This window comes from Embleya sp. NPDC020886, assembly GCF_044333915.1.
GTDB lineage: Bacteria > Actinomycetota > Actinomycetes > Streptomycetales > Streptomycetaceae > Embleya.
The window spans coordinates 55,148-111,553 of the sequence record NZ_JBIRRX010000012.1 but is presented as its reverse complement, the minus strand read 5'-3'; the positions used below and the strand labels follow the sequence as shown (position 1 = coordinate 111,553).

Annotated in this window: 51 protein-coding genes and 1 riboswitch (2 of these 52 only partly in view); of the genes, 28 read left to right on the top strand and 23 right to left on the bottom strand. The window is 70.6% G+C overall.

Translation table 11 applies throughout. The features are described 5' to 3' along the window. Together ACH4U8_RS33560 and ACH4U8_RS33555 are read right to left on the bottom strand one after the other, a co-directional pair. Positions 1-26, bottom strand: the 5' portion of a protein-coding gene (locus ACH4U8_RS33560) for a lipid II:glycine glycyltransferase FemX (RefSeq protein WP_395782239.1). It extends 1,093 nt beyond the left edge of the window; 26 of the gene's 1,119 nt are visible here — the first part of the coding sequence; the start codon lies at positions 24-26; the stop codon falls past the left edge of the window. A gap of 205 nt (positions 27-231) precedes the next feature. Then, positions 232-558 (bottom strand): hypothetical protein, encoded by a 327-nt coding sequence (locus ACH4U8_RS33555; RefSeq protein WP_360315775.1) that lies wholly within the window; start codon positions 556-558, stop codon positions 232-234. 237 nt (positions 559-795) lie between these two features. On the opposite strand from ACH4U8_RS33555, the gene rpsF reads away from it, so the two are divergent. The 9 genes from rpsF (at position 796) to ACH4U8_RS33510 (ending at position 7,125) form a co-directional block, all read left to right on the top strand. Beyond that, positions 796-1,086: a 30S ribosomal protein S6 gene (gene rpsF / locus ACH4U8_RS33550; protein WP_020557172.1), complete on the top strand. Its 291-nt coding sequence runs from the start codon at positions 796-798 to the stop codon at positions 1,084-1,086. A 76-nt stretch (positions 1,087-1,162) separates the two neighbouring features. After that, positions 1,163-1,756 (top strand): single-stranded DNA-binding protein, encoded by a 594-nt coding sequence (locus tag ACH4U8_RS33545; protein WP_395782237.1) that lies wholly within the window; start codon positions 1,163-1,165, stop codon positions 1,754-1,756. A 66-nt stretch (positions 1,757-1,822) separates the two neighbouring features. Then, positions 1,823-2,059: a 30S ribosomal protein S18 gene (rpsR, locus tag ACH4U8_RS33540; RefSeq protein ID WP_020557174.1), complete on the top strand. Its 237-nt coding sequence runs from the start codon at positions 1,823-1,825 to the stop codon at positions 2,057-2,059. Positions 2,060-2,076: 17 nt separating this feature from the next. Continuing rightward, entirely contained in the window at positions 2,077-2,523 is a 447-nt protein-coding gene (gene rplI, locus ACH4U8_RS33535) for a 50S ribosomal protein L9 (protein ID WP_020557175.1), read from the top strand. A 156-nt stretch (positions 2,524-2,679) separates the two neighbouring features. After that, positions 2,680-4,224, top strand: coding sequence for a phenylacetate--CoA ligase family protein (locus tag ACH4U8_RS33530; RefSeq protein WP_395782235.1), 1,545 nt, complete (start codon positions 2,680-2,682; stop codon positions 4,222-4,224). Then, positions 4,221-4,676, top strand: a complete 456-nt coding sequence (locus ACH4U8_RS33525) for a DUF4188 domain-containing protein (protein WP_360315770.1) — start codon at positions 4,221-4,223, stop codon at positions 4,674-4,676. The genes ACH4U8_RS33530 and ACH4U8_RS33525 overlap by 4 nt, the downstream gene beginning before the upstream one ends. Beyond that, positions 4,673-5,785, top strand: coding sequence for a hypothetical protein (locus tag ACH4U8_RS33520; protein WP_360315768.1), 1,113 nt, complete (start codon positions 4,673-4,675; stop codon positions 5,783-5,785). The genes ACH4U8_RS33525 and ACH4U8_RS33520 overlap by 4 nt, the downstream gene beginning before the upstream one ends. Next, on the top strand, positions 5,782-6,747 hold the full coding sequence (locus ACH4U8_RS33515; RefSeq protein ID WP_395782233.1) for a hypothetical protein: 966 nt from the start codon (positions 5,782-5,784) through the stop codon (positions 6,745-6,747). Before ACH4U8_RS33520 ends, ACH4U8_RS33515 begins: the two co-directional genes overlap by 4 nt. Before the next feature lie 168 nt (positions 6,748-6,915). Then, positions 6,916-7,125, top strand: coding sequence for a heavy-metal-associated domain-containing protein (locus ACH4U8_RS33510; RefSeq protein WP_360315764.1), 210 nt, complete (start codon positions 6,916-6,918; stop codon positions 7,123-7,125). A gap of 54 nt (positions 7,126-7,179) precedes the next feature. Here the strand turns inward: ACH4U8_RS33510 and ACH4U8_RS33505 are convergent, their stop codons facing one another. Next, positions 7,180-8,568, bottom strand: coding sequence for an MATE family efflux transporter (locus ACH4U8_RS33505; RefSeq protein ID WP_395782231.1), 1,389 nt, complete (start codon positions 8,566-8,568; stop codon positions 7,180-7,182). Between the two features lie 423 nt (positions 8,569-8,991). On the opposite strand from ACH4U8_RS33505, the gene ACH4U8_RS33500 reads away from it, so the two are divergent. Continuing rightward, positions 8,992-11,439: a replicative DNA helicase gene (locus ACH4U8_RS33500; RefSeq protein WP_395782229.1), complete on the top strand. Its 2,448-nt coding sequence runs from the start codon at positions 8,992-8,994 to the stop codon at positions 11,437-11,439. A gap of 28 nt (positions 11,440-11,467) precedes the next feature. Here ACH4U8_RS33500 and ACH4U8_RS33495 read toward each other — a convergent pair whose 3' ends face one another. Then, a complete protein-coding gene (locus tag ACH4U8_RS33495; RefSeq protein WP_395782227.1) occupies positions 11,468-11,968 on the bottom strand; it encodes a nuclear transport factor 2 family protein in 501 nt (166 codons plus the stop codon). A gap of 54 nt (positions 11,969-12,022) precedes the next feature. Next, entirely contained in the window at positions 12,023-14,341 is a 2,319-nt protein-coding gene (locus ACH4U8_RS33490; protein WP_395782225.1) for a LuxR C-terminal-related transcriptional regulator, read from the bottom strand. Between the two features lie 734 nt (positions 14,342-15,075). Between ACH4U8_RS33490 and ACH4U8_RS33485 the strand changes: the two genes are divergently transcribed. The 3 genes from ACH4U8_RS33485 to ACH4U8_RS33475 are packed head-to-tail and all read left to right on the top strand — an operon-like array spanning position 15,076 to position 19,260. After that, positions 15,076-17,244: an MMPL family transporter gene (locus ACH4U8_RS33485; RefSeq protein ID WP_360315756.1), complete on the top strand. Its 2,169-nt coding sequence runs from the start codon at positions 15,076-15,078 to the stop codon at positions 17,242-17,244. 25 nt (positions 17,245-17,269) lie between these two features. Next, the gene (locus ACH4U8_RS33480; RefSeq protein WP_360315754.1) at positions 17,270-18,595 is read left to right on the top strand and encodes a sensor histidine kinase; all 1,326 of its coding nucleotides are present in this window, start codon (positions 17,270-17,272) and stop codon (positions 18,593-18,595) included. Continuing rightward, on the top strand, positions 18,592-19,260 hold the full coding sequence (locus ACH4U8_RS33475; protein ID WP_360315752.1) for a response regulator transcription factor: 669 nt from the start codon (positions 18,592-18,594) through the stop codon (positions 19,258-19,260). Before ACH4U8_RS33480 ends, ACH4U8_RS33475 begins: the two co-directional genes overlap by 4 nt. Positions 19,261-19,280: 20 nt before the next feature. Here ACH4U8_RS33475 and ACH4U8_RS33470 read toward each other — a convergent pair whose 3' ends face one another. The 4 genes from ACH4U8_RS33470 to ACH4U8_RS33455 form a co-directional block, all read right to left on the bottom strand. After that, positions 19,281-19,742, bottom strand: coding sequence for an NUDIX hydrolase (locus tag ACH4U8_RS33470; protein WP_360315750.1), 462 nt, complete (start codon positions 19,740-19,742; stop codon positions 19,281-19,283). A gap of 100 nt (positions 19,743-19,842) precedes the next feature. Further along, entirely contained in the window at positions 19,843-20,742 is a 900-nt protein-coding gene (locus ACH4U8_RS33465; RefSeq protein ID WP_379989311.1) for a LysR family transcriptional regulator, read from the bottom strand. 74 nt (positions 20,743-20,816) lie between these two features. After that, positions 20,817-21,938 carry a cystathionine gamma-lyase gene (locus ACH4U8_RS33460; protein WP_395782223.1) on the bottom strand — a complete coding sequence of 374 codons (1,122 nt, stop codon included), beginning with the start codon at positions 21,936-21,938 and terminating at the stop codon, positions 20,817-20,819. Between the two features lie 61 nt (positions 21,939-21,999). Beyond that, positions 22,000-22,377 (bottom strand): phage holin family protein, encoded by a 378-nt coding sequence (locus ACH4U8_RS33455; RefSeq protein WP_360315744.1) that lies wholly within the window; start codon positions 22,375-22,377, stop codon positions 22,000-22,002. Positions 22,378-22,458: 81 nt separating this feature from the next. On the opposite strand from ACH4U8_RS33455, the gene ACH4U8_RS33450 reads away from it, so the two are divergent. The 4 genes from ACH4U8_RS33450 to thiC all read left to right on the top strand — a co-directional run bounded on the left by ACH4U8_RS33450 (position 22,459) and on the right by thiC (position 25,823). Continuing rightward, positions 22,459-22,776: a cupin domain-containing protein gene (locus ACH4U8_RS33450; RefSeq protein ID WP_360315742.1), complete on the top strand. Its 318-nt coding sequence runs from the start codon at positions 22,459-22,461 to the stop codon at positions 22,774-22,776. Positions 22,777-22,889: 113 nt separating this feature from the next. Further along, positions 22,890-23,555: a thiaminase II gene (gene tenA / locus ACH4U8_RS33445; RefSeq protein WP_395782221.1), complete on the top strand. Its 666-nt coding sequence runs from the start codon at positions 22,890-22,892 to the stop codon at positions 23,553-23,555. 131 nt (positions 23,556-23,686) lie between these two features. Further along, the gene (locus ACH4U8_RS33440; RefSeq protein WP_360315738.1) at positions 23,687-23,887 is read left to right on the top strand and encodes a hypothetical protein; all 201 of its coding nucleotides are present in this window, start codon (positions 23,687-23,689) and stop codon (positions 23,885-23,887) included. 51 nt (positions 23,888-23,938) lie between these two features. Continuing rightward, positions 23,939-24,047: riboswitch (TPP riboswitch) on the top strand. After that, the gene (gene thiC / locus ACH4U8_RS33435) at positions 24,039-25,823 is read left to right on the top strand and encodes a phosphomethylpyrimidine synthase ThiC (protein ID WP_395782219.1); all 1,785 of its coding nucleotides are present in this window, start codon (positions 24,039-24,041) and stop codon (positions 25,821-25,823) included. (Overlaps the previous riboswitch by 9 nt.) Positions 25,824-25,900: 77 nt before the next feature. On the opposite strand, the gene ACH4U8_RS33430 is transcribed toward thiC, so the two are convergent. From ACH4U8_RS33430 to ACH4U8_RS33385, 10 genes are all read right to left on the bottom strand, one after another. Further along, on the bottom strand, positions 25,901-26,596 hold the full coding sequence (locus tag ACH4U8_RS33430; protein WP_360315734.1) for a response regulator transcription factor: 696 nt from the start codon (positions 26,594-26,596) through the stop codon (positions 25,901-25,903). Next, a complete protein-coding gene (locus ACH4U8_RS33425; protein WP_395782217.1) occupies positions 26,593-27,720 on the bottom strand; it encodes a sensor histidine kinase in 1,128 nt (375 codons plus the stop codon). The genes ACH4U8_RS33430 and ACH4U8_RS33425 overlap by 4 nt, the downstream gene beginning before the upstream one ends. Positions 27,721-27,726: 6 nt before the next feature. Continuing rightward, entirely contained in the window at positions 27,727-28,446 is a 720-nt protein-coding gene (locus ACH4U8_RS33420) for an ABC transporter permease (protein WP_395782215.1), read from the bottom strand. Continuing rightward, positions 28,443-29,363 (bottom strand): ABC transporter ATP-binding protein, encoded by a 921-nt coding sequence (locus ACH4U8_RS33415; RefSeq protein WP_395782213.1) that lies wholly within the window; start codon positions 29,361-29,363, stop codon positions 28,443-28,445. Before ACH4U8_RS33415 ends, ACH4U8_RS33420 begins: the two co-directional genes overlap by 4 nt. A 241-nt stretch (positions 29,364-29,604) precedes the next feature. After that, positions 29,605-30,924: a transcriptional regulator gene (locus ACH4U8_RS33410; RefSeq protein ID WP_395782211.1), complete on the bottom strand. Its 1,320-nt coding sequence runs from the start codon at positions 30,922-30,924 to the stop codon at positions 29,605-29,607. An 807-nt stretch (positions 30,925-31,731) separates the two neighbouring features. Continuing rightward, a complete protein-coding gene (locus tag ACH4U8_RS33405) occupies positions 31,732-33,117 on the bottom strand; it encodes an SPFH domain-containing protein (RefSeq protein ID WP_360315827.1) in 1,386 nt (461 codons plus the stop codon). A 239-nt stretch (positions 33,118-33,356) separates the two neighbouring features. Beyond that, a complete protein-coding gene (locus tag ACH4U8_RS33400; protein WP_360315824.1) occupies positions 33,357-33,566 on the bottom strand; it encodes a hypothetical protein in 210 nt (69 codons plus the stop codon). A gap of 80 nt (positions 33,567-33,646) precedes the next feature. Then, positions 33,647-34,270, bottom strand: a complete 624-nt coding sequence (locus ACH4U8_RS33395) for a hypothetical protein (RefSeq protein ID WP_360315722.1) — start codon at positions 34,268-34,270, stop codon at positions 33,647-33,649. A gap of 166 nt (positions 34,271-34,436) precedes the next feature. Next, positions 34,437-35,366 carry a metallophosphoesterase family protein gene (locus tag ACH4U8_RS33390; RefSeq protein ID WP_395782209.1) on the bottom strand — a complete coding sequence of 310 codons (930 nt, stop codon included), beginning with the start codon at positions 35,364-35,366 and terminating at the stop codon, positions 34,437-34,439. Between the two features lie 231 nt (positions 35,367-35,597). Continuing rightward, a complete protein-coding gene (locus ACH4U8_RS33385; RefSeq protein ID WP_360315718.1) occupies positions 35,598-36,617 on the bottom strand; it encodes a LacI family DNA-binding transcriptional regulator in 1,020 nt (339 codons plus the stop codon). Positions 36,618-36,863: 246 nt separating this feature from the next. Here ACH4U8_RS33385 and hisC point away from each other — a divergent pair, with 246 nt between their 5' ends. The 6 genes from hisC to ACH4U8_RS33355 all read left to right on the top strand — a co-directional run bounded on the left by hisC (position 36,864) and on the right by ACH4U8_RS33355 (position 47,449). Continuing rightward, positions 36,864-37,928, top strand: coding sequence for a histidinol-phosphate transaminase (gene hisC / locus ACH4U8_RS33380; RefSeq protein WP_379992128.1), 1,065 nt, complete (start codon positions 36,864-36,866; stop codon positions 37,926-37,928). 342 nt (positions 37,929-38,270) lie between these two features. Further along, entirely contained in the window at positions 38,271-39,704 is a 1,434-nt protein-coding gene (locus ACH4U8_RS33375; protein ID WP_360315714.1) for a cytochrome ubiquinol oxidase subunit I, read from the top strand. 12 nt (positions 39,705-39,716) lie between these two features. After that, positions 39,717-40,754 carry a cytochrome d ubiquinol oxidase subunit II gene (gene cydB, locus ACH4U8_RS33370; protein ID WP_395782207.1) on the top strand — a complete coding sequence of 346 codons (1,038 nt, stop codon included), beginning with the start codon at positions 39,717-39,719 and terminating at the stop codon, positions 40,752-40,754. Positions 40,755-40,819: 65 nt separating this feature from the next. Next, entirely contained in the window at positions 40,820-44,362 is a 3,543-nt protein-coding gene (cydD, locus tag ACH4U8_RS33365) for a thiol reductant ABC exporter subunit CydD (RefSeq protein WP_395782205.1), read from the top strand. Between the two features lie 157 nt (positions 44,363-44,519). Then, positions 44,520-46,271, top strand: a complete 1,752-nt coding sequence (locus tag ACH4U8_RS33360; RefSeq protein ID WP_395782203.1) for a GAF domain-containing protein — start codon at positions 44,520-44,522, stop codon at positions 46,269-46,271. 119 nt (positions 46,272-46,390) lie between these two features. Beyond that, positions 46,391-47,449, top strand: a complete 1,059-nt coding sequence (locus tag ACH4U8_RS33355; RefSeq protein ID WP_395782201.1) for a medium chain dehydrogenase/reductase family protein — start codon at positions 46,391-46,393, stop codon at positions 47,447-47,449. A gap of 37 nt (positions 47,450-47,486) precedes the next feature. On the opposite strand, the gene ACH4U8_RS33350 is transcribed toward ACH4U8_RS33355, so the two are convergent. Then, the gene (locus ACH4U8_RS33350) at positions 47,487-48,143 is read right to left on the bottom strand and encodes a response regulator (protein WP_395782199.1); all 657 of its coding nucleotides are present in this window, start codon (positions 48,141-48,143) and stop codon (positions 47,487-47,489) included. A 373-nt stretch (positions 48,144-48,516) separates the two neighbouring features. Here ACH4U8_RS33350 and pdhA point away from each other — a divergent pair, with 373 nt between their 5' ends. The 4 genes from pdhA (at position 48,517) to ACH4U8_RS33330 (ending at position 53,520) form a co-directional block, all read left to right on the top strand. Then, a complete protein-coding gene (gene pdhA / locus ACH4U8_RS33345; protein WP_360315702.1) occupies positions 48,517-49,644 on the top strand; it encodes a pyruvate dehydrogenase (acetyl-transferring) E1 component subunit alpha in 1,128 nt (375 codons plus the stop codon). A 35-nt stretch (positions 49,645-49,679) separates the two neighbouring features. Beyond that, positions 49,680-50,645, top strand: coding sequence for an alpha-ketoacid dehydrogenase subunit beta (locus tag ACH4U8_RS33340; protein ID WP_379990767.1), 966 nt, complete (start codon positions 49,680-49,682; stop codon positions 50,643-50,645). 32 nt (positions 50,646-50,677) lie between these two features. Continuing rightward, the gene (locus tag ACH4U8_RS33335; RefSeq protein ID WP_395782369.1) at positions 50,678-52,075 is read left to right on the top strand and encodes a dihydrolipoamide acetyltransferase family protein; all 1,398 of its coding nucleotides are present in this window, start codon (positions 50,678-50,680) and stop codon (positions 52,073-52,075) included. A gap of 164 nt (positions 52,076-52,239) precedes the next feature. After that, positions 52,240-53,520, top strand: coding sequence for a nitrate/nitrite transporter (locus tag ACH4U8_RS33330; RefSeq protein ID WP_395782368.1), 1,281 nt, complete (start codon positions 52,240-52,242; stop codon positions 53,518-53,520). Between the two features lie 25 nt (positions 53,521-53,545). On the opposite strand, the gene ACH4U8_RS33325 is transcribed toward ACH4U8_RS33330, so the two are convergent. Beyond that, entirely contained in the window at positions 53,546-54,358 is an 813-nt protein-coding gene (locus tag ACH4U8_RS33325; RefSeq protein ID WP_395782197.1) for a maleylpyruvate isomerase family mycothiol-dependent enzyme, read from the bottom strand. A gap of 149 nt (positions 54,359-54,507) precedes the next feature. On the opposite strand from ACH4U8_RS33325, the gene ACH4U8_RS33320 reads away from it, so the two are divergent. Continuing rightward, positions 54,508-55,281 carry a carbon-nitrogen family hydrolase gene (locus ACH4U8_RS33320; RefSeq protein ID WP_360315694.1) on the top strand — a complete coding sequence of 258 codons (774 nt, stop codon included), beginning with the start codon at positions 54,508-54,510 and terminating at the stop codon, positions 55,279-55,281. 22 nt (positions 55,282-55,303) lie between these two features. Here the strand turns inward: ACH4U8_RS33320 and ACH4U8_RS33315 are convergent, their stop codons facing one another. Both ACH4U8_RS33315 and ACH4U8_RS33310 read right to left on the bottom strand, forming a co-directional pair. After that, complete coding sequence (locus ACH4U8_RS33315) at positions 55,304-55,975, bottom strand: hypothetical protein (RefSeq protein ID WP_395782195.1); 672 nt, start codon at positions 55,973-55,975, stop codon at positions 55,304-55,306. 11 nt (positions 55,976-55,986) lie between these two features. Continuing rightward, positions 55,987-56,406 carry the 3' portion of a SigE family RNA polymerase sigma factor gene (locus ACH4U8_RS33310; protein WP_395782193.1) on the bottom strand. It continues 147 nt past the right edge of the window, so 420 of the gene's 567 nt are visible here — the last part of the coding sequence; its start codon lies off the right edge, out of view; its stop codon occupies positions 55,987-55,989.

Genomic DNA, 56,406 nt, shown 5'->3' with positions numbered 1-56,406 from the left:
GTGAGCGTCCTCAGGCGCAAAGACATGTAAGAGCTCCTCGAAATCGGTTCGGCCGTGACAGAGGTTACTGCGCCTTTGGGCGCTATGGATCGTGCCGGGCGTCGCAGTCGGGACGGTACGAGGACGAGCCGGACCTTCATCGGCAAAACGGACGCCCGGCCGCCGTCGAGAGCAGCGAGCGGCCCGCCGGAGAATCGTCCGGCGGGCCGTCGCGCGGTGCGCGGGTCGGGGTCAGTAGAGGCCACCGTGGAACATGTTCATGAACAGGGCCACGGCGGACACGCCGAGCGCGAGCACCGTGACCACCCGCTCCTCGGTGGTCGCCGAGAACATCTGGCTGATCAGACCGGTCACCACACCCGCGAGCGCGGTCCACGCGCCCAGGATGTGCATGTCCTTGAAGAACGCACAGATGCCGCCCACCAGCGCGAACAGCACCACCGCGGCCACCAGCGCGTTCTCGCGCGGATGTGCCCGGCCGTCGGAGTTGAGGGTCAGGTGGGGCCGATGCGCTCCCGCGGTTGCCGCGGATCCCGTGCGGCGGATCGTTTGTGCCATCGCGCGCCTCCGGTGAGTGACTGCGGAGTGGACGTTTTGTCGGTATATCCATCCCCCGAGGCGACCGCGTCAAGCTCGATTTCAAGAGTGTGTGCGGGTCCGGGTACGCTGTACCGTCCGCTGCACTCTCGGCACCCCCGCGCGTTTTCGGGGGCCGCCTTGGCGCGGCGGCATTACGCAAGCCCTCCTGCCACGGAGATTCCGTGGCCGATCAGTCCACAGGAGGTGGGTGTTCACATGCGTAGCTACGAACTCATGGTCATCCTCGACGCGGACCTCGAAGAGCGCGCGGTCACGCCGCTGCTCGAGCAGTTCCTCAATGTCATCCGCAACGACGGTGGCAAGGTCGAGAAGATCGACACGTGGGGCCGTCGCCGGCTCTCGTACGAGATCAAGAAGAAGTCCGAGGGCATCTACGCCGTCGTGGACCTGGCCGCGGAGCCCGCGACCGTCAAGGAACTCGACCGTCAGATGAACCTCAACGAGTCGGTGCTGCGGACCAAGGTCCTGCGCCCCGACCAGCGCTAGTCCGAGCTCGCGCGCACCACCAACCGCACCGCACGTCGAAACGCAGCACTGCGCTGAAATCAGCGAAGGGGTCAGCATGGCAGGCGAGACCATCATCACTGTTGTCGGAAACCTGACTGCCGACCCGGAACTGCGCTTCACGCCCAGCGGTGCCGCTGTCGCGAACTTCACCGTGGCGTCCACGCCGCGCACGTTCGACCGTCAGACGAACGAGTGGAAGGACGGCGAAGCGCTGTTCCTCCGCTGTTCGGCCTGGAAGCAACTCGCGGAGAACGTCGCGGAATCCCTCCAGCGCGGCACGGGCGTCATCGTCCAGGGCCGGCTGAAGCAGCGGTCCTACGAGACCAAAGAGGGCGAGAAGCGCACCGTCGTGGAGCTCGAGGTCGACGAGATCGGCCCGACCCTGAAGTGGGCCACCGCCAAGATCACCAAGACCAGCCGCGGAGGCGGCGGTCAGGGTGGCTACGGCGGCGGTCAGCAGCAGGGCGGTGGCGGTTACGGCGGCCAGCAGGGCGGCGGTGGCTACGGCGGCCGTCCCCAGCAGGGCGGTGGCGCACCCGCCGACGACCCGTGGGCCACTCCCGCAGGGGGCGGCCAGCAGCAGGGCGGCGGCGGCGCGGGGGGCTGGGGTCCCCCGCCGGGCGGCTACTCGGACGAACCCCCCTTCTAGGCCGCAAGGCCCAGGGATCGGTTCGCATCCCGAGCTGAAGACTTCTGAAACGATCTGGAGAGCACAATGGCGAAGGCGCCTGCGCGCAAGCCTAAGAAGAAGGTCTGCGTGTTCTGCAAGGAGAAGATCTCCTATGTGGACTACAAGGACACCAACCTGCTGCGGAAGTTCATCTCCGACCGCGGGAAGATCCGCGCTCGTCGCGTGACCGGTAACTGCACGCAGCACCAGCGTGACGTCGCCGTGGCTGTCAAGAACAGCCGCGAGATGGCGCTGCTGCCGTACACCAGCACTGCTCGCTGAGAAAGGGTGATCTTGTCATGAAGCTCATCCTCACCCACGAGGTGACCGGTCTCGGTGAGCCCGGCGACATCATCGAGGTCAAGGACGGCTACGGCCGCAACTACCTCATCCCGCGCGGCTACGCGATTCGCTGGAGCCGCGGCGGCGAAAAGGACGTGGCGGCCATCCGTCGCGCCCGCAAGGTCCGCGAGATCCGCACGCTCGACCAGGCCGCCGAGGTCAAGGGTCAGCTCGCGGGTCTCAAGGTGACGCTCCAGACGCGCGCCGGCGAGACGGGCCGACTCTTCGGCTCGGTCACCGTCGCGGACGTCGTGTCGGCCATCAAGGCCGCTGGCGGTCCGGACATCGACAAGCGTCGCGTCGAGATCGGTACGCCGATCAAGACCGTCGGGTCACACCGCATCACGGTCCGCCTCCACCAGGAGGTTTCGGCCGCGCTCGACCTCGACGTCGTGCCTGCCTGACCTGAAGCACCCGAACGGCCCGACCCCTGTGGGGTCGGGCCGTTCGGCGTTTTCGAGTAGTGGACTGAGTAGTGGTACTCATGTCCCGAACACCCCTGTCGCCGCAGGCTGGAGACATACGCCGGGTGGGCCGGCGCGGCAAAGGGGCGGGCGGTCATGGCCAGGTTCATCCGACAGTGGTTGCTGCGTGTGGTCAGCTTCGCGCTGACCGGTCTGTATCAGCTCTACCGGATCCATCCCGTCGTCTGGCGTTGGACCGCGCGCAACTATCGGCCGTGGATGCAGCGATTCGCCCGCCGACACGCGTGGATGACCTGCCAGTTCGCCGCGCTCGACGTACCCGCCTACCGCGACTTCCTGCGCCAGCACCGGTGGCGCTTCCGCTGGTTCGACCTCACCTCGTACCCGGAGACGTCCAAGGAGAACTACGTCAAGGCGTATCCCGAGGACACCCGCTGCTGGCTGGGCACGCTGGAGGTGGCCGGGACGGTGGTGGACGAGTCGTCCGGGTCCTCCGGGACACCGCACAACTGGCTGCGTTCGCGGCGCGAACTCAAGTCGGTGCACCGCAACGTGGCCGGCTACACCTCGCTGGTCTTCCCCCGGCGGAAGTTGTTCGTGATCAACGCGTACTCGATGGGCGCGTGGGCCACCGGGACCAACACCGGGATCGCGATGGCCCGGGTGGCGATGGTCAAGAACACCGGCCCCGACATCGACAAGATCGTGGACACGCTGCGCCACTTCGGGCCGCGCTTCACCTACCTGGTCACCGCGTACCCGCCGTTCCTCAAGCATCTGCGCGACCGCCTGGACGCCGAGGGCTTCGACTGGCGTCGGCACGCGATGTACGGCTTCGTCGGCGGCGAGGGCATGACCGAGGCGCTGCGCGACTACCTGGAGGAGCGCTTCGTCAAGGTGCGCTCCGGCTACGGTGCCTCGGACCTGACCATCGGGATGGCCGGCGAGAGCGACGCGACGGTGTGGCTGCGCAAGCGGCTGCTGACCGACGAGCGGCTGCGGGCGCAACTGCTGGGGCCGGACGAGGGCCGGGTGCCGATGGTGTTCCAGTACAACCCGCTGGAGACGTACCTGGAGACCAACGCCGAGGACGAGGTGATCTGCACGATCAACTCGACCGCGGTGATGAGCCCGAAGGTGCGCTACAACATCGGCGACGAGGGCCGGTTGCTCACCTTCGCGCAGGTCGAGGAGATGATCCGGCCGGACGCCCGGGCGTGGGTCGACTGGGAGCGCGCGGCCCGGGTCGAGGGCATGCGGTTGCCGCTGCTGCTGCTCTTCGGGCGCAAGGACAGCACGATTTCGTACATGGGCGCCAACATCTACCCGCAGGACGTCGAGTACGGGCTGTACCGGGACAACCCGATGGCGGCGCACCTGGAGGGGTTCTGCCTGACCGTCGACGAGTACGCCGACCTGGAGAGCAGGCCCGTGGTCAACCTCCAACTGCGCGACGGTACTTCGGCGCAGGAGGTGGATCGGGACAAGCTCGCCCGGGTGTGCCGCGAGGGGGTGGTGCGGCACCTGGCCCGGGTCAGCCGGGACTTCGCCCAGTCGCTCGCGGAGGACCCGACGGCGGCCGATGTGCGGGTGCTCGTACACGACTTCGGGACCGGGCCGTTCCTGCGCGGTACCAGCAAGATCAAGAACGTCTACCTCGTGGAGGGGGAGCAGCGATGAGGACCACCGACTTCTCGGCGGCGCCGCCGCAGGCACAGGGCGAGGCGTTGTTCATCGGGGCCACGCACTATCGCGGACTGCGCTCGCTGCTCTCGCTGCTCCGGCCGTATCTGCGGATGGTGCGCACCATGAAGCGGATGGACGGCTACCGCTGGCACAAGGTCTACCGGCAGGGGCCGTTCACGCTGGGCACGATCGCGGTGTTCGCGGACCGGGACGCGCTGTTGCGGTTCGCCCGCTCCAAGGCGCACCGCGACCTGATGTGCTGGATGACCGATCACGGCGACCGCAATGGCACGGCCGGCTTCATCCGGCTCTTCGACGCGCAGCCGGGCGGCTACAGCAACGGCGCGTGGCGGGCCGAGGGCAACGAGATGGCGCACATCCAGGAGTTCACCCCGATCGGGGCCGAGCACAGCGGCGCGCCCGTGCATCGGAAGGCGAAGTCGTGACACCGACGGTGGAGCGGGTCGCCTCGCGGCGCGCGTTGCGCGACTTCTGCGAACTTCCGTTGCGGCTGCACCCGAAGGACCGGTACGTGCCGGTGCTGCACGGGCAGGTGCGGCAGTGGCAGCGGGCCGGCGTCGAGTTGTACGTGGTGCGGGATGGAGCGGGGCGGGCGGTGGGCCGGACCTGTCTGCACACCGACGGGCGCTTGGACGCCAAGCTGCGCGGGCGGCATCAGTTGTTCGGACTCACCGAGTTCGCCGACGACCCGGCGGTGTTCGCGGCCCTGGTGGAGCTGATGGAGCGGCGGGCCGCGCGGGGCGGTCGCCGGACCCTGTTCGGGCCGGTCGCGTTGTTGCCGAACCAGACCGGTGGGGTGATCACCTCCGGGTTCACCGAGCGCGGCTTCGTGGATTCGGCGTGGAATCCGGCGCGGTATCCGGAGACCTACGAACGGGCCGGTTTCGGCCGGAGGTTCTCCGCGTCGACGTGGATCTGTCCGGGTCTGCGCGAGCGCACCGACGAGCCGGATGCCACATATGCGTTCGACGACGCCCGGATCGCGGCCGAGAAGTTGGTGATCCGGCGTGGCTCGCGACGCCGGTTGGCCGAGCAACTGCCGGTCCTGCACACGATGTTGAACGCGAGTTTCGGGCAACTGGGTTACTACACGCCGATCGAGCTCGACGAACTGCGGGCGCAGACCGACGGGTTGGCGCATCTGCTGGACGAGTCGTTGCTGCTGTGGTTGGAGCGGGCGGGTGAGCCGATCGCGTTCACGCTCGCGGTGCCGGACATCTCGGAGTTCCTGATCCGGATCGGCGGCGATCTGCACTTGGGCAACCAGTTGCGGCTGTTGGCCACGCGCGGGCGCTATCGCCGCGAGGCGGTGTTGATCATCAAGGGCACGGTGCCGGCGGCCCAGGGCCGCGGCTATCTGACGCTGCTGGCGCGTGAGCAGTATCGGGCGCTGCGGGCGGGCGGCTACGACACGTTGCGCAGCACGTGGGTCGAGGACGACAACAAGGCGTCGGCCGCGCAGTATCGCCGGATCGGCGGCCGGGAGCTGCACGGGCACACGTTCTACCAGCGAACGGTGGGGGGCACCGGGTGAGCACGCAACTCGCGGAACTGCTGCGGTCGGCCGGCCGGGCGCCCAGCGCGCACAACACGCAGCCCTGGACGGTGACGCCGAGCGGCGCGTTGGGCTACGCGTTGTCCTGGGACGCCGAGCGGGAGTTGCCGGTCGGCGATCCGACCCGGCGGGACCTGTTCCTGGCGCTCGGCGCGTTCGCCGAGGCGTTCCTGATCGCGTCCGCGGCGCTGGAGGTGCCGCTGCGGGTGGAGTGGGGTGCCGCGCCGGAGCAGGGCGAAGTGGCCCGGTTCGTGCGGGCGGACGAGTGTTATCCGACCCTGTTCGGCGCGGCGGACCTGGCGGGGCGGCGCAGTGCGCGTGGGGCGTACGCGCCGGGGACGCTGCCGGATTCGTTGTTGGCCGAGGCGACGGCGGCGTTCGCCGGGTCGGCGGGTCTGTGGCGGGGTGGTACCAGGGCGTTGGCGCCGTTGTCGGACAAGGCGGATCGCCGGTTGTTCGCGGATCCGGCGCTGGTCGCCGAGTTGCGCGACTGGTTGCGGCTGCGGCCGGTGCCGGCCGGTCGGCCGCAGCCGCGGGACGGGTTGACCGGGCGGGCGTTGGCGCTGTCCCGGTTCGAGGAGCGGGCGCTGCACGCGGTGCTGCGCCCGGCCGTGTATCGGGTGTTGCGGCGGGTCGGGTTGGCGCGGGGGTTGGCGGCGGCGTCGCGGGGGTTGTTGCGGTACGACGGGAGTGTGCTGGTGGTGACCGCGCCGGGCGGGACGGTGGGGCCGGTGGAGCTGTTGGAGGCGGGGCGGGGGCTGTTGCGCTGTTGGTTGACGCTGGCCCGGCACGGTTACGCGACGCATCCGCTCAGCCAGGTGATCGACTGTGCGCGGACCGCCGGGGAGTTGGCGGGCATGGTGGAGGCCGTGCCGCTCGCGGTGTTCCGGGTCGGGCGGCCGGTGGTCGAACCGGTGCGTTCGGCGCGGTTGACGGACTGAGGGTCGGGCGGGGCCGGATTGCCGGGTGCGGGTCCGGGGCGGGTTCGGTGGTGGGGGGGAATCGCTCGAACGAGTGGGTTCGATGACTTGCGTATATACCCCTGGGGGGTATAAATTCGTCGTTGTGGGGCCGATCATGGTCCTCGTGTCGACGAAGGGATCACCGTCATGAGCACCGCCACCTTCACCGTCAGCGGGATGACCTGCGGCCACTGCGTCTCGTCCGTCACGGAGGAGGTCTCCGAGGTGTCGGGCGTGACCGACGTCAAGGTCGAGCTGGCCTCGGGTCTGGTGACCGTGACCTCCGAGCAGCCCGTGGACCCGGACGCGGTGCGCGCGGCCGTCGTGGAGGCGGGCTACCAGGTCGTCGGGGCGTGAGGCGTCGCCGTCCCGTCCGCGCGGCCGACGGGACGGCTCTCGGCCGCGCGGGCGTCAGCGCCTGCCGGTCACCAGCCAGGCGTCGCCGTACGCTCGCCGGCCGAGCAGGAGCGCGCGACTGACCATGAACGTGCCGATCGCCCACCACCACACGGCGATCAGGCCGCCGCCGAGGGCCAGTACGGTGCCCAGCGCCGCGCAGAAGGCGGCCAGCACGATGGGCATGGTCAGGGCCAGGTAGCGGCCGTCGCCCGCGCCGATCAGCACCCCGTCCAGTACGAACACCGCGCCGGCCGGCGGCTGGAGGGCGGCGACCGCGAGCAGCGTGCCGGCCAGCAGGTCGCGCACCGCCGGGTCGGTGCTGAACAGCGGGATGTACAGCGGGCGCGCGGCGACCACCACGATCGCGAACAGCACGCCCGTCCACACTCCCCACACCAGCATCCGGCGGGTCGCCGCGCGGGCGCCGCGCGCGTCCCCGGCGCCCAGGGCCCGGCCCACGATCGCCTGTGCGGCGATGGCCAGGGCGTCCATCGCGAAGGCCAGGAACGTCCATATCTGCCAGGCGACCTGGTGGGTGGCGATCGAGGTGTCGCCCATCCGGGTGGCCGCCACGGTGGCCACGATCAGGATGGCGCGCAGGCTGACGGTGCGTACGAACAGCGGTGCGCCGGCCGAGGCGGAGGCGCGGATGCCGGCCGGGTCCGGGCGCAGCGCCGCGCCGTGCCGGCGGGCGCCGCGGACGACGGTGACCAGGTAGACCAGGGCCATCGCGGTCTGTGCGAGCACGGTGCCCCACGCGGATCCGGCGATGCCCCAGTGCAGGCCGTAGACGAACCCCAGGTTGAGCAGCAGGTTGGCGCCGAAGCCCAGCACCGCGACCACGAGCGGGGTCCGGGTGTCCTGGAGGCCGCGCAGCACGCCGGTGGCGGCGAGCACGATCAGCATGGCCGGGATGCCCAGCGAGCCGATCCGCAGATAGGTCACCGCGTGCGGGGTCGCGCTGTCCGAGGCGCCGAACGCCGAGACGATCCACGGGGCGCCGACCAGGCCGACCACGAGCAGCACCACGCCCAGCAGCGCGGCCAGCCAGACGCCGTCCAGGCCCTGGCGGATCGCGGCGCGCGGGTCGCCCGCGCCCATCAGCCGCGCGACCGCGGCGGTGGTCGCGTAGGCGAGGAACACGCACAGGTTGACCAGGGTGGTCAGCATCGTGCCCGCGACGCCGAGGCCGGCCAACTGGGGCGTGCCGAGTCGGCCGATGATCGCCGAGTCGACGAGCACGAACAGCGGCTCGGCGACCAGCGCGAAGAAGGCCGGGACGGCCAGGCGCAGGATGTCGCGGTCGTGGGCGCGACGCTGCGTGTGGTCGGCGGGGTGCGCCGCGGCGGGCGGTGGCGAGGTGGGCGGTTCGGGGGGTGGGGACGGGACCGTGGGCGGCACGCGTCCACCGTAGTCATCCACAGGTAAGGGTCACAATGCGCTCCTGGGTATTACCGGCGAGCGCGGGGCGTACGCGGGTGCACACGTGGGGCGATAGCCGCATGATTCGCCCAACAGTTTTTCACATACACAGCCGGTGGATAGAGAAATCGCAGGTCAGAGCCGGTTTGTGGACATGATTGCGAAGCGTTGGCGGCCGACTGCGCACAGCTTGTGCACAGCTCGACCCGCCTCTCTCCACAGGTTGTCCACAGTTATCCACAGGCCCTGTGTATGACCGTCTTGGCGGTCCCAGGGTCCACCCGTACGGTGAAGGGCCGCACGCCGCGTCGCGCGGCGGATCTGTCGGCCGTGTGGCGTATGAAGGACACGGTGTACTGCGGTGCCACCTCGCGCGAGCCTTTGTGAAAGGAGACCCCGGGCATGAGCGTCTCCGAGTTCGAAGAGGCCAGGCCCGAACCGGCCCGCGAGGGATTCGAGCGAACCCCGCCCCAGGACATCGCCGCCGAACAATCGGTGCTCGGCGGCATGATGTTGTCCAAGGACGCGATCGCCGACGTCGTGGAGAACCTCAAGCCGATCGACTTCTATCGGCCCGCCCACGAACTCGTCTACAACGCGATCCTGGACCTGTACGCGCGGGGCGAACCGGCCGACGCGGTCACCGTCGCCGCCGAGTTGACCAAGCGCACCGAGATCGGCCGCGTGGGCGGCGCGCCGTACCTGCACACGCTGATCTCCTCGGTGCCCACGGCCGCCAACGCCGAGTACTACGCCCGGATCGTGCGTGAACAGGCGGTGCTGCGGCGCCTGGTCGAGGCGGGCACCCGGATCGTGCAGATGGGCTACGCGGCCGACGGCGAGGTCGACGACATCGTCAACAACGCCCAGGCCGAGGTCTACAAGGTCACCGAACAGCGCACCACCGAGGACTACGCGCCGCTGGCCGACATCATGGAGGGCGCCCTCGACGAGATCGAGGCGATCAGCTCGCGCGGCGGCCAGATGTCCGGCATCCCCACCGGCTTCACCGACCTCGACTCCCTCACCAACGGCCTCCACTCCGGCCAGATGATCGTGATCGCCGCGCGCCCGGCCATGGGTAAGTCAACGCTCGGATTGGATATTGCTCGCGCTTGTTCGATCAAAAATGGTCTTGCCAGTGTGATTTTCTCGCTGGAGATGGGCCGTAACGAGATCATGATGCGCCTGCTCTCGGCGGAGGCGCGGGTTGCGTTGCATCACATGCGGTCGGGGAGCATGACCGATGACGACTGGACTCGGCTCTCCCGCAAGATGGGTGAGGTCACCGCCGCGCCGATGTACATCGACGACTCGCCGAACCTGTCGATGATGGAGATCCGGGCCAAGTGTCGGCGACTCAAGCAGAAGCACGATCTGCGGCTGGTGATCATCGACTATCTCCAGCTCATGCAGTCGGGCGGCTCGCGCCGGGCGGAGAACCGCCAGCAGGAGGTCTCCGAGATGTCGCGAAACCTCAAGCTCCTGGCCAAGGAGCTGGAGGTCCCGGTGGTCGCGATGTCCCAGCTCAACCGTGGCCCGGAACAGCGCACGGACAAGAAGCCGATGGTCTCCGACCTGCGTGAGTCCGGTTGTGTCACGGCGGCGACCCGGGTGTTGCGAGCCGACACCGGTGCCGAGGTCTCCATGGGCGAGCTGTTGGCGACGGGTGAGCGGGACATTCCCGTCTGGTCCCTGGACGAGCACCTGAGGCTCGTCTCGCGCACCATGACGCATGTCTTCCCCAGCGGGGTCAAGGAGGTCTTCCGGCTGCGGTTGGCATCCGGGCGGGAGATCGAGGCCACCGCGAACCACCCCTTCCAGACCTACGACGGGTGGAAGGCGCTGGGGGAACTGACGGTCGGTGCCCGGGTCGCGGTGCCCCGACGTCTGGACGCTCCCACGCGTCGGGGTGCCCGGCCGCGGGCTGAGGTGGTCATGGCCGCGCACCTCCTGGGTGACGGCGGTGTGTCGGACGACGGGCGGTCGCACGAGAAGTTCCTGCCCGAGGAGGTCTTCGGGCTGCCCGACGAGCAGGTGCGGCTGTTCCTGCGGCACCTGTGGGCCACCGACGGCTCGGTGACGGTCGCGGCGTCGGGTGCGGTTCGCGTCGACTACGCGAGCACGAGCGAGCGTCTCGCCCGCGATCTCCAACTTCTGCTCCTGCGCGTCGACGTTCGCTCCCGGCTGCGCCGCGTGGGCGACACGAAGGGGCGACCGGGATGGACGGTGGACATCCCCGGGGTCGAGGACCGGCGTCGTTTCCTGACCGAGGTCGGCGTACACGGTGCCCGAGGGGAGTCCGTGTCGAAGGCCCTGACCCGGCTCGACGCAGTCCTGGCGAACAGCAACCTCGACGCCGTGCCGCGTGAGGTCCGGGCTGCCGTCGAGACGGCCATGCGGGACCGCGACACGTCCACCGGTGCCTCCCGGGCCGTGCCGGGCTCCACGTCCTGCGGCACGGCCCGGTACCAGGCGGCGCCGAGCAGGACTGGGCTCGCCGAGGTCGCGGCCGTGTTGGCGGAGGCGGAGCTGGAACTCCTCGCGACCAGCGACGTGTTCTGGGACCGGGTCACCGAGATCGAGAGTCTCGGCGAGCAGGAGGTCTACGACGCCACGGTGCTCGGCACACACAACTTCATCGCGAACGGGATCAGCGTCCACAACTCCATCGAGCAGGACGCCGACATGGTGATCCTGTTGCATCGCGAGGATGCCTACGAGAAGGAGTCGCCGCGCGCGGGGGAGGCGGACCTGATCGTGGCGAAGCACCGTAACGGGCCGACGGCGACGATCACCGTGGCGTTCCAGGGGCATTACTCGCGCTTCGTGGACATGGCGCAGAGCTGAGCCGAAGCCGCGGCGGGGCCGGGTGGGGTCAGTTGCCGGTCAGGACGTTCGGGTCGCCGGTGTGCCAGATGTTCTCGACGTACAGGTGGTGCATGGCCCAGGCGGTGTCGGCGCGGAGCAGGTCCACCGCGTAGCGGTTCTTCAGGAGCAGGTGGCGGGTGTGGTCGCCGGTGGGGAGGTGTTGGGCCTCGACCAGGGCGGTCAGCCGGGCCCGGTCGCCGGTGACCTCGATGCGCGCGTTGGTGATCGTGTGCGAGGTGTCCAGCCGCACCCGCGGGTTGAAGTGCACCGCCTCGATCGCCTCGATGCCGACCATCACCGGTATGTCCAGGCCGAGTTCGGCGGCGACCGGGCGGAAGTCGAAGGCCGCGTCCGGGGTGAAGGCGGTCCGGAACAGCGCGCGGTCTTGGAGGTCGAAGCCGAGGCCGAAGCGCAACAACGCGTCCAGGATCTCGGTGCGGTCGCGCAGTTCGCGGACGGTCGTGGTGGTGTCGGTCGCGGCGAGTGCGCTGGGGCCGGTGACGAACATGTGCACTCCTGGGGAGGTCGTCGTGGTCGGGTACGGCTCCAGCCTGGCCGCGGATCAGGGGTGAGTGGGGGTGGGCGAGGGGGTGATCCGCCCGAGCCCCGGGGTGAGCAGGTCGTGTCGGCCGGTGATGCCGAGTTTGCGATAGATGTGCCGGGTGTGCGTCTTCATCGTGTTGATCGAGATGTACAGGTCGGCCGCGACCTCGCGCAGGGTGAGGTCGCTGCGCAGGTATTGGGCGATGGTCGACTCGCGTTCGCTGAGTGGCTCGCGGCCCGGTTCGGCGGTGTGGAGGCCGATCGGGTCCGGGCCGTCGGGGTGGACGTGGTTCTCGGCTGCCACCGCGTCGCGCAGGTCGATCAGGCCCAGTGGGGTCGGGCATCGGGCGAGCAGTGTGTCGGCGGCGGCGAGCCGGTGGCGGGCCGCCGTGTGGTCGCCGCGCTCGCCGAGCGTGCGGGCCAGGAGCAGTGAGGCGAACACGGCCATCGAACGATCGTTGCCCAGACCGGGGTCGGCGTCGATCAGTGCGGCGAGCAGGTCCGGGCCGTCGGGGGTGTCGCCCGGCCGGGCCGGTGTCGGGTCCGGGGCGAGCAGCGCGCGCAGGATGACGGTCTCCGGCACGGCCCGCGGGCGCGGTCGGCTGCGGCATTCGGCGAGCGCCCGCTCCACCTCGGCGGCGCGCCGGCGGGCGCCGGCCGAGTCGCCGGCCAGGTGCGCCGCGAGGCCGGACAGGCCGTGCAGGGTGACCCGCAGCGGTGCGGGGGGTGGTGGATCGGTGCGGGCGGTCTCGATCTCGGTGAGCAGGCGTACGCACTCGCCGAGTCGGCCGGCGAGCAACAGGGTCCGGGCGACCGAGATCCGGACCTGGGTCCAGACGATGCCCAGGGTCCGTTCGTCGGCGGCCAACAGGGCTCGACTGCGGCGCAGTGCCGACCCGAAGTCGCCCTGTTCGCGCGGCAGGCACAACCGCCACGCGTTCGCGGCGTGGAGTTCGCGCTCGGTGCCGGGTCGGCGGGCCCGGTCCCAGCGGTCGCGCTCGTCGAAGCGGCCGAGCGAGCACCACAGGTTCAGCGCGCGTTCGTGCAGGCGGGGGGCGAGCACGATGGCCTCGTCGGGCAGTGCGCCGAGCCACTGTTCCAGGGTGACCAGGTGCCCGGCGGCGAACCAGTGGTCGAAGTGGCGGTCGAGCAGGTCGGCCGCGAGGTGGTGGTCGCGGGCCGCGAGTGCGTGCTCGACGGCCTCCTCGGGCCGGCCGTGTCGGGCGTGCTGGTGCGCGGCTCTGCGGTGCAGTCGACCGGCGCGTTCCGGGTCGCCGGTGTCCAGGCGTTGCGCCAGTGAGCGGCGGAACAGCCGCTGATAGTGCAGTACGCCGTCGGTGTCGGCCAGGAAGAGTCCGTCCCGGCGCAGCCGGTCGACGAAGTCGGCGGAGTCGGTGCGTCCTCGGACGGCGTCGGCCAGCGGCACGGTGAACCGGGGCAGGACAGCGGTTTCCAGGACGAACTCCCGCATTTCCGAGTCGAGTTCGCGCCAGACGTGGTCGAGGAGGTAGTCGGTGGTGGTGGGGTCGCCGCGGTGGAGGGCGGCCACCACCGCGTCGGGTGCCGCGCCGTCGCGCAGCCGGATCGCGGCCAGGGTGAGTCCGCTCGCCCATCCGTCGGTCGCGGCGAGCAACTCCCGGGTGTCGTCGTGGGTGAGGTCCAGTCGGTATCCGTCGGTGAACAGCTCGTGCGCCTCGTCGTGGTCGAAGCGTAGTTGGGTCCAGGACAGCACGGCCAGGCGTCCGGCCGGGCCGAGGCGTTCGACCGGGATCGGCGGGCGGCTGCGCGCGGCGATCACCAGGGTGAGTCGGTCGGCGCAGATGCGGGTGAGCAGGTCGAGGCGGTCGTGGATGTCGCGTTCGACGATGTGTTCGTACTCGTCCAGGATCAGGACGGGTCGGGTGTCGAGCGGGCCGTGCGGCTCGTGCGGCTCGTGCGGTTTGTGCGCGACGATGCGGTCGGCGAGGGCAGCGACGTATGCGTCGCTGCCGGGGTCCGGGCCCTCGATGGCGCTCTCCAGGCCGGGATCGCCGGTCGCCCGGCCGAGGGCCGCGGCCACGTGCGGCCACAGTCGTCGCGGGTCGTTGTCCCGGTTGTCGAGCGTCACCCAGGCCACCGGCCCGGTCGCGCCGGCCGCCCAGCGGGTCAGTGCGACGGTTTTGCCGATGCCGCTGGGGCCGGCGAGGAAGACCACGAAGGAGCGGTCCACCGCGGCTCGCAGCAGTGCGTCCACGCGTGGGCGCGGCACCACCGGGGTCAGCGGTCGGGGTGCGCGCAGCTTGGCCGCGATCGGGCGGTGGGCCGGTTCGGGGCTGGGGTGCACCGCGGGCTGCGCCATGGGCACACGATATGGCCGCCGTCGATCGGGTGGGGCTGGGCCCACCCCGGTTCGGGGGTTCGGCGCAGTGTTCGCGGTACGGCGCGCACGCAGACTTGTCGAAGCGAGGCCGGGGAGGTCACGCGGCCGGCCACGGGAGAGGACTGGGACACGCCCTGGTTCTCCGCCCCCCGCGCCCGTCGCCGCGCACCGGACGCCCCCGTCCCGGTGGGCGGCGACGGGCGTGGTGGGGGTTCGGCGGCGGCGACGGCGGGGAGCTCGGCCCGGAGCCCCTCCCCCCTCGGAAGGCTCCGAACCGTTCCCGGTGCGGCGGACCCGATCACGGGGTTGTCCGGGCCCGCCGCACGTGTTCGATCATGGTGCGGGCCGCTTGGGTTTCGTTGGGCGTGCGCTTGGCGCGCAATGTCGCGCCTTCGTACGATCCCCGGCTCGCGTCGTTGCGACCCCGCCTTGTGCCGTTCATCCCTGCGCACGAACTTCCGATACTCCCGCTGGAGTACACCGCGGGGTCGGCGTCTGCGAGGGCGGTGCGGCCCTGTAGTCCCCGGGGCGGAACTTGTGCCGCGAGCCCTGTTTTCCATTGAAGTGCCTGTTCGGCCTTGCCTACCTTCGAAGCTGACACCACCAGCGTTCTCTCGGCTCGTGCGGCGATCGGTGCCTTGTGAATTCGATCACAAGCAGTGCTCGGGGGCTGATCACACCGCGGGATCGCGTACGCAACCGAGGAGACTTCGATGTTCGGACGACTCGGCAGGCTCGTCGTCCACAACCCCTGGAAGGTCATCGCGGCCTGGTTGATAGCCGCGGTCGCCCTGGTCATGTTCGCGCCGAAACTGAGCGATCTGACCAACCAGGACCAGGCGAGCTTCCTGCCCAACAAGTACGAGTCCGTGCAGGCCCAGAAACTCGCGGAGAAGGCCTTCCCCCAGTCCACCGAGCAGACCGCGCTGCTGGTCTTCAAGCGCGGTGACGGCAAGAACCTCACCCCGGCCGACAAGGACCGGGTCAAGGAGATCAGCGGCCGGCTCGGCGCGGCCGGCGTCGAGCATGTCAGCAAGGTCGAGGCGGGGGACGCCAAGGACCGGATCGCGCTGGCCACCGCGTACATCAAGGGCGATCAGCAGGACAAGTTCGTCAACGAGGCGCTCAAGGAGCTGCGCGACAAGGCCAAGCCACTGGTCGAGGGCAGCGACCTCAAGCTCGGCTTCACCGGCGGCGTGGCGATCAACGTCGACAACGAGGACGCCTTCAAGAAGGCCGAGGCGATCGTCGGCATCGTCACGATCGTGCTGATCATCGTGCTGCTCCTGGCGATCTACCGAAGCCCGATCGCCGCCCTGCTGCCGGTGGTCATGGTCGCGCTGGTGTCGATGGTCGCGTCGCCGGTGATCGCGATCGTCGGCAAGGCCACCGGCCTACAGGTGGACCAGTCGCTCAACACGATCCTGATCGTGGTGTTGTTCGGCATCGGCACCGACTACATCCTCTTCCTGCTCTTCCGCTACCGGGAACGGTTGCGCGCGGGCGACGACAAGAAGCAGGCGATGATCGTCTCGGTCGAGCGGGTGGGCGAGGCCATCGCCTCGGCCGCCGGCGCGGTCGTGATCGCCTTCGGCGCGATGTTGCTCGCCACCTTCGGCGCGTTCAAGTCGATGGGCCCGGGCCTGGCCATCGCGGTGATCGTGATGGCGGTCGCCGCGCTGACCCTGGTGCCCGCCGTGGTCTCGCTGATCGGCCCCAAGGTGTTCTGGCCGTCCAAGACCTGGCAGCACCAGCCCAAGGGCACCGCGTTCCACCGGATCGGCGGCCTGGTCGGCGGCAAGCCGCTCGCGGTGGCCGTGGTCTCCGGCGTGATCATGCTCGCCTTCGCGGCCGGCGCGCTGAACTTCAAGGCCGACTACGACCAGTTCGGCCAGCTGCCCGGGGACACCGAGTCGGCCAAGGCGATGAAGGACATGCAGCTCGACTTCGCCGCGGGCACGCTCAACCCCACGCAGATCTACCTCAAGAGCAAGAACGGTCAGCCGATCGACAAGGGCGCGGCCGAGCGGTTCGCGCTCTCGCTCAAGGGCGTCGAGGGCATCGGTGACCTGAACGGCGCCGGCGGCCCCGACGAGAACTCGCACGTCAAGGTCAGCGACGACCGGATGTCCGCCGAGATCGCGATCGTGCTCAAGGAGAGCCCGTTCGCGAACAAGGCGCTGGACACCATCGCCCCGCTGCGCGACTTCGTCCACGACCACCAGCCCGACGGCACCAAGGCGATGGTCGGCGGCCAGACCGCCTCCTTCACCGACATCCGCTCGGCGACCAACCGCGACCTGTCGGTGATCTTCCCGGTCGCCGGTCTGCTGATCGCACTGGTACTGGGCCTGCTGCTGCGCAGCGTGGTGGCCCCGTGGTACCTGATGTTGGCGGTGGTCCTGGGCTTCATCTCGACCATCGGGGCGACCGTCTTCGTCTTCCAGACGCTGATGGGCAACTCCGGCGTGATGTTCATGCTGCCGGTGATGATCTACATGTTCGTGGTGGCCATCGGCACCGACTACAACATCCTGATGGTCGCCCGATTGCGCGAGGAGGCGAAGGAGGGCAACGAGCCGAAACGGGCCGCGGCCCTGGCCGTCGAGCACGCGGGTCCCTCGATCGCCGCCGCGGGTGTCATCCTGGCAGGGACGTTCGCGTCGCTCATGATGGCGGGCATCGACATGATGACCCAGATGGGCTTCGCGGTCTCGGTCGGGATCTGCATCTCGGCGTTCGTGATGTCGATGTTCCTGGTGCCCTCGGTGACCGCCCTGATCGGGCATGCCGCGTGGTGGCCCGGACACGCCGATCGGGCGTCCGGGCCGGTGGCCCGGGGCGATCGGGATCGGGAGCCGGTGCTGGCCGGGGACCGGTGATCAGGTAGTACCCGAGGGAGTAGGGATGGCCAAGGAAGGCCCCGCGCGAGTCGCCGTGCGGGGCCTTCCCGCGTCCGCGAGCGGTTCGCGCCAGAGCGAGTCGGGCGAGCCGCCCTCGTTCCTGCCGGTGCCCAAGGTCGTCGCGCGTTGGCTGCCCTGCCGCACGTGGGTCGGCGAGGTGCTGCTGGTCGCGCTGATGTTGCTGTGCGTGATCGGCGGTTCGCTCGGCGGGTCCACCAGGGAGCACAACACCGGGCACCCGAACGCGCTCAACCTGACCATCGCCGGCATCACCTGCCTGGTGTTGCTGGGTCGGCTGCGCTGGCCGCTCACGGTGCTGGCGCTGACCGAGGCGGGCCAGGTGTTCTACCTGGCCGCCGACGGCCTGGACGGGCCGATCCTGATCCCGACCATGGTCGCGCTGTACACGGTGGCCGCCAACGGGCAACTGCGCCGCTCGGTGCTGATCGCCTCGGCGGTCGCGGTGGTGCACACCGGGATGCGGATAGGTCTGACCCCGGACGGCTTCCTGTCCCCGGAGAAGTACCTCTCCGGGATCTGGATGTACCTGCCGGTCGCGATCGGCGAGGCGGTTCGCGCCAAGCGGGCCTACTGGGCGGAGGTACAGGCCCGGCTGGCCCGCGCCGAGCACGAGCGCGAGGACGAGGCCCGCCGCCGGGTCACCGCCGAACGCATGCGGATCGCCCGCGAGCTGCACGACGTGGTCGCGCACAGCATCGCGATGATCAACATCCAGGCGGGCGTGGCCGCGCACGTGATCGACCGGGACGTGCCGCAGGCCAGGGAGGCGCTCGTGCACATCAAGGTGGCCAGCCGGGACGCGCTGGCCGAGCTGCGCACCACGCTGGGTGTACTGCGCCAGGACGGCGACAACGACCTGCCCACCGAGCCGACCCCGGGCGTCGAGGACGTGGACGCCCTGGTGGCGTCCTATCGCAACGCGGGCCTGCCGGTGCTCCTGGAGGAGTCCGGCGACGCGCGGACCCCGTCCGCGCCGGTCGGCCTCGCGCTCTACCGGATCGTCCAGGAGTCGCTCACCAACGCGATGAAGCACGGCGGCGACGGCGCGTCGGCGATCGTGCGGGTGGTCTACGGCGAACACGCGGTGGAGGTGGACGTGCTCGACGACGGTCGGGGCAATCCCAAGACGAAACCGGGCAAGCAGGCCGACGGCACCGGACACGGGTTGCTCGGCATGCGGGAACGGGCGGTCGCCGTGGGCGGTTCGCTCGCGGTGGGTCCCGGCCCGCACGGCGGCTTTTCGGTACACGCGGTGTTGCCGCACCACAAGGACGCGCTGCTCGCGCGTCGAAACGGAGATTCCTCATGACGGTGCGCGTACTGATCGCGGACGACCAGTTGCTGGTCCGGTCGGGCTTCAAGGTGCTGGTCGGCAGCGACCCCGGGTTGGAGGTGGTCGGCGAGGCGGCGAACGGCGCCGAGGCCCTGGCCCTGGCCCTGGAGACCCGCCCCGACGTGGTCCTGATGGACATCCGGATGCCCGGCATGGACGGCCTGGAGGCCACCCGCCGGATCGTCCGCGACGACGACCTCGCGGGGGTGCGGGTGCTCGTGCTGACCACGTTCGAGGTCGACGAGTACGTCTTCGAGGCACTGCGCGCCGGGGCCAGCGGCTTCCTGGTCAAGGACACCGACCCCGAGGACCTGCTCAAGGCGATCAAGACCGTCGCCACCGGCGACGCGCTGCTCTCGCCGGGCGCCACCCGTGCGCTGGTGGCCCGCTTCCTGTCCCAGCCCGAGCCCAAGGTGGCCGCGCCGGATCGGCTGGAGGCGCTCACCGACCGCGAGCGCGAGGTGCTCTCGCTGGTCGCGGCCGGGATGAGCAACGACGAGATCGCCGAGCACCTGTTCGTCTCGCCGCTCACCGCCAAGACCCATGTCAGCCGGGCGATGGTCAAGCTCGGTGCCCGCGATCGGGCACAACTGGTGGTGATCGCGTACGAGTCGGGGATGGTCCGGCCGGGACGCGGCTGAGCACCGCGTCCCGGGATCCGCTAGCCCAGGTCGTTGGCGAGCAGGGTGTGGATGCCCTCGATGTTGGCCCGCAGGTAGGCGGCCAGGCTCGCCGGCACCAGGCCCACCGAGGCCAGCCCCGAGGGGGTGAAGGGCACCCGCACGATGTCGTACTCGCCGTTCGGCTCGTCCACCTCGGGGCCGTGCCGCAGCGCCGGGTCCATCGATTCGAGCCGGCACGCGAAGAAGTGCTGGACCTTGACCCCGCCGGGCTCGGGCACGGTGTCCACGAACGCGGGCACCGGCCGGCCGATCTTGCCGCCGAGTTCCTCGAACACCTCGCGGCGCAACCCCTCGGCCACCGTGGTGTCCTCGGGTTCGACGCCGCCGCCGGGGGTGATCCAGTACGGGGGGCTGCCCGGCTTGGTGCGTTTGATCAGCACCATCCGGTCCTCGTCGTCGAGCAGGATCGCGCGTGCCGTCCGCTTCACCACTGAACGCATCGTCGGTGCCCTCTGCTTTCTTGCCTGACGTTACCCCCGTCTGAAGTCTCCCTTTCCGGTCGGACGGGTGGTTTATGCCTGTGCGGCGCCACGTTCGGGATCACGACCAGCGCGCGGCGCGCGCGATCAGCTCGCCGTGCAGATGCGCGATGTGCGGTTGGCTCAAAGTGCCCTCCCGTACCGCGAGGAACATCGTGTGCAGCGGCGGCAGTTCGGGATCCAGCAGGGCGACCACCGCGCGCCGGTCCAGCGCCTCGGCGCACAGGTAGCGCGGCAGCACCGCGATCCCGTGCCCGGCGCTTACGCACTCCAGCACGGCCCGCAGGTCGGGCACGGTGACCGCCGCCGGCGCGGTGGGCTTCGCGTCGAACACGGTCGACCAGTAGCGCCGGATCAGCGGTTGTTCCTCGGCCTCGCCGACCAGCGGCACCCCCTCCAGCGCGGCCGGCCCCTGGGCCAGGATCCGGCTCTGCGGCAGCCGCGCGGCCCAGTGCGGCGCGCCGATCAGCACGTACTCCTCGTCGGTGAGCGGCGTGCCCACGATGCCGCGGGCCCGCGGTCGCACATCGGAGATCACCAGGTCGTGCCGGGCCGCCGCCAGGCCCGTGAGCAATACCTCGCCGGGGCCCAGGGTCACCCGTAACCGCAGGCCGCGCCGGACCAGGTCGGCCAACGAGGGCAACACGCGCAGCGCGGTCAGTTCGGTCGGGCCGCCCAGGTGCACGGTGCGCCGCAGCGGGTCCACCCCACGCACCTCGCGGGCCGCGATCTCCTCGATCGCGTCCAGGTGCGGTGCGAGCCGGCGGGCGAGTTCGTCGGCGGGGCCGGTGGGCGCCACGCCGCGCGGCAGCCGCTCGAACAACTGTTTGCCGACCTGCTTTTCCAGGGTGCGGATCTGCGCGGTTATCGCCGGCTGCGAGAGCCCGAGCGACGCGGAGGCCCGGGTGAAGGAACCCGCGCGATGTACGGCCAGGAAAGTGCGCAACAGCGTCAGGTCCACGGGTCCCCCGTCTCGTGTCCCCCGACCACTCCCGAGAGTCGGGGACCTCACGTGATCTTGCCCGAAGTCGCAGGTCAGCCCGGGGAGGTGGAGTCCAGGGCGTGCAGGATGTCCGCGACGAGATCCGCGGTGTCCTCGCAACCGGCCGAGAACCTGACGAATCCCTCCGGTACATCGTTGCCGGCCCAGCGTGCGCGTCGTTCGGCCATGCTGTGCACCCCACCGAAGCTGGTGGCGTCGGCGACCAGTTCGAGCGCACCCAGGAACCGGCGAGCGGTGTCCGCGTCGGCGAGCGTGAAGCCCACGACACAGCCGAACCGCCGCATCCCGCGGGTGGCCACATCGTAGGCCGGATCGCCTTCGAGCGCGGGATGGCGCACGTTCGCGACGTCGGTGCGTTCGCGCAGTGCCCGGGCGATCGCCAGCGCGTTGATCGCCTGCCGGTCCACCCGCAACTGGAGGGTGGACAACGACCGATGGGCCAACCAGGCCTCCATCGGCCCGGGGACCGCGCCGGTGAGCGAGCGCCAGGAACGCACCCGGGCGGCGAGTTCGGCGCTCGCGCAGGCGACGTAGCCGAGCAGTACGTCGCTGTGCCCGGTCAGCGCCTTGGTGCCGCTCGCCGCCGAGATGTCGGCGCCGAGCGCGAGCGGGAGTTGGCCCAGCGGGGTGGCCAGGGTGTTGTCGACGGCGACCAGGGCGCCCCGCGCGTGGGCGAGCGTCGCGATCCGCTCGATGTCGCACACGTCCAGCCCCGGGTTGCTCGGCGTCTCCAACCACACCAGGTCGGCGCCGGTCAGGGCCTGCTCCAGGTCGGCGTCGGCGGTCGGCACCAGCCGTACGGTGATCCCGCGGGCGGCGAGGTGCTCGCCGACCGCGCGGGTGGCCGGGTAGCCGTCCGACGGCAGCACCACCACATCGCCCGGAGCGGTCAGGCCGAGCAGCACGGCCGAGACGGCGGCCATCCCGGACGCGAAGGTGACGGTGTCGGCGGCCCCCTCCAGCGCGCCGATCGCCTCCTCCAGGCCGACCCAGGTCGGGTTCGCGTAACGCCCGTACTGGTAGGGACCTTTCACCTCGCCGGGCAGGTGGTACGTGCCGGCGAAGACCGGTCCGGGCAGGAAGGGGTCGCCCGGCGCGTGGCCCGGGTTGCCGGCCCGGACCGCCCGGGTTCCGTCGCTCCATTCGGCCGACATCACGACTCCTTCGCTGCCTGTTTCACGTGAAACGTGGTCCGAGCCCATCACCGCGTGGCCGTCAGTCGCGGTCCAGGATCATGCTCAGGAACCAGCTCACCAGACCGATGACCAGCGCGCCGAGCAGGGCGGGCCAGAAGCCGTCGATGTGGAAGTCGAGATCCAGCTTGTTGGCGATCGCCTCGGTCAGCCACAACATCAGCGCGTTGATCACGAACGTGATCAGGCCCAGGGTCAGCACGAACAGGGGCAGTGAGAACAGCTTCACCACCGGTTTGATGATGGCGTTGACGACGCCGAAGATGAGGGCGACGAAAAGTATCGTCTTGGCCTTGGTGCCGGCCGAGGCGCCGTCGGCGAGATCGATTCCGGACACGACCCAGCTGGCGAACCAGATGGCCAGTGCGTTGGCAACCAGTTTGATGAGCAGGCTTTTCATATCTTGATGCTGGCATCCGGGTGGTCCCTCCCGCTTGAGCCTCGGCAGAAAGTGTGTCCGTGTCGGTAAGGAGTTGGTCACATGAAGGTCTTTCGGCTCGATGATCTGGACGCGGAGCGCGCGTTCGAGAACGGTGCGTACCTGAAGTTCCTCAGCGAGCGGAACTTCTCGATGGGCCTGTACGCGCTCGAACCCGGCGAGACCGACACCCAGAAGCCGCACGGCCAGGACGAGGCGTACGTGGTGATCAGCGGTCGGGCCACGCTGACCGTCGGCGAGGAGTCCACCGCCGTGGCGCGCGGCAGCGTCGTCTACGTACCGGCGCAGGTGCCGCACCGCTTCCATCGAATCACCGAACCGCTGCGGGTCCTGGTGTTCTTCTCGCCGCCGGAGGGGTGAGCGGGCGGGTACGGCGTCGGGCGCGCCTGTGGGCGGCCCGGACCCGTGTACGACAATCGGACCTTGGGATCCAGTGATCGGATCTCGGGATCCGACGACCGGGAGTACACCTGATGGCGCTGCGCGACGAACTCTGGGCTGCGATCGAGGACGTCTACGCGGCGATCCTGGACCACCCGTTCATCCACGGACTGACCGACGGCACGTTGCCGCGCGAGGCGTTTCGGCACTACGTCGTGCAGGACTCGCACTACCTGCGCGATTACGCCAAGGCGCTCGCGGTGTGCGCGGCCAAGGCGCCGGACGAGGCGACGACCGTGCAGTTCGCGAGCGACGCGGCCGGCGCGATCGCCGCCGAGCGTTCGCTGCACGAGGGCTTCATGGTCGACTTCGGCAGCTCGGTGGCCGACGCCACCGCGACCGAACCGGTGTTGCCGAGTACCCGGGCGTACGTCAGCTACCTGCTCGCCACCGTGCACAACGGCTCCTTCGCCGAGGGCGTCGCGGCGGTGCTGCCCTGCTACTGGATCTACGCCCGAGTGGGTGACGCCCTGCTGGCCAAGGGCTCGCCCGACGAGTTGTACGAGCGCTGGATCGCCACCTACGGCGCCGAGGACTTCCAGGCGACGGTGCGCGCGGTGCTCGATCTGGTCGACCGCGTCGGCGAGGACCTCTCGGCGACCGAGCGGGCCCGGATGGTCGAGCACTTCACCACCACGGCGCGCTACGAGTGGATGTTCTGGGACGCCGCGTGGCGCGGCGAGCGCTGGCCGGTCTGAGCCCGTCCGGGCCGGTCCGGGCGCATCCGGCCGGCCCGGAACCGCCTGCCCGGATACGACGTGTCCTCCCGGGGAATGTGCTCCCCGGATGTGCACGTCTCGCGTGGGTTCGCGTGACTGGGGGTTGGACGATGGAGACATGGCCGCGCTGGGTGCGCATCGGCGTACCCGCGCTCGTACTGGTGCTGCTGTGCTGGTTGCTGATCTGGCTGTTCTCGGCCTTCCTGTGGGTCATCGTCAAGGGCGTGGTCGGGCTGTGCGTCACGGTCGGGATGGTCGTGCTCGCCCGCACCGCGGTGGTCGGCCGAAACCCGCGCGACCCGCTCGGCTGAACCCGGCGCTGGTCGTGCGGCCGGGGGTGTGCCAGGGTGGGGGCGCACCACACGGAGATACACGGGAGCTCGGGGCACCGGGCTGAGAGGGCGCTGAGGCCGCGCCGACCGCAGAACCTGACCGGGTAATGCCGGCGTAGGGAGCCTTTCCATGACCTCGCACGACACTTCGCTGCCCGCTGCCCCGTCGGCCGACCCGGTCGGCGCGCACACGGTCACCAGCGGACCGATCACCCCCGCCCACCACCGCGGTTACGTCGCCGGATCACGCGAGGATCTGCGTGTTCCGGTACGCACGGTGCATCTGACCAACGGCGAGACGGTTCGCCTCTACGACACCTCGGGCCCGTACACCGACCCGGCCTTCGAGGTGGATGTGCGCCGCGGCCTGCCCGCGCTGCGTGCGGCCTGGATCGAGGAGCGCGGCGACACCGTGCGCTACGACGGCCGGATCGGGGCGCTGACGCCGGCCGGGTTCGCGGTGCCCGGTGCCGGGGCCCGACCCAGGCGCGCGTCCGGCTCCGAGGCGGTGACCCAACTCGCCTACGCGCGACGCGGGCTGGTCACCCCGGAGATGGAGTTCGTGGCGATCCGCGAGGGTCTGGCGCCCGAGCTGGTCCGGGACGAGATCGCCGCCGGACGGGCGGTGTTGCCCGCGAACGTCAACCACCCCGAGATCGAGCCGATGGTGATCGGCAAGAACTTCCTGGTCAAGGTCAACGCGAACATCGGCAACTCCGCGGTGACCTCCTCGATCGAGGAGGAGACCGACAAGCTGGTGTGGGCGATCCGGTGGGGCGCGGACACCGTGATGGACCTGTCCACCGGCAAGGACATCCACACCACCCGCGAGTGGATCGTGCGCAATTCGCCGGTCCCGATCGGCACGGTGCCGCTCTACCAGGCGCTGGAGAAGGTGAACGGCAAGCCCGAGGAACTCACCTGGGAGCTCTACCGGGACACCGTGATCGAGCAGTGCGAGCAGGGCGTGGACTACATGACGGTGCATGCCGGCGTGTTGCTGCGCTACGTGCCGCTGACCGCCCGGCGCAAGACCGGGATCGTCTCGCGGGGCGGTTCGATCATGGCCGCGTGGTGCCTGGCCCATCACCGGGAGAACTTCCTCTACACGCACTTCGCCGAGCTGACCGAAATCCTGCGCGCGTACGACGTGACCTACTCGCTCGGCGACGGACTGCGTCCGGGCTCGATCGCGGACGCCAACGACGCGGCGCAGTTCGCCGAGTTGGAGACGCTGGGCGAACTGGGCCGGATCTCCCGGTCGATGGACGTGCAGGTGATGATCGAGGGGCCGGGCCATGTGCCGATGCACAAGATCAAGGAGAACGTCGACCTCCAGCAACGCATCTGCGACGAGGCGCCGTTCTACACGCTCGGCCCGCTGACCACGGACGTCGCGCCCGGCTACGACCACATCACCTCGGCGATCGGCGCGGCGATGATCGGCATGTGGGGCACCGCGATGCTCTGCTACGTGACGCCGAAGGAGCACCTGGGCCTGCCCGACCGGGACGACGTCAAGGCGGGCGTGATCGCCTACCGGATCGCGGCCCACGCGGCGGACCTGGCCAAGGGCCATCCGGGCGCACAGGCGTGGGACGACGCGCTCTCCGACGCCCGCTTCGAGTTCCGTTGGCAGGATCAGTTCGACCTGGCGATGGACCCGGACACCGCACGGGCCTACCACGACGCGACGCTCCCGGCGGAGCCGGCCAAGACGGCCCACTTCTGCTCGATGTGTGGGCCGAAGTTTTGCAGCATGCGGATCTCTCACGACATCCGGGCGGAGCACGGCGACGGGGCCGCTGCGGCTGCGGCCGGGGCGGCCGAGGTGGATGCCGAGGCCGGGATGCGGGCCAAGTCGGCGGAGTTCGCCGCCGCGGGCAACCGGGTCTATCTGCCGCTGGCCGACTGACGTTTGCGTGCGCGACGACGTCCCGGGAGCAGGGTGGTCCCGGGACGTCGTCGGGCCGGTGCGGACGGGTCTGGTGGTCAGGCCGGTCCGGGCGGGCCGCCCTCGCCGGCGACGATGACGCCGTGCTCGTAGGCGAACACCACCGCCTGGGCCCGATCGCGCAGGCCCAGTTTGGCGAACATGCTGCCCACGTGGCTCTTCACGGTCGCCTCGGTGACCACCAGGTGGGCGGCGATCTCGCTGTTGGAGAGGCCGCGGGCGACCAGGAACAGGGCCTCTCGTTCGCGCGGGGTCAGGGCCGCCAGGAGCGCCGGCGGGGACCGGAGCGGTTCGGTACGGGCGGCGAAGTTCTCGATCAGGCGCCGGGTGATCGAGGGCGAGAGCAGTGCCTCCCCGGCGTGGACCACCTGGATCGCCTCCACCAGGCGGGCGCGGGAGGCGTCCTTGAGCAGGAATCCCGCGGCGCCCGCCCGCAACGCGCCGAAGACGTACTCGTCCAGGTCGAACGTGGTGAGGATGAGCACGCGCGGGGGCGGTGAGATGCCCTCGGCGTGCAATCGGGCGGTGGCCTCGACGCCGTCCATGCGTGGCATCCGGATGTCCATGAGGATCACGTCCGGGCGCAGGGCGGCGGCCAGTTCGACCGCCTCGTCGCCGTCCTCGGCCTCGCCGACGACGACCATGTCGTCCTGGGTCTGGAGGAACAGGCGCAGGCCGGTTCGGATCAGCTCCTGGTCGTCGACGATCAGCAGGCGGATGCTCCGGGCGCTCATGTGGGGTCCCCCAGGGGAAGCCGGGCCGCGACCCGGAACCCGCCGTCCGTGCCGGGCCGGGCCTCCAGCTCGCCGCCGAGGACGCCGATCCGCTCGCGCATGCCGACGATGCCGTGTCCACCCGAGGAGGGTTCGGATACCGGCTCGCCGTCGTTGACGACCGCGACGTGCAGGTGGGTACGGCCGAAGTCGAGGGTCACCGCGACGTGGGTGGGCCGGGCGTGCTTGAGCACGTTGGTCAGTGCCTCCTCGACGATGCGGTACACCGACAACTCGACGCCGCCTGCGAGCGGTCGGGACGTGCCGGTGATCTCCAGGCGCGCCGGCAGCCCGGCCTCACCGTACGAGGCGACCAGCGTGGGCAGTTGGGCCAGCGAGGGCTGCGGGCGCATCCGAACTCCCTGGTCCGGCTCGCGCAGCAGCAGCAACATCCGGCGCAACTCCGCCAGGCTCTGCTCGGCGTTGGTCTCGACCCGCTCCAGCGTGTCGTCGGCCACGTCGGGCGCGGTGCGCAGCACGTCGCGCGCGCCCCGTACGCCCACCAGCGTCACGGTGACCGAGTGGGCGATGATGTCGTGCAGTTCGCGGGCGATCGCGGCGCGCTCGCGCTGGGCCGCGATGATCGAGAGTTGCTCGTGCTCGCGCTCCAGGTGGGCCGCGCGTTCCTCCAGTGCGGCGGTGTAGCGGCGCCGGGTCTGCGCGTAGGCGCCCAGGGCCCAAGCGCCGACGGTGACGGGAAACGAGCTGATGTCCGCCACCATCAGGAACAGCGCCGTCGGCACGAGGGCGGCCACCGACAGTCGTCGCTCGCGCAGTTCGGCGACGGTGTAGAGGGCCACCAATGCCGGTGCCCCGCCGGGATTGCCGCCGGTTGCCGCGAGCAGCGCCTCTACTGCGCAGACGGCCGGCAGCACGGTGAGCGTCGCGCGCCGTCGGGCGAGCAGAAGCACACCGGTGCAGGCGACGAGTACGACGAGGTGCGGCCGGACGGGTGTCGAGTCGTCGAAGGTCAGACTGAGTTCGACGATGGTGGTCACCACCGCGACGATGGCGTCCAGTACCGCGGAGCGGCGCGCGTGGATCCACTGGCGCGCCGCTCGTGCCGGTCGGGATATCGCGTACATGTCGGGTTACGCCAGGTCGCGCCGACGTTCGCCGGCGACGGCGGCGACAACCAGCACGATTGCCCAGGCGCTCAGCACCAGCGCGGCGGCACCCGGCGACAACGTCGTGTGGTGCGTCGAGCGGACCAGCACGGCGGCGGCTCCGAACGGCGTGTAGTTGGCGGTGGATTCGGCGACGCCGGCGATCAGCGGGAGTACCGCGAAGTTCACCAGCAACACCACGACCACCCCCACGACCGGACTGCGCACCATCGCGCCGACGGCGGCACCCATGATCGCAGACAGCACGAAGGCGGCCAGATTGCCTGCGGCGACCGAGGTGACCTCGCCGGGGGTGAGGTCGGCTCCCGGGTGGTCGGCGAGCAGCGGCAGGGCGAGCGCGACCGAGACGGCGACCAGCAGTGCGCCGATCAGCAGACCGGTCAGCGCGTAGGTGCCGATCCTGGCGAGCAGGAGTGCGCCGCGGTCGCGCCGGGCCACCAGCGCGGCCGGTGCGGCGGTGCGGTGGCGGTACTCGCCGGCCGCACCGACGAGTCCCCACAACATCAACAGGACCGGCAGCCCGGACAGGGCCTCCTCCTTCTCGGCCACCTCGTCCAGCCGGCCCGACGCCAAGGCGATGATCACCACGTTGAGCACGGTGTATGCGACTCCGCCGGCGACGAAGGCGTGGATCGAGCGGGTGGTGCGGGTCTTGAGCAACTCGCCTCGCAGTAGCCGGTTCATGCGCGTCGGCCCTCCGTCCGAGTTTCGCTCGGAACTTCGGTCAGGTCGAAGAACACGTCCTCCAGGGATGCGGTCCGCGAGGTGATCTCCTCCAGCGGGATGCGTTCGCGCAGGGCCAGGCGGGCGACCTCCGCGGCCGGGAGTGCCTCGATCCACAGGCCGCCGGCGGCTGCGGGCCGGACGCGTCCGCCGGCGCTTTCGACCAGTGCCGAGAGCCGCTCGGGTTCGGGGGTCCGTACCGAGAGGGCGCCCTGTGCGAGATCGCCGATCGGGCCGGTGTGGACCAGGCGCCCCTTGTCGATGACGACGACGTCGTCGACCGTCTGCGCGGCCTCGCCGAGCATGTGGCTGGAGAGCAGGGTGGTGCGACCGCGCGCGGCGCGTTCGCGCAGGAGCGTGCGCAGGTGGCGGATGGCCTGGGGGTCCAGGCCGTTCACCGGTTCGTCCAGGACGAGGACCTCCGGATCGCCGAGCAACGCCGTTGCCAGTCCCAGACGTTGTCGCATGCCCAACGAGTACTTGCCGACCCGCCGTCCGGCGGCCTGCTCCAGTCCGACGGTCTCCAGTACCTCGTCGACCCGGGCGGCCGGCAGTCCGGCCAGAAGGGCCAGGGCCCGAAGGTGGGCGCGGGCGGTCCGGCCGGGATGGGCCCCACACGGCTCGATGTGCACACCCAGTGCCCGGGCGTCGGAGGGCACCGGGCCACCCTGGAAGGACACGTGACCGGCGGTGGGTCGGGCCAGCCCGACGATCGTCTTCAACACGGTCGTCTTGCCCGCGCCGTTGGGACCGAAGAACCCGGTCACCACGCCCGCCCGCACGGTGAAGGAGAGGTCGTCGACCACTGTCGTCCGGCCGTAACGCTTGGTCAGCTCGTGGACCGCGATCGCTGCGGTGTGTGATGGCGCCGATGTCATGCGGAAAGCATCGATGCCCCCGATCTCCCGGTCTTCAGCCAAAGGATCAAACCCGACTTGCCACTTGAGGAGGAGTGGGAAGCCGGGGATCCCTGGTGCGCCGTACCGAGTCGATCGGGTTCCGGGACGGGAGAGCCGTTCCGCAGGCGATAGAGACGCCGGATGTGAGCGTTGACCAACAGTTCGTCGTCGGCGCGGTGGATGCTGTTGTAGAGCGTGCTTGCGTTGGATGTGGGCCCGATCAAGTGGTTGTGGTTTGGGAGAGCTTCAATTCCTCGTATGCCGACCTGAGGTCCGCAGCTTCCGGGAGGCGGTGGCTTTCGATCGCTTTCACGACTTCGAGGGCTCGCCAATGGCTGGAGGGCACGACGTGCTTGGAGTGGATTGCCCGCCCGGCCACGTCGCATGCCTCGTCGAGGTGGTCGTGGGTGAGCAGGATCAGGGCCAGATCGAGATGTGCCACTGCGGCCCGGCGGGTCAATCTCGCGCCCGGGGCAGGGGCGAGCCGGGCGATCACCTCTCGGGCGTAGTCCTCGGCAGCCGGATCACCCAGCCAGGAGAGCGTGGTCGCGGTATACGACGTCGATTTGTCGGGATCGTAGTGGTAGTGATGCTCCGGATGGTTCGTCGCCGGCAGGTGCGATACGAAGCCGTGGACTTGCGCTATCGAGTCGTAGGTGTCCCGTGACCGACCCAGTCGGGCATATGCCCGGCCTTCTTGGGCGGTTGCCTGGATGGCCACCGAACTCCCTTTGGGGGCAAGGCTTCGAGCCGCACCGGACAGTGTCAGGGACCGCGCGTAGTCCCCCTGCACAAGAGCCCTCCAGGCATCGGTCTCGTAGCACCAAGCCTCAAGCTCGGGCCGATCGGCCTGCTTGGCCAGATCCACGGCAGTCCTCAAACCGGCCGTCGCCGCACGCTGCCGACCGAGATCGATCTGTAGCGTTGCTCCCATCAGAGCAAGCCGTCCTCCGACGGTCACCAGTCGCCGATGCTCGGCCAGTGTCTTTCGCGCTTCGAAAAGATGCGTCGCGTAGGAAAGGTAGCGACGTGTCCGGACAAGGAGGTCGTGCGGGGGGACCTTGGAGTAGTCGACGGCCAAGGCGTCGAAGGCGTTTTCCAGGCGGATCAGTGTCTCGTCGCCCACGTCGCTCGCCGTAGCGCGACGGCCCAATTCCAGCGAATCCATTTCGTCGTCGATCGACGGGATTTCCATCGAGCGGACAGTCGGAACGGGCGTCGGCGTTTCACCGCGCAGAGCATCGCGGCGCGATTCCCACTCCCGGGGCGCGATGCCGACCATGAGTCCCGGCACGCGGAGGGCGTCGGAAATCTGGCGGATCTTCTCGACGGTGGTGATGCGCCCTTCCCCTCGGGCGAGTGTGCCGACCCGGTCGGGCTTGATGTCGCAGGCGTCGGCGATTTTTTGATAGCTGATCCCGCCGTACTTGCGCGCCAGCCGGAAGACCGTGCCGAAGTCGTGATCACGCAGGGCCTGGCGCACGTCATCGCGGTCGAGCACTCGGCGCGGTAGCGCGGTCGGCAGTACGTCACGGGTCACGACCGGTGACCCCCTGGTCCATGCTTCGTCACACTATGTGGCGAGTCTACCCATGGCAGGTACGCCTTCATGGGCTGATGACGGACATCTCGGCCGGCCATGCTCGTTGCATGGCCGGAACACAAACAGGACGAACGGGTCTGCGGCATGTGATCAGGCGGGAGCCGCCGCCGCTCCGCCAACACGGGCCCCGGCGGTTGTGGGACGAGGTTGCGGCGGCCTGGTCCTGGTGGAACTCGGTCGGACGCCCGGCCTTCGACACGTTCGGCCTCGACATCGATCCGGACGGCACTCAGACGGTGCGGTGCGGAGCGCCGGACGGCCCGTCGTGGCCCGTCTCCCTTGCGGGCTGACCCGGCCGGGCCCTGATGGCCGGTCGGCTGTCCGGGCCGGCCCGCCGGTTCGCGGGCCGCCCGGGGGCGCAGGGCCGGCCCCGGGGGCTCAGGCAACGAATGAGGTGATCGAGGGCGGTCGCCGGATGGCGCCGTTCGTTGTCCAGCAGCAGGGTTCGCGCGACGTGCTGGATGCGGGTCAACCGTTGGAACTCCTTGGGGCCGACTCCGACGGCCGGCGGGAAGCGCCGCTCCTGTGGAAGCCGCGCCGCGAGACCGCACCCCGACCCGGCCCCGACGGAGCCGGCCGCGCCCCGACCCCCCGCAGCCGCCCCGACCGCCCCCCGAAGCCGCGCCCGCGGCCGCAGGACCGCGCCCCGAAGCCGCGCCCGCCCAGCCCCGACAAAGCCGCCCGCAGCGGTGGCCGGACCCCACATCCACGGGTCCGGCCACCGCTGCGGAAGATGCGTCGCGGTCAGCTCTCCGAGTCCTTCGTGAGCCGAAGCTCCGGTTCCGGGGTCGGGTCGATCGGGTCGACCTCCACCTCGATGCGGACGGATTCCTTGGGCACAGCGTCCGTTGCGGGCTTGGCGCCATTGCCGTTGCCGTTGCCGCCCGCGAGGAGTTGGCGGGCGATGCCCAGGCCCGTGCCGCCCATCGTCAGGGCCTTGGCGAACAGGTCGCCCATGCCGTCGCCGCCGTTGAGCAGGACCATGTGGTCCACGTTGCCGAAGGCCTCGGCGCCGGCCCGGACGATCTCCGGCCAGTTCTCGGCTAGTTGCTGGGCGACGACCGCCTCCTGGTTCTCCGCCAGGGCCGCCGCGCGGGCCGCGATCGCGGCCGCCTCGGCGAGGCCCTTGGCCTTGGCCGCCTCGGCCTGTGCCTTGCCGGTCGCCAGGGTGGCCTCGGCGGCGGCCAGCCCGCGCACCTTGGTCGCCTCCGCGTCGGCGATCGCGGCCAGTTCGGTCTCCCGGGCACTCGCCTCGGCCGCCGAGATCCGCGCGTCGCGTTCGGCCTGGGCCCGGGTGCGGGTCTCGTACGCCTTCGCGTCGGCCGGCTTGCGCACGTCCGCCTGGAGCTGCTGCTCGCGCCGCATGGCCTCCAACTCGGCGACCCGGGTCTCCTGGACCACCACCTCCTGCTTGGCCGCGGCGTCCGCCAGCGGTCCCGCCTGGCGCGAGCGCGCGGTGGCCTCGTCCCGCTCGGCCTGGTAGCCGGCCTGCTGGATCTCGCTGTCCCGGGTGGCCTGGGCCATCCGCGCCTTGGCGTCCTGCTCGGCCTCGGTGGCCTTGCGGGTGGCCAGCGCCTCGGCGATCCGCGCGTCCCGGATCACCGCCGCGGTGTGCGGCGCGGCCATGTTCTTGATGTAGCCGGTCGGATCCTCGATCTCCTGGATCTGCAGGCTGTCCACGATCAGCCCGAGCTTCTCCATGTCCGACCCGGACGCCGCGCGCACGTGCGCGGTGAGCTTCTCCCGGTCACGGATCATGTCCTCGACGGTCAACCCGCCGACGATCGAACGCAGATGACCGGCCAGCACCTTGCGGACCCGGGACTCCATCTGCTTCTGCTGGTCCAGGAAACGGCGGGCCGCGTTGGCGATCGAGACGTAGTCGTCGCCGATCTTGAAGATCACCACGCTCTGCACCCGCAGCGGGATGCCCTGGGTGGTGACACATTCGACCGAGAGTTCCGCTTCGTTCAGGTCGAGCGAGAGCTTGCGCACCGCCTGCACGAACGGCAGCACCAGGGTGCCGCGCCCGGTGACGATACGAAATCCCATGCCCTCGCCCAGGCCCTCGGTGTGGTGCCGGGAGCCGGAGATGACGAGCGCCTCGTTGGGCTCGGCGACGCGCCACATGAGTTTGAAGACCACGATCAGGACCACGAGCAGACCGAGCACGGCGAGCACGGTATAGAGCACGGAACATTCCCCCTTTGGCCTGTTCCCGGAGTGTCCTCGCCATCGGTGGACCCGCCAAGAGGGAGCTCCCCAGCGGCGTGCCGGGCACCGAAGCGGGAGCCCCCACCGGCGTGAAACACACCGAACCGGGAGCTCCCACAAGGCTGTTCGTCCGTACGGGCCCGCCCCGCGCAACGTCAGCCGAAGGCCGACGCCACGTACACCGTGCGCGGCGGCAGGTATTCCACGATCACCACCAACGACCCCACCGCGTGTTCCTCGCCGGGCAATGCCGAGTACGCGAGGAAAGCCTCCACCCCACCGCGCACCTCGATCATGACCTCGCCCACCAGCCCGGGACCGATTCCCCCGGTGACCTTCCCGCGTTTGCCGACCATGTCGCCCATTGTGTGGCCCAACCGGATCCCGACGGCGTGATCCGGTCCTCCCGCCCCCGGTGGGCGGGAGGACCGGCGCCGATCGTCGGTCAGCCGAGGAGGGTGGTGCCCTCGTCGGATGCCTCGCGCAGACGCGAGCGCATGAACGGCAGGATGCCCCGGTGCAGGATCGCCCGACGCCATTCCTCGCGCGCCAGATGCATCTCGATCTCGCCGATCGGCCGGGCCCGATTGCGCGCGGCCACCGCCAACATCGCGAGTCCCCCGATCGCCGCCGCCCCGAGCGAGATGCCCACGGCCGCCAGCGAGGCGAGTTGCATCGTGTGCTGCATGGACGAGTCGTCCACCGTGAGCGGCAACAACACGTAGCCCACGATCAGGAAGACGACCGCCGAGATGCCGGCCACGATCACCGCCATCGCGGTGGCGAGCGCGAACCAGCCGAAGCTCTCGCCGACCTCGATCATCGATGCGCCGAAGTCCTGCCGGACTCCCGCCTCGAAACGTTGCTCTGTACGTTCGTAGCGGTCGTACTCGTCGCGTGCCGCGTCCGCGATCGACGGGGTCGCGTCCAACGTGGCCGTCCGCAACTGCTCGACGTTCAGGTTGGGTACCGCCGCAAGACCGGAGAGGGTCTCCTCCAGGTGCAGCGCGTCATCGACGAACTGCTCGTACTGACGGCGGTGCTCGTCACTTCCAAACCAGTGTTGCATCGGATCCCCCGAATGAGGCCGCGCGGGCGTTTCCCGCGTCCGCCGGGCCCGTCAGGGGACCCGTGCAAGCTGTCGGTGGATCAACGACCCGCAAAAGCACCTGACGGTGTCGAGGCGGATACCAGTGATGATAAGGTGCGCCCCCGGCTTTTGGGCAGGGAGTTCCCTACGACTGGGGCTCTTCGCCGAGGTCGCCCAGGTCGTATTCACGACCCTGCGTCTCCTCCAACGCGCTGGGCAGCAGGCCCGACGAGGCGCCGGTCAGCGGCAGGCGCGCGACCAGACACGGGCCGCCCAGATAGATGCCGCCGTCCAGGTTGATCACCTGTCCGTCCGCGTACACGCGCGGCTCGACGATCGTCGAGGGGTCCTCGCCCGTCTGGTACGGGATGGGGGTGTGACCGTGCACGATCCGCCGGCCGCCCAGCTCGCTGAGCAGGTCGGCCGCCGCGTACGGGCCGACCTCGCCCATGAAGGCGCCGCGCCGGGTCAGGTTGCGGAACAGGTCCCACCACGCGAGCGGGTCCGGCTCGCGCAGTATGTCCGCGACCGCGCCGTCCACCTCCTCGATGGTGTCGCCGTATTCGAGGTAGGCGTTGCTGTCGGAGTGGATCAACAGGTGTCCGTCGACCACGGCCGCGACCGGCTGCGCGGCCAGCCAGTCGGCCTGTTCCTCGGTGAAGCGGTCCAGGTCGGACTGCATGCCGCCGTTGCGCAGCCAGATCTCGCGGAAGGTGGTCGACCCGCCGGCCACCGGCACCGGGTGGTCGCCGAAACGGAAGACGCCGAGCAGCAGGATCTCGTGGTTGCCGAGCAACATCCGGGTGCTGCCGCCGACCTCGGCCGACTCGCGGGCCAGCGCCATCGCCAGTTCGACCACGCCGATGCCGTCCGGACCACGATCGGTGAAGTCGCCCAGGAACCACAGCCGGGACCGGCCGCCGCACCAGTGCGCGTCCGCGTCGATCAGATCCCGGGCCCGCAGGGCGGCCTTGAGTTCCTCCAGATGACCGTGGACGTCGCCGACCACGTACAGCGGGGCGTCCTGCTCCGCTGCGGCGCCCATCGGGGCCGGTGTAGCCGAGACGTTGCTCACCAGAAGGTTCCTTTCTTCACGATCCGCACCACCGTACGGCGGCGATGCCGACACCCGTCGTGAACCAAGACGCACAACAGCCGGGTTCGGCTGCGGCTCACCCGGTCCGATTCGGATGATTCCTGGACCGTATCTCTCGTGCGGGCACGGCGGAACGGACCACGCTCAATTGTGCGTGCAGCCGCGACGGTCCCACCCGGCGCCCCCGAGCCCGGCCCGGGCGCGCGCCGGTCAGCGTCGAGTGGAGGAATCGCGCACGGACAACCGGGTGGGCACGGTGCGCTGGGCGGGCAGCAGCGGCCCCGCCCCGGCGTCCTCGATCACGCCCACCAGCAGTTCCACCGCCCACGCGCCGGCCAGCGCCGGTTGCAGGCTCAGCGAGGTCACCGACGGGTCGGCCCCTTCGCCGCAACAGGCCAACAGCAGGTCGTCGGGCACCCGCAACTCGCGGGCCCGGGCGGCGGCGAGCAGTTCGGCCGCACACCCCTCGTGCAGGCCGAACACCGCGTCCGGCGTGCGGTCGAGCAGGCGCGCCGCGGCGGCCCGACCGGCGCCGGGGGTGCGTGCCTCGTACTCCTCGGTGATCGGCGGCACGCCCCGGTCCGCACACCACGCGCGATAGCCGGCGATGCCCTTGCTCGCGCCCGGTCCGTCCGAGGCGGCCAGCAGCCCGATCCGGCCCGCGCCGGCCTGGGCGAGGTGGTCGAGCACACAGCGCACGGCCGCCACGTGGTCGTTGTCCACCCAGCCGTAGACCGGGGTGGAGCCCGGATGTCCGCCGCTGACCACCGGCACGCCGCGGCGCAACAATTCGTGCACGAGCGGATCGTCGTCCGTCGGGTCGACCACGATCGTGCCGTCGAGCGCCACGTTGCCCCACACGTCGTGCGGCGAGGAGGCGGGCAACACCACCAGCGCGTAGCCCAGATCCAGCGCGGTCGCGGTGGCCGAGCGGACCAACTCGGCGAACCAGGCGAATTCGGTCAGGGCGAACGGCTCGGTGGAACGCATCGTCGTGGTCAACCCGAGCAGCCCCGACCGACCGGTGCGCAACGTGCGGGCCGCGGCCGAGGGCCGATAGCCCAGCCGGTCCGCCACCTCGCGCACGTGCAGCCGAGTCGTGTCGGGCAGTCGGCCCTTGCCGTTGAGCGCGTCGGAGACCGTCGTGATCGACACCCCGGCAGCCGCTGCGACGTCCCGGATGCCCACCCGGATCCGCCGCCCCACACGCGGTACATCTGGCGCTGTCATCGTCCCGACAGTAGGCCGAATGCGCCGCCCTGGCCCGGTTCATGTCATTGCTTTACGAAGAAACGTATCGCCCCATACCTACCCCTGAACCTTCGGCGACTTCCTCGTCCGTACCGACGATCCCCTACCGGGCCGGCGGACCATAGAGTGAGACGACCGGGACGTGCGCCCAGGCACCCCGACCAGTATGCGAGGAGGACGGGCGTGACCCAGCACAACGCCCCAGGTACGGACGACAACGGCACGGTGCGGTTCCGCGCGGCCCTGGCCGGAGTCCCGGTCTACAAGGCGGGCCGCCCGCCGGTGGCCGCCGCGGGTCTGCCCGCGTACAAGCTCGCGTCCAACGAGAACCCGTACCCGCCGCTGCCCAGCGTGCACAAGGTGGTGGCCGAGGCGGTCGGCGAGATAAATCGCTACCCGGACCCGGCGAACGCGGAGTTGGCAAGGACGATCGCCGAGCGGTTCGGGGTGCCCGCGTCGCACATCGTGGCGGGCACCGGCTCGGTGACCGTGGCCCAGCAGTTGGTGAACGCGACGGCCGGCGAGGGTGACGAGGTCATCTACGCGTGGCGCTCGTTCGAGGCGTACCCGCTGCTGGTGCTGCTGGCGGGCGCGACGCCGGTGCAGATCCCGCTGCTCGCCGACGAGAGCCACGACCTGGACGCGATGGCCGCCGCGGTCACCGAGCGGACCCGGCTGATCTTCGTGTGCAACCCGAACAACCCCACCGGCACGGTGATCCACCGCGCCGAGCTGGAGCGCTTCCTGGACCGGGTGCCGCGCAACGTGCTGGTCGTACTGGACGAGGCGTACCGCGAGTTCATCCGGGACGAGCAGGTCCCGGACGGCGTGGACATCTACCGGGAGCGGCCCAACGTGGTGGTGCTGCGCACCTTCTCGAAGGCGTACGGCCTGGCCGGCCTGCGGGTGGGCTTCGCCATCGCGCACGAGGCGGTGGCCGACGAGCTGCGCAAGACCGGGATGCCGTTCTCGGTGAACCGGCTGGCCCAGGTGGCCGCGATCGCCTCGATCGGCGCCGAGGCCGAACTCCTGGAGCGGGTCGACGCGTTGGTCACCGAGCGGGAGCGGGTGCTGGAGACGCTGATCGGCCAGGGCTGGACGGTCTTCGACTCGCAGGCCAACTTCGTCTGGTTGCGGCTGGGCGAGCGCACCGAGGAGTTCGCCGCGCTGTGCGAGGCGGCCGGGGTCAGCGTCCGGCCGTTCGCGGGTGAGGGATGCCGGATCACCATCGGCGAGACCGAGGCGAACACGATCTTCCTGGAGCAGGCCGCGCGGTTCATGTCGGCCTAGGCCCCGGCTCCGGCAGCCCGTCCGACCGTCCGACCGCCCGGCGCCGGGCAGGTCCGGCGATCGTCGTCGTTTGGGTCCGTTCGGACCACTTCGAGCCCTCTCGGGTACCCCCCTCAAGGGGTGCCCGGGAGGGCTCGCTAGTGTTTGTGAACGGATGCACAAGCTCGACTTTGTGAACCCATTCACAAAGTATTGCCCGGTTCGATCGCAGATCCATCCCGGTTCATCCGGGTCTGTTCGACGGAGTGTCGGACGGTATGCGCGCCCGCACCGTGTGCACCGTGAACCAAACGTGCGCTCGCGTGCGAGACACGACCGGCGATCAGGAGGAATGAGGGGCCCATGGACCTCGCCGTCGAAACACTCGACGTAGCCCGGTGGCAGTTCGGCATCACGACCGTCTACCACTTCCTCTTCGTCCCGCTCACGATGGGTTTGTCCATCCTGGTCGCGTGCCTGCAGACCGCGTGGGTGCGCACCGGCAAGGAGCACTACCTCCGGGCCACCAAGTTCTGGGGCAAGCTCTTCCTGATCAACTTCGCGCTCGGCCTGGTCACCGGCATCGTGCAGGAGTTCCAGTTCGGGATGAACTGGTCCGACTACTCGCGCTTCGTCGGCGACATCTTCGGTGCCCCGCTCGCCATCGAGGCCCTGGTCGCGTTCTTCCTGGAGTCGACCTTCCTGGGGTTGTGGATCTTCGGTTGGGAGCGACTGCCGAAGAAGATCCACCTGGCCACCATCTGGGCCGCCGCGATCGGCACGATCCTGTCGGCCTACTTCATCCTGGCCGCGAACTCGTGGATGCAGCACCCGGTCGGCTACCGGATAAACCCGGAGACCGGCCGCGCGGAGCTGACCGACTTCGTCGCGGTGCTCACCAACAACACCGCGATCGCCGCCTTCCTGCACATCCTCCCGGCCGCGTTCCTGGTCGCCGGCGGCTTCCTGATCGGGATCAGTTGCTGGCACCTGCGCAAGCGCAACGAGGTCGCGGTGTTCCGCCCGTCGCTGCGGCTGGGCCTGTGGGTCTCGGTGCTGGCGGGCATCGGCCTGGCGCTCACCGGTGACATGCAGGGCAAGCTGATGTACGAACAGCAGCCGATGAAGATGGCCTCGGCCGAGGCACTGTGGGAGACCTCGAAGCCGGCGCCGTTCTCGATCTTCTCCTACGGCGATGTCAACAAGGGCCACAACAAGGTCGCCATCGAGGTCCCCGGCGCGCTGTCCTTCCTGGCCAAGAACGACTTCAACGCCGAGCTGCCCGGGATCAACGACCTCCAGGAACAGTCGGTGGTCAAGTTCGGCCCCGGCGACTACCGGCCCAACATCTTCGTCACCTACTGGTCGTTCCGACTGATGATCGGCGTCGGCATGGTCACCGCGGGCATCGGCCTGGTCGGCCTGTGGTTGACCCGGCGCAAGCGCGATCTCCCGAGCAATCCGTGGGTGTACCGGATCGGCCTGTGGACCATCGCGTTCCCGTTCGCGGCCAACTCGTTCGGCTGGATCTTCACCGAGATGGGCCGCCAGCCGTGGCTGGTGTTCGGCGTGCTCAAGACCGAGGCCGGCGTGTCGCCGAGTGTGTCCACCGGCGAGGTGTTCACCTCGCTGATCGTGTTCACGCTGCTCTACGGCGCGCTCGCGGTGGTCGAACTGGGCCTGATCCGGCGCTACGTCAAGGCCGGCCCCGAGCCGATCAAGGTGCCGGTGGACAAGGACCCCGACGATCCGTCGGGCGGCGAGGACGCCGATCGTCCGCTCGCCTTCGCGTACTAAGGGGAGAGTGACATGGGACTCAACGAATTCTGGTTCCTGCTGATCGCCGTGCTGTGGATCGGCTACTTCTTCCTCGAAGGCTTCGACTTCGGCGTCGGCATCCTGACCAAGGTGCTGGCCCGCAACGAGACCGAGCGCCGGGTGCTGATCAACACCATCGGCCCGGTCTGGGACGGCAACGAGGTGTGGCTGATCACCGCGGGCGGGGCCACCTTCGCGGCCTTCCCCGAGTGGTACGCCACCTTGTTCAGCGGCTTCTACCTGCCGCTGCTGCTGATCCTGGTCGCGCTGATCCTGCGCGGGGTCGCGTTCGAGTACCGGGCCAAGCGCGACGAGGACCGCTGGAAGCGCGGCTGGGAACAGGCGATCTTCTGGGGCTCGCTGGTGCCCGCGTTCCTGTGGGGCGTGGCGTTCGCGAACATCGTCCGCGGGGTGCCGATCGACGCGAACAAGGAGTACGTCGGCGACCTGTTCGACCTGCTCAACCCGTACGCGCTGCTCGGCGGCGTGGTCACCACGGTGCTGTTCACCTTCCACGGCGCGGTGTTCGTCGCGCTCAAGACCGACGGCGACGTCCGGGTCCGGGCCAACGCGCTGGCCGGCCGGCTCGGCCTGGTCACCGCCGCGCTCGCCGCCGCGTTCCTGATCTGGACCCAGGTCCAGCACGGCAACGGCCGCACCCTGGCCGCGCTGATCGTCGCGGTGCTCGCGCTGGTGGCCGCGCTGGCGATGAACCGGATCGGCCGCGAGGGCTGGGCGTTCGCGCTGTCCGGCGTGACAGTGATCGCCGCGGTGGCGATGCTGTTCCTGTCGCTGTTCCCGAACGTGATGCCCTCCAGCCTGGACTCGGCGTGGAACCTGACCATCCACAACGCGTCCTCGACGCCGTACACGCTCAAGATCATGACCTGGGTCGCCGGCTTCATGACCCCGGTGGTGCTGTGCTACCAGGCCTGGACGTACTGGGTGTTCCGCAAGCGGATCAGTACCAAGAGCATCCCGACCAAGCCGGCCTTCGGTGCCGCCGCGGCCGACCTGGTCGGCAAGTAAGCGCACCGACAGCGCGTGGCACCACGTAGGACCGCACCGAAGACGCACCGAGGAAAGAGCGGCTCGTGAAGCCTGTAGACCCGCGCCTGCTGACGCACGCCCGTGCCACCCGGGGCTTTCTGGCCCTGACGGTGTTGCTGGGTACGGCGGGCGCGGGTCTCGTGCTCGTCCAGGCGGGCCTGCTCGCGCGGGTGATCGTGGCGGCCTTCGAGGAGGGCGCCGCCGTCGGCGACCTGTGGCCGGAGCTGGGCCTGCTCGCGGGGGTGATCGCGGCCCGCTCGGCGATCTCCTGGCTCACCGAGGTGATCGCGCACCGCACCTCGGCGGCGGTGAAATCGCAATTGCGGTCGCGACTGCTCGCCCACGTGGTCGAACTCGGCCCGGCCTGGCTGAACAACGAGCGCTCCGGCGAGCTGACCACCCTGGCCACCCGGGGGGTGGACGCGCTCGACGGCTACTTCGCCCGCTACCTGCCGCAACTGGTGCTGTCGGTGACCGTGCCGGTCGCGGTGCTCGCGCGCGTGGTGTTCGGCGACTGGATCTCGGCCGTGACGATCGTGGTCACGCTGCCGCTGATCCCGCTGTTCATGGCGCTGATCGGGATGGCCACCCAGAAGTACATGGACCGGCAGTGGACGGTCCTGAACCGGTTGGCCGGGCACTTCCTGGACGTGGTCGCCGGGCTGCCCACGCTCAAGGTGTTCGGCCGGGCCAAGGCCCAGGCGGCGTCGATTCGCACGATCACCGACGACTACCGCCGGGCCACCCTCAAGACGTTGCGGATCGCGTTCCTGTCCTCGTTCGCGCTGGAGTTGCTCGCCACCATCTCGGTCGCGCTGGTCGCGGTCGGCGTCGGGCTGCGTCTGGTCGACGGCGAGCTGAGCCTGGAGACCGCGCTGGTGGTGCTGATCCTGGCGCCCGAGGCGTATCTGCCGCTGCGTCAGGTCGGCGCCGAGTACCACGCCAGCGTCGAGGGAGTCAGCGCCGCGGACCGGGTGTTCGCGGTCCTGGAGACCACCCCCGACGCACCGGCCGGATCCGCGCCGGTGCCCGACCCGCGTTCGGCCGAGCTGGTGCTGACCGGTCTGGGCGTGCGGCACGAGGGGCGGGCCGACGCGGCGCCCGCCGGGCTGGAGCTGACCGTACGACCGGGCGAGACGATCGCGCTGACCGGGCCGAGCGGGTGTGGCAAGTCCACCGTGCTCGCGGTGCTGCTCGGCTTCATCCGGCCGACGGCGGGTCGGGTCACCGTGGGCGGCGTGGACCTGGCCGAGTTGGACCAGGACGCGTGGCGGGCCCGGATCGCGTGGGTTCCGCAGCGGCCCTACCTGTTCGCCGGCACGATCGGCGCCAACGTGCGGCTGGCCCGCCCGGAGGCCGACGACGCCGAGGTACACGCCGCGCTGGTCGCGGCCGGCGCGGCGGACTTCGTGGCGGCCGCAGGGGGCCTCGACGCGCCGCTCGGCGAGGACGGCGCGGGCCTGTCCGCCGGCCAGCGGCAACGCCTCGCGCTGGCCCGCGCGTTCCTGGCCGACCGGCCGATCCTGCTGCTGGACGAGCCGACCTCGAACCTGGACGGCGACGGCGAGGCGGGCATCGTCGAGGCGGTCCGCCGACTGGCGGTCGGCCGGACGGTCGTGCTGGTCGCCCATCGGCCGGCGCTGCTGCCGTTGGCCGACCGGGTGGTGGCCGTGGGCGCGGGGGGCCCGGCGCAGGCGGCGCCCGAGGGCGCGCACCCGGCGGGCGCGCCCTCGGGGGTGCCCGCGGCCGAGGTCGAGGCCGCGCGGACGGCGGACGACGTCCCGGCCGTCGAGCAGCCCTTCGATGCCCTGCTCGCGGACCCGCCGGTCGCCGCCGGCGCCGGGCCCGGCCGCCGTCTGCTCGCGCTGGCCCGGCCGTTGCGCGGGCGCCTCGCGCTCGCGGTGTTGTGCGGAGCACTCGCGCTGGGCAGCTCGGTCGGTCTGATGGCCACGTCGGCCTGGCTGATCTCGCGCGCGTCGGAGCATCCGCCGGTCCTGACCCTGATGGTCGCGGTCACCGGCGTGCGGGCCTTCGGCGTCTCCCGCGCGGTGTTCCGCTACGCCGAGCGGTTGATCGGGCACGACGCGGCGTTTCGCATCCTGGCCCGGCTGCGGGTGCGGGTGTACGAACGCCTGGAACAACTGGCGCCGGCGGGACTGCCCGCCTTCCGCCGCGGCGACCTGCTCTCCCGACTGGTCGCCGACGTGGACGCGGTACAGGACTTCTTCCTGCGCGCGCTGCTGCCCGCCTGTGTGGCGGCGGTGGTCGGCGTGGGCGCGGTGCTGACCGTCGCCCTGGTACTGCCCGAGGCCGGCGCGGTGTTGCTGCTCGGCCTGCTGGCCGCCGGTGTGCTGGTGCCGTGGTTGGCCGGCCGGGTCGCCCGGCGGGCGGAACGCCGGGTCGCCGCGGTCCGCGGCGAACTCGCCGGCGCCGTGGTCGACCTGCTGCGCGGCACACCCGAACTGATCGCGGCGGGCCGTGCGCCCGCCCGGCTGGCCGAGGTGGACACGGTGGACGCGCGACTGCGCGCGACCGAGGCGGGGCAGGCCCGGGGCGCGGGCGTCGGGGCGGGGCTGGCCGCGCTGGTGTCCGGTGCGACCGTGTGGGCGTCCGCCGTGGTGGGCGTCGCGGCGGTGCACGCCGACCGGTTGAACGGGGTGCTGCTCGCGCTGGTGGTGCTCACCCCGCTCGCCGCGTTCGAGGCCACCGTGGTGTTGCCCGCCGCCGGCCGGCATCTGGAGGGCTCGCGGCGGGCGGCGGCACGGGTGTTCGAGGTGATCGACGCACCCGTGCCGGTGCACGAGCCGACCGCGCTGCGGGCGCTGCCCGCCGGGCCGCACCCGTTGTCGGTGCGCGACCTGCACGCGCGCTGGACCCCGGACGGCCCGCCCGCGCTGGCCGGCGTCGACCTCGAACTCACCCCGGGCAAGCGGCTCGCGGTGGTCGGCGCGAGCGGGTCGGGAAAGACCACGCTGGCCAACGTGCTGTTGCGCTTCCTGGACCCGGCGGCGGGCCGGGTGACCCTGGCCGGCGTACCGATCACCGACCTCGCCGGGGACGACGTACGGCGGGTGATCGGGCTGTGCGCGCAGGACGCGCACGTCTTCGACAGCTCGCTGCGGGAGAACCTGCGGCTGGCCCGCCCGGATTGCGACGAGGACGCGATGCGCGCGGCGCTGGCCCGGGCCCGGCTGCTGGACTGGGTGGACACGTTGCCGCAGGGGCTGGACACGATGGTCGGCGAGCACGGCGCCCGATTGTCCGGCGGCCAGCGGCAGCGGCTCGCGCTGGCCCGCGCGCTGCTCGCCGACTTCGAGATCCTGCTGCTGGACGAGCCCGCCGAACACCTCGATCTGCCCACGGCCGACGCGCTGACGGCCGACCTGCTGGATGCGACCCGGGGCCGGACCACGCTGCTGGTCACCCATCGACTCACCGGGCTGCACGCGGTGGACGAGATCCTCGTGCTGGCCGAGGGACGGGTGTCGCAGCGCGGGACGTGGGAACGGTTGAGCAGCACGCCCGGCCCGTTCCGGGCGCTGCTGGACCGCGAGGACGCGGTGGCGGAGGTCGCGGCGCGGGTGTGAGGCGGGGGGCGGGTGCCGGCGCGCGTGCGAGTGCGCGTCCGGGTGCGCGTGCATCTGCGTGTGCGGACCGGCACCCGTGATCCGTGGGCGGGGATCCGTACGCGTGTCCGGGGTGATTTGCCGCTTTCATCAGTATTTGCCGACGTAGGCTGCACCCATGGTGAACGCGACGGGCAACGGCGCCGACGGCGCCGACGAGCCCGACGGGACGGATCGTTTCGGCCGCACGCCCGAAGCGTCCGCCCGCGCCTCGCTCGGCCTGGCGGACCTGGTGGCCGAGGTGGTCGAGCGGCTCGGCTCGGCGGCGGCGGCCGGGGATCGCCTCCAGGGTCTGCTCGAAGCGGTGATCGCGGTCGGCGCCGACCTGGATCTGCACACCACGCTGCGCCGCATCGTCGAGGCCGCGGCCGACCTGGTGGACGCTCGCTACGCCGCGCTCGGGGTGATCGGCAGCGAACACAACCTGTCCGACTTCATCACCGTCGGCATCGCCGCCGAGGACCGCGAGCGGATCGGCGAACTCCCGCACGGACGGGGGATCCTGGGCCTGTTGATCGACCACCCCGCACCGTTGCGGCTGGACGACCTGACCCGGCATCCGGCGTCCTACGGCTTCCCGCCGAACCACCCCGCGATGCACTCGTTCCTGGGTGTGCCGATCCGGGTTCGCGACGAGGTGTTCGGCAATCTGTACCTGACCGAGAAGCGCGGCCGGCCGGACTTCAGCGTCGAGGACCAGCAGGTGGTCCGGGCGCTCGCGGCGGCGGCCGGGGTGGCCATCGAGAACGCGCGCCTGTTCGAGAGCGCGGCCCGCCGGGAGAAATGGATCGTGGGCTCGGCGGACGTCACCACGGCCCTGCTGACCACCCAGGACCCGGACGAGGCGCTGGCCGTGGTGGCGGAACGGGCGCGCAGCCTGGCCGAGGCGGATTTCGCCGCGATGTACCTGCCCCAGCCGGACGGTTCCTACCTGGTCGAGGTCACCTCCGGCGAGGACCTCGCGGGCCTGGGCGGCACGGTGGTCGCCGAAGGCAGCCCGATCGCGGAGGCGATCAACACCGGTCGCAGCATCTTCATCGCGGACATGAGCACCGATCCGAACGTGCTGCTGGACCAGTCCCGTTGCTTCGGACCGGGCCTGTTCGTACCGCTGATCGCCAGCGATCGCATCCTGGGCGCGCTCGAGTTGGACAAGCGGATCGGGGCGGTCCCGTTCAACCGGACCGAGCGCTCGATGGCCCAGGCGTTCGGCGGCCAGGCGGCGATCGCGCTGATGCTGGCGAGCGCCCAGCGCGACCGGGAACGACTGGCGGTGTTCGAGGATCGCGACCGGATCGCCCGGGACCTGCACGATCTGGTCATCCAGCGGCTGTTCGCGACCGGGATGATGCTCCAGGGCGCGGCCCGATTGGCGAGGGTGCCGGCCGTGACCGTCAAGATCAACCAGGCCGTGGACGAACTCGACGCGACGATCCGCGAGGTGCGCAGCACCATCTTCGCGTTGCAGAACCCGCCGCGTGAGGGCCCGACCGGGGTCCGGGGCCGGGTGTTGCGCGAGGCGAGCGCGGCGGCCGGCCCGCTCGGCTTCGAGCCGACGGTCACCTTCGCGGGACCGGTGGATTCGAGCGTCTCGGACGAGGTCGCCGAGCAACTCCTGGCCGCACTGCGCGAGGTGCTCTCCAACGCCTCCCGCCACGCGCACGCCTCCAGGGTCGAGGTGAGCCTGGTGGTGGCCGACGGCACGGTCGACCTGACGGTCACCGACGACGGCGTGGGCATCCCGCCGGGCGGTCGGCGCAGCGGCCTGGCCAACCTGGCCGGTCGCGCGGCCGAGTTGGGCGGCCGGGCGTGGTTCGGGCCGGGGCCGCAGGGACACGGGACGACGGTGACCTGGTCGGTGCCGCTCTGAGGCTCCGGTCGCCGGCCGGAGCGCGCTCGCAAGTGCGTGGGCAATCCCTTGACACGCTACTGGTACGCACTTAAGTTAGAGGCCATAACAAACACTAATAGTAATCACATGGAGCCGTGATGAATGCCAGCGCACCCGAGACCGCCACCGCCTCGGCCACCGAAATCGTGTTGCCGGGCATCGTCGAGCCCGCCGGCCTGGAGGTCCGGGTGCGTCCGGCGCCGGAGCCGGCGGCCGGAGAGGTGCTGGTGGCGGTCGAGGCGTCGGGGATCTCCTTCGCCGAACAGCAGATGCGCCGCGGCAAGTACTACGACCAGCCGGCTTTCCCCTTCGTCCCCGGCTACGACCTCGTCGGCACGGTGGTGCGGGTCGGGCCCGGCGGCGATGCCGCGTTGGTCGGCCGCCGGTTCGCGGCGCTGACCAAGGTCGGCGGGTGGGCCAGCCTGGTGGCGCTCCCGGTCGCCGCCCTGGTCGAGGTGCCCGAGGGCATCGACCCGGCCGAGGCGGAGACGGTCGTCGTCAACGGGATCACCGCGTGGCAGATGTTGCATCGCATCGCCCGGGTTCGTCGGGGGCAGACCGTGCTGGTGCACGGCGCCAACGGCGGAGTGGGCTCGACGCTGGTGCAGTTGGCCACCCACGCCGGTGTCCGGGTCATCGGCACCGCCGCGCCGCGCCACCACGACGCGGTGCGCGCCCTGGGCGCGATCCCGCTGGACTACCGGGACGCCGACCTGCCGGCGTCGGTGCGCGCCCTCGCGCCGAACGGCGTCGACGCCGTCTTCGACCACATCGGCGGCGCCGGGATCGCCGACTCGTTCGGGCTGCTCGCCCGCGGCGGCACGCTGGTCTCCTACGGGACGGCGGCCACCAAGAACGAGCCCGGTTCGTCCCGACTGCCCGTGTTCAAGCTGTTGGGCCGCCTCCTGTGGTGGCACCTGCTGCCCAACGGCCGGCGCACGCACTTCTACAACATCTGGGCGGGCAAGCGCCGCCCGGCGAACTTCCGAAACCGCCTGCGCGCCGACCTGACCGAGGTCTTCGCCCTGCTCGACACCGGCGCCATCACCGCCCAGGTGGCGGCCCGCATCCCGCTCGGCCGAGCGGCCGAAGCCCTGGCCCTGGCCGAGTCGGGCACCGTCACCGGCAAGGTCGTCCTGACCTCGGACACCCCCTGATCGGGCTCACCCGACCGAGCGATCGTCCATTCCTCGTTCAGCGTCTCTTCTCGGCCTTCTGGCGGGCCACGTAGGCCGCGGCCTGGGTGCGGCGTTCCATGCCGAGTTTGGCGAGGAGGCTGGAGACGTAGTTCTTGACGGTCTTCTCGGCCAGGTGCATTTCGGCGCCGATCTGACGGTTGGTCATGCCCTCGCCGATCAGGTCGAGGATGCGGTGTTCCTGGTCGCTCAGGGCCTCCAGGCGGGCGTCGCCGCGCGGGCCGCCGCGCAGGCGTTCCAGGACGCGGGCGGTGGCCGCCGGGTCGAGCAGGGACTTGCCGGCCGCCACGTCGCGGACCGCGCCGACCAGGTCGGAGCCGCGGATGTCCTTGAGCACGTAGCCCGAGGCGCCCGCCATGATCGCGTCGAACAGCGCCTCGTCGTCGGAGAACGAGGTGAGCATCAGGCAGCGCACTTCGGGCAGTCGGGCCCGGATCTCGCGACACACCTCGACCCCGCTGCCGTCCGGCAACCGCACGTCGAGCACCGCGACCTGCGGCCGGGTCGCCGGGATGCGGACCAGCGCCTCCGCCGCGGTGCCGGCCTCGCCGACCACGTCGATGTCGTCTTCCAGGGACAACAACTCGTGGACGCCGCGGCGGACCACTTCGTGGTCGTCGAGGAGAAATACCCGGATACTTCCCTGATCGCTCACTTGTACAGGTTCGCACGCACACCTTCCGGCTGCCGGTTGATGCCCACGCGAGAGTCCGGGCGAGTCGGGACGGGTCCGACCCGCGCCCGTTTGTCCGGGAGCAACAAACAGTGCCGCCACGTTCGGGCCGGTCGCCACTACGTGCCGACGGGACTGGTGGGTAACGTTGCGGTGTGCGGTTTCCGAACCGCATGCCTGTGCGCAGGTGCCTCCCGGATTCACCCGGGAATTCCTAGGAAATCCTAGGAAGTACAGCCACCAATCGCCGTGTCTGCACATCAAGGTAGCCGCGCACACCCCGCGCGGAACCGGGCCCGGCGATCCGGACCCGGTCCACGGCGACCCCGCGGACCGGACAGACGGAGGAGAGAACGTGGCAGTGGACAGTACGGACGGAACATTGTTTCCGCCCGATTCCGGAGCCGGTCCGGAACTCATCCAGTTGCTCACCCCCGAGGGCGAGCGGGTCGAGCATCCCGATTACTCGATCGACCTGTCCGATGACGAATACCTGAGTCTGTACCGCGACCTGGTTCTGGTCCGGCGCTTCGACGCCGAGGCCACCGCGTTGCAACGGCAGGGCGAGTTGGGCCTGTGGGCCTCGTTGCTCGGCCAGGAGGCCGCGCAGATCGGGTCCGGACGGGCACTGAGTCCGAACGACTATGTGTTTCCCACGTACCGTGAACACGGCGTCGCCTGGTGTCGCGGCGTGGATCCGTTGAATCTCCTCGGGATGTTCCGCGGCGTCAACCACGGTGGTTGGGATCCGCGCGAGAACAATTTCCAGCTCTACACGATCGTCATCGGCGCGCAGACCCTGCACGGCGTCGGATACGCGATGGGCGTGCAACGCGACGGCAGTGATGCCGCGGTCGTCACGTACTTCGGTGACGGAGCCTCCAGCCAGGGCGATGTCAACGAGGCATTCACCTTCGCCGCGGTGTTCAACGCCCCCGTGGTGTTCTTCTGCCAGAACAATCAGTGGGCCATCTCCGAACCCACCGAACGCCAGATGAAGGTGCCGCTGTATCGGCGGGCCGCCGGATTCGGCTTTCCCGGAGTTCGGGTGGACGGAAACGACGTGCTCGCGTGTCTCGCGGTGACCAGGGCGGCTTTGGCCCGGGCCCGGCGCGGCGAGGGCCCGATGCTGATCGAGGCGTTCACCTACCGAATGGGCGCGCACACCACTTCGGACGACCCGACCCGCTATCGGCTGAATGCCGAACTGGAGGAATGGCGGCTCAAGGACCCGATCGAGCGGCTCAAGTCCTACCTGCACAAGCAGAGCATCGGGACGCCCGAGTTCTTCGCGGCCCTGGAGGCCGAGAGCGAGGAACTGGGCAAGCGCGTACGCAACGGTGTGCGCACGATGCCGGATCCGGATCCGGTGTCGATGTTCGCGCACGTGTACGCCGATGCGCACACGCTGGTGGATCGGGAACGGGCCGAGTTCGAGGCTTATCACGCGTCCTTCGTCGACGCCGGGGAGGACGGGCACTGATGGCTCCCGCACAGTCGACGGGCACGACCCGTCAGATGTCGATGGTGCAGGCGCTCAACACGGGGCTGCGCAAGTCCCTGGAGAGCGACCCCAAGGTGTTGATCATGGGTGAGGACATCGGCAAGCTCGGCGGTGTCTTCCGGGTCACCGACGGTTTGCAGAAGGACTTCGGCGAGGACCGGGTGGTGGACACCCCGCTGGCCGAGTCCGGCATCGTCGGCACCGCGATCGGTCTGGCCCTCGCGGGCTACCGGCCGGTCGTGGAGATCCAGTTCGACGGTTTCGTCTTCCCCGCGTACGACCAGATCGTCACCCAGCTCGCCAAGATGCACGCCCGTTCGCTCGGCTACGTGCGGCTGCCGATCGTGATCCGAATTCCGTTCGGTGGCGGGATCGGCGCGGTCGAGCACCACAGCGAGTCGCCCGAGGCGTACTTCGCGCACACCGCGGGCCTGCGGGTGGTGTCGTGCTCGAACCCGGTGGACGCCTACTGGATGATCCAGCAGGCGATCGCCGCCGACGACCCGGTGATCTTCCTGGAGCCCAAGCGGCGCTACTGGACCAAGGCCGAGGTGGACACCGCCGCGACGCCGGCCCCGCTGTACGGCTCCCGGGTGGTGCGGCCGGGCGACGCCTGCACGGTGGTCGCCTACGGGCCGATGGTGGCGACCTGCCTGGAGGCCGCCGCGGCGGCGGCCGAGGACGGGCGCGAGTTGGAGGTGATCGACCTGCGCTCGTTGTCCCCGCTGGACTTCGACGCGGTCGAGGCGTCGGTCAAGCGCACCGGCCGGCTCGTCGTCGTGCACGAGGCCCCGTCGTTCCTGGGCATCGGCGCGGAGGTCGCGGCGACGATCACCGAGCGCTGCTTCTATCACCTGCAGGCGCCGGTGTTGCGGGTCGGCGGCTATCACACGCCGTATCCGCCGTCCCGGGTCGAGGAGGACTACCTCCCCGACCTGGACCGTGTGCTCGATGCCGTCGACCGCTCCCTGGCCTGGTGAGGAATCCCGTGTCCGAGGTGAAGAAGTTCCTGATGCCCGACGTCGGCGAGGGCCTCGAAGAGGCCGACATCGTCGTCTGGCACGTCAAGGTCGGCGACGAGGTCAGCGACGGCCAGGTCATGGTCGAGGTGGAGACCGCGAAGGCCCTGGTCGAGTTGCCGTGTCCGTTCGACGGGGTGGTGACCGAGCTCCTGGCCGCCGAGGGCGACACGGTCGCGGTCGGCGCGCCGATCATCGCGGTGGCGCCGGCCGGTACGCAGGTGCCCGCCGCGGCCGAATCGACCGGCACCCGGGACCAGGCCCTCGCGGCGGATTTGGTGCCCGAACCGGCACCCCGACCCGCGGCGCCCGAGCCGGCGCCGGCCGAAACGGCCGCTGCGGCGGAGAAGAAGGACACCCGCACGGCGGTCCTGGTCGGCTACGGCGTGCGCACCACGACCGGCCGGCGGCGGGCCCGCAGGACGGACGCCCCCGCGCCGGCGGTGCACGCGGCCAACGGCTCGGGTCACGCGGGGCCGCCCACGTCGGGCTCGCCCGCCGGCGGCTCGATTGCGTTGGCCAAGCCGCCGGTCCGCAAGCTGGCCCGGGACCTGGGGGTGGACCTCGCGTCCGTGCGCCCCTCGGGCCCCGGCGGAACGGTCACGCGCGAGGACGTACACGCCGCCGCGCGCCCCGCGCCGGCCGCCACCCCGGCCGCCTTCACGGCGACCGGACCCGGCGAGACGATCGCGGGCGAGCGGCGCATCCCGGTCAAGGGGGTGCGCAAGGCGACCGCGCAAGCCATGGTGGCGAGCGCGTTCTCCGCGCCGCACGTCACCGAGTGGGTGACGGTGGACGTGACCCGTACGGTCAAACTCGTGCGCAAATTGCGCGAGTTGCCCGATTTCGCGGACGTCAAGGTGAGTCCGCTGCTCCTGGTCGCCCGGGCGCTGCTCGTGGCGATCGCCCGACACCCGGAGATCAACGCGTCCTGGGACGAGCCGAACCAGGAGATCGTCGTCCGTGATCGCGTCAACCTGGGCATCGCCGCGGCGACGCCGCGTGGGTTGCTCGTGCCCAACATCAAGGACGCGGGCCGCAAGAGCCTGATCGCGCTGGCCGGTGCGCTCACCGAGTTGGTGGCCACCGCCCGGGACGGGCGCACCTCGCCCGCCGACATGGCCGGCGGCACGGTGACCATCACCAACGTGGGCGTGTTCGGGGTGGACGGCGGCACGCCGATCCTCAACCCGGGCGAGGCCGCGATCCTGGCGGTGGGCGCGATCCGGGAGCAGCCCTGGGTGCATCGGGGCAAGATCAGGCCCCGGCAGGTGACCACCCTCTCGTTGTCCTTCGACCACCGCATGGTGGACGGCGAGTTGGGCTCGCGCGTGCTGGCCGACGTGGCCCAGATGTTGGAGCGGCCGAAGTTGCTGTTCGTCCGCGGCTGACCTCGGGTCCGCCGCGGCGGGCGGACCGCCCACATACATACGGCCGAGCCCTTTTTCGGGGCCCGGCCGTATGTATGTCCGAGGGCGTCCCCTAATGTGTATGTACTGTGAAACCATCTGCGGACACAGCCCCCTCCCGGCTCGGTGGCAACATCGCCTGGACCATGTGGGCGGTCGCGGCCTCGGTATACGTCGTCGCGGTGTTCCACCGCAGCAGTCTCGGCGTGGCGGGAATCGACGCGCAGGAGCGGTTCGGTGTCTCCGCGTCGCAACTTTCGCTGTTCCCGATGTTGCAACTGCTCGTCTACGCCGGCCTGCAGATACCCGTCGGCGCGTTGACCGACCGGTTCGGCGCCAAGCGGGTGCTCGGCTGCGGCCTGGTGTTGATGACGGCGGGTCAGTTCACCTTCGCGTTCGCCCACGGATTCGCCGGTGCCGTGTTCGCCCGGGTGCTGGTCGGCATGGGCGACGCGATGACGTTCGTCAGTGTGCTGCGGGTGGTGTCGGTGTGGTTCCCGGCGAACCGGGTCGCCGTGATGACCCAGTTGACCGCGCTGCTCGGGATGGCCGGCAACCTGGCCGGCGCCACGCCGCTGGCCGGCGCGCTGCACGCGTTCGGCTGGAGCCGGACCTTCGCGGTCTCCGCCGGCGTGGGGGTGGTGGTGCTGCTCGTGGTGCTGCTCGTGCTGCGCGACAACCCCGGCGGGACGACCCGGGCGCGGCCGGTCGGCCGCCCGGGCATGTGGTCCCAGGTGCGCGCGGCGTGGGCCGAACCCGGCACCCGGCTCGGCCTGTGGGCGCACTGGGCGTGTGGGTGCCTGCCGCAGGTCTTCCTGATGTTGTGGGGCTTCCCGTTCCTGGTCGAGGGCCAGGGGCTGAGCAAGGGCACCGCGAGCGCGTTGTTGACCGTCGCGATCGTGATCAACATGCTGGCGTGCCTGGTGGTCGGCCCGCTGGTGACCCGCCGGCCGGGCAGCAGGTTGTGGTTGTGCGTGGGGCAGCCGGTGCTGGCCGTGGTGTTGTGGGCGGCCGTACTGATTCCGGCCGAGCCCTCGCCGCTGTGGTTGCTGGTCGTGCTCGCGCTGGTGATCGGTCCGGGCGGCGCGCTGTCCCTGGTCGGCATGGAGTTCGCCCGGGACGGCAATCCGCCGCAGCGGCTGGGCACGGTGTCGGGCATCGTCAACGTCGGCGGGTTCGCCGCCGCGACCCTGTGCCTGTTCGCGATCGGCCTGGTCCTGGACCTGGTCGAGCCGGGCGGCGGCACCCACGGCCTGAACGCGTACCGCGTGGCGATGGCCGTCCAGGGTGTACCGCTGCTGCTCGGCGTGGTCCAGGTGCTGCGCTACGCCCGCAAGGTCGCCGGGCGAAGCCGCCGGGCCGAGCCGGTGTGCGTGGTGGCGGCGGGGCGCGTGCCGGAGCGGGAGAGCGTTCCCGACGCCGGCTGACGCCCCGCCCCGGCGACTCGCACGGTCAGGGGGTGACGGCCATGTTGTCCAGGATTCGTCGGGCCAGATCGGGGTCGCCCTCGACCTTGACGTCGGCCCTGGTCGCACCGACCCGGCCGCACATCAACCGGACGAACGTCTCCCAGTCGGTGGAGACCAGCACCAGCGGTCCCAGCGGCACCCGCCCGTCCAGCCGCCCCCGGCCGTCCTCGCCGACGGTGACCGTGCGCATGAACTCCACCGGTCCGTTCACGTCGAACACCACCGAGGCGCCGACCGGCGCCTTGGCGTCCTTGGCCACCACGCGGGCCAACCCGGCCAGCAGGAAATCGCGGGTGATCAGCGCGGCGGGCGAGTCGAGATTGCCCGGCACCCCGATTGCGCGCCGCACGTCCTGCTCGTGCACCCACACGTCGAACACCCGCTGGGTGAGCAGGAACCGGTACGGGACGCTGCGGCCCATGATGCCGCGCACCTCGTCCTCCGGCCCCCGGTCGGACTCGTCGAGCATGCGGCGCCGGCGCAGGATCACGTACTCCAGCTCGCCGGTCATCTCCGGCGAGGTGTGACAGCGCCGCACGTCCACGGGTATCTCCGTGTAGCGGCTGAATTCGTCGTGCACGTGCCGCAGATCGCGCGGCAGCGTGTGGATGGGCCGGGGATCGCCGAGCAGTTCCAGCTCGATCCCGATCACGTGCGACACGATGTCGCGGACCGACCAGCCCGGACATTCGGTCGCGCTGCTCCACCGACCCTCGGTCAGGGTGGAGACCAGATCTTTGAGGGAGCGGATGGAGTGCTCCCAGGCGTCGGCGTGCGTTTTCAGGTCGTTGGTCACGAACTACCTCTTGTCGCTGCGTCGCCGGTCGACTGGACGGGTGCGACCGTTGCTTTGACGTGGTCCCGGATCCTGGCAGGCACGTTACGCTGCAAAAGATCCTGCGGTCAGCCCGTTCGCGGGAAGCAAGCGGTGTAGGTGAGGGGAAAGTGCGCGTTTCGCTCGTACAACTCGACGTCGATCCGGCGGTGCCGGCCCAGGAGCGCCTGGCCGAGGTCTCGGCCCTGGTGCGCGGCCGGCGCGGCGACCACCTGGTGGTCCTGCCCGAGCTGTGGTTCCACACCGGCTGGGTCTACGACGGCTGGGAGTCGCAGGCCGAAGGCGTACGCGGACCGTTCGCCCAGGCCATGTCCCGCGCGGCTCGCGACGCCGGGGTCTGGCTGCACGCCGGCAGCATCATCGAGCGCGGCGCCGATCAGAACCTCTACAACACGTCGCTGGTCTTCGATCCGGACGGCACGCTGCGCGGCACCTACCGCAAGATCCACCGCTTCGGCTTCACCGGCGGCGAGGCCGCGCTGATCTCGCGCGGCACCGAGCTCACCCAGGTGCGCATGCCGTGGGCCGAGGTGGGCCTGGCGACCTGCTACGACCTGCGGTTCCCGGAGATGTTCCGGCGGATCCTCGACGCGGGCGCGGAGGTGCTGGTGCTGCCCGCCGCGTGGCCCGCGCGACGGGTCGAGCACTGGCGCGTGTTGTCCCGCGCCCGCGCGATCGAGAATCAGCTGTTCGTGCTCGCCTGCAATACGACCGGCACCCAGGGCGGCGAGGCGATGGGTGGGCACAGCATGGTGATCGACCCGTGGGGCGAGATCGTCGCCGAGGCCGGCACCGAACAGACCGTGCTCACCGCCGAGATCGACCCGGCGCTGGTGGCCAAGACGCGCGAGGACTTCCCGGTCCTGCGGAACCGGGTGTTCTGAGTCCGCACGCGGGACCGCGGGCCTACAGGTGGGTGTTCTCGAGTTCCTTGCCCGCCGCGTCGAACGCCTTGAGGTCGTACGCGGGATCGGATTTGCGCGAGGTCACCACGAGTACGTAGACGCGCGTGGTGGGGGCGATCCGCACGGGCCGGATCACCACCGGCTCCTTGTGCCCCTGCCAGGTGACCTCCAGGTGGTCCACTTCGGGAGACACCTCGCCTTGGAGCACCGCCGCGTACAGGTCCGCCCGGCCCGGGATCCGTCCGGTCGTGCCGCCACCGGCGAAACGGTTCCGGTCGGCCGCCTTGGCCTCCTCGGTCCGACCCGGTGTGGTCTGGCACAGCGGTCCGATTCCGTCGACCAGCCGGCGCTCGACGTCCTCGAAGCAGGTCCGTTCCGGACCCTCGGTCCAGGCCCGGAACTTCCACGGCTTGCCGGCCGCCACGCCCGCGCCCACGATGTCCGGCCCGGCGTCCGGCGGCCGGGTGCCGCCGTCGACCGAGACGATGTCGGTGGACCTGCCCTCCTCGTCCAGCACACCCCCGGCGATCACCGCACCGCCGCCGCCGACCACCAGCGCGGTCGCCAGGGTCACCCCGAACGTGTACCCGCGCCACCTACGGCGCCGGCCCGCCCGCTCGATCGCCGCCTGCGCCGTCGGCGCGGTCAGCGCGGTCGCCCGGATCTCTGCCATGAACGCCTCCCTCAGTGCGGTGCCGTCGTCGGCCATTGCCGCACCTCCGTGTTCGAAGTAGAGGGGGTTTCCGTCTGATGCGGGATCAGATCGGTCAGTTGAGGATCCCTGCGGAGTCGGGCGAGCCCTTTGAACGTCTGGCTGCGCACCGTACCCACCGCGCAGCCGAGGATCTGCGCGACCTCGGACTCCGGCCGGTCCTCCCAGTAGCGCAGCACCACCGCCGCCCGCTGCCCCGCCGGCAATCGGGCCAACGCGGCCATCAGCACGCTGCGTTGGGCCACCGCGCCGGTCGAATCGGGCCCGGCGCGCTCCGGCAGCCGGTCGGTGAGAAAGTGCGTCACCCGCCGTCGGCGCACCCGGGAGAGATTGGTGTTCACGAGAATGCGGCGCACGTACGCGTCCGGATTCTCCACCGAGGCCACCCGTGC

What these genes read in the sequence shown, in the direction of transcription:
- ACH4U8_RS33555 (WP_360315775.1), bottom strand. Translation starts at nt 558, where the DNA reads ATGGCACAAACGATCCGCCGCACGGGATCCGCGGCAACCGCGGGAGCG.
- rpsF (WP_020557172.1), top strand. Translation starts at nt 796, where the DNA reads ATGCGTAGCTACGAACTCATGGTCATCCTCGACGCGGACCTCGAAGAG.
- ACH4U8_RS33545 (WP_395782237.1), top strand. Translation starts at nt 1,163, where the DNA reads ATGGCAGGCGAGACCATCATCACTGTTGTCGGAAACCTGACTGCCGAC.
- rpsR (WP_020557174.1), top strand. Translation starts at nt 1,823, where the DNA reads ATGGCGAAGGCGCCTGCGCGCAAGCCTAAGAAGAAGGTCTGCGTGTTC.
- rplI (WP_020557175.1), top strand. Translation starts at nt 2,077, where the DNA reads ATGAAGCTCATCCTCACCCACGAGGTGACCGGTCTCGGTGAGCCCGGC.
- ACH4U8_RS33530 (WP_395782235.1), top strand. Translation starts at nt 2,680, where the DNA reads ATGGCCAGGTTCATCCGACAGTGGTTGCTGCGTGTGGTCAGCTTCGCG.
- ACH4U8_RS33525 (WP_360315770.1), top strand. Translation starts at nt 4,221, where the DNA reads ATGAGGACCACCGACTTCTCGGCGGCGCCGCCGCAGGCACAGGGCGAG.
- ACH4U8_RS33510 (WP_360315764.1), top strand. Translation starts at nt 6,916, where the DNA reads ATGAGCACCGCCACCTTCACCGTCAGCGGGATGACCTGCGGCCACTGC.
- ACH4U8_RS33500 (WP_395782229.1), top strand. Translation starts at nt 8,992, where the DNA reads ATGAGCGTCTCCGAGTTCGAAGAGGCCAGGCCCGAACCGGCCCGCGAG.
- ACH4U8_RS33495 (WP_395782227.1), bottom strand. Translation starts at nt 11,968, where the DNA reads ATGTTCGTCACCGGCCCCAGCGCACTCGCCGCGACCGACACCACCACG.
- ACH4U8_RS33490 (WP_395782225.1), bottom strand. Translation starts at nt 14,341, where the DNA reads ATGGCGCAGCCCGCGGTGCACCCCAGCCCCGAACCGGCCCACCGCCCG.
- ACH4U8_RS33485 (WP_360315756.1), top strand. Translation starts at nt 15,076, where the DNA reads ATGTTCGGACGACTCGGCAGGCTCGTCGTCCACAACCCCTGGAAGGTC.
- ACH4U8_RS33480 (WP_360315754.1), top strand. Translation starts at nt 17,270, where the DNA reads ATGGCCAAGGAAGGCCCCGCGCGAGTCGCCGTGCGGGGCCTTCCCGCG.
- ACH4U8_RS33475 (WP_360315752.1), top strand. Translation starts at nt 18,592, where the DNA reads ATGACGGTGCGCGTACTGATCGCGGACGACCAGTTGCTGGTCCGGTCG.
- ACH4U8_RS33470 (WP_360315750.1), bottom strand. Translation starts at nt 19,742, where the DNA reads ATGCGTTCAGTGGTGAAGCGGACGGCACGCGCGATCCTGCTCGACGAC.
- ACH4U8_RS33460 (WP_395782223.1), bottom strand. Translation starts at nt 21,938, where the DNA reads ATGTCGGCCGAATGGAGCGACGGAACCCGGGCGGTCCGGGCCGGCAAC.
- ACH4U8_RS33455 (WP_360315744.1), bottom strand. Translation starts at nt 22,377, where the DNA reads ATGAAAAGCCTGCTCATCAAACTGGTTGCCAACGCACTGGCCATCTGG.
- ACH4U8_RS33450 (WP_360315742.1), top strand. Translation starts at nt 22,459, where the DNA reads ATGAAGGTCTTTCGGCTCGATGATCTGGACGCGGAGCGCGCGTTCGAG.
- tenA (WP_395782221.1), top strand. Translation starts at nt 22,890, where the DNA reads ATGGCGCTGCGCGACGAACTCTGGGCTGCGATCGAGGACGTCTACGCG.
- ACH4U8_RS33440 (WP_360315738.1), top strand. Translation starts at nt 23,687, where the DNA reads ATGGAGACATGGCCGCGCTGGGTGCGCATCGGCGTACCCGCGCTCGTA.
- thiC (WP_395782219.1), top strand. Translation starts at nt 24,039, where the DNA reads ATGACCTCGCACGACACTTCGCTGCCCGCTGCCCCGTCGGCCGACCCG.
- ACH4U8_RS33430 (WP_360315734.1), bottom strand. Translation starts at nt 26,596, where the DNA reads ATGAGCGCCCGGAGCATCCGCCTGCTGATCGTCGACGACCAGGAGCTG.
- ACH4U8_RS33425 (WP_395782217.1), bottom strand. Translation starts at nt 27,720, where the DNA reads ATGTACGCGATATCCCGACCGGCACGAGCGGCGCGCCAGTGGATCCAC.
- ACH4U8_RS33420 (WP_395782215.1), bottom strand. Translation starts at nt 28,446, where the DNA reads ATGAACCGGCTACTGCGAGGCGAGTTGCTCAAGACCCGCACCACCCGC.
- ACH4U8_RS33415 (WP_395782213.1), bottom strand. Translation starts at nt 29,363, where the DNA reads ATGACATCGGCGCCATCACACACCGCAGCGATCGCGGTCCACGAGCTG.
- ACH4U8_RS33405 (WP_360315827.1), bottom strand. Translation starts at nt 33,117, where the DNA reads ATGTGGCGCGTCGCCGAGCCCAACGAGGCGCTCGTCATCTCCGGCTCC.
- ACH4U8_RS33400 (WP_360315824.1), bottom strand. Translation starts at nt 33,566, where the DNA reads ATGGGCGACATGGTCGGCAAACGCGGGAAGGTCACCGGGGGAATCGGT.
- ACH4U8_RS33395 (WP_360315722.1), bottom strand. Translation starts at nt 34,270, where the DNA reads ATGCAACACTGGTTTGGAAGTGACGAGCACCGCCGTCAGTACGAGCAG.
- ACH4U8_RS33385 (WP_360315718.1), bottom strand. Translation starts at nt 36,617, where the DNA reads ATGACAGCGCCAGATGTACCGCGTGTGGGGCGGCGGATCCGGGTGGGC.
- ACH4U8_RS33375 (WP_360315714.1), top strand. Translation starts at nt 38,271, where the DNA reads ATGGACCTCGCCGTCGAAACACTCGACGTAGCCCGGTGGCAGTTCGGC.
- cydB (WP_395782207.1), top strand. Translation starts at nt 39,717, where the DNA reads ATGGGACTCAACGAATTCTGGTTCCTGCTGATCGCCGTGCTGTGGATC.
- ACH4U8_RS33360 (WP_395782203.1), top strand. Translation starts at nt 44,520, where the DNA reads ATGGTGAACGCGACGGGCAACGGCGCCGACGGCGCCGACGAGCCCGAC.
- ACH4U8_RS33355 (WP_395782201.1), top strand. Translation starts at nt 46,391, where the DNA reads ATGAATGCCAGCGCACCCGAGACCGCCACCGCCTCGGCCACCGAAATC.
- ACH4U8_RS33340 (WP_379990767.1), top strand. Translation starts at nt 49,680, where the DNA reads ATGTCGATGGTGCAGGCGCTCAACACGGGGCTGCGCAAGTCCCTGGAG.
- ACH4U8_RS33335 (WP_395782369.1), top strand. Translation starts at nt 50,678, where the DNA reads ATGCCCGACGTCGGCGAGGGCCTCGAAGAGGCCGACATCGTCGTCTGG.
- ACH4U8_RS33330 (WP_395782368.1), top strand. Translation starts at nt 52,240, where the DNA reads ATGTGGGCGGTCGCGGCCTCGGTATACGTCGTCGCGGTGTTCCACCGC.
- ACH4U8_RS33315 (WP_395782195.1), bottom strand. Translation starts at nt 55,975, where the DNA reads ATGGCAGAGATCCGGGCGACCGCGCTGACCGCGCCGACGGCGCAGGCG.